Source organism: Catellatospora sp. NPDC049609 (assembly GCF_040675365.1).
GTDB lineage: Bacteria > Actinomycetota > Actinomycetes > Mycobacteriales > Micromonosporaceae > Catellatospora.
In genome coordinates this window covers 1-57,099 of record NZ_JBFAOU010000014.1, presented here as the reverse complement: position 1 = coordinate 57,099, position 57,099 = coordinate 1, and the positions used below count along the sequence as shown (strand labels likewise).

The 57,099-nt window shown below is 72.6% G+C and carries 51 protein-coding genes (1 of these 51 only partly in view); 32 read left to right on the top strand and 19 right to left on the bottom strand.

Annotation, left to right across the window (positions count from 1 at the left end):
- The 6 genes from AB0J67_RS06670 to folP all read right to left on the bottom strand — a co-directional run.
- Positions 1–215: the beginning of a DMT family transporter gene (locus AB0J67_RS06670; RefSeq protein ID WP_363477110.1), read on the bottom strand. It extends 1,549 nt beyond the left edge of the window; 215 of the gene's 1,764 nt are visible here — the first part of the coding sequence; it begins with the start codon at positions 213–215; the stop codon falls past the left edge of the window.
- A 101-nt stretch (positions 216–316) separates the two neighbouring features.
- The gene (locus AB0J67_RS06665; RefSeq protein ID WP_363477027.1) at positions 317–3,916 is read right to left on the bottom strand and encodes an ATP-binding protein; all 3,600 of its coding nucleotides are present in this window, start codon (positions 3,914–3,916) and stop codon (positions 317–319) included.
- Positions 3,913–4,275 (bottom strand): hypothetical protein, encoded by a 363-nt coding sequence (locus tag AB0J67_RS06660; RefSeq protein ID WP_363477024.1) that lies wholly within the window; start codon positions 4,273–4,275, stop codon positions 3,913–3,915. Before AB0J67_RS06660 ends, AB0J67_RS06665 begins: the two co-directional genes overlap by 4 nt.
- Positions 4,276–4,283: 8 nt before the next feature.
- A complete protein-coding gene (locus AB0J67_RS06655; protein ID WP_363477021.1) occupies positions 4,284–4,601 on the bottom strand; it encodes a hypothetical protein in 318 nt (105 codons plus the stop codon).
- A gap of 234 nt (positions 4,602–4,835) precedes the next feature.
- Positions 4,836–5,192, bottom strand: a complete 357-nt coding sequence (gene folB / locus AB0J67_RS06650) for a dihydroneopterin aldolase (RefSeq protein WP_363477018.1) — start codon at positions 5,190–5,192, stop codon at positions 4,836–4,838.
- Between the two features lie 2 nt (positions 5,193–5,194).
- Complete coding sequence (folP, locus tag AB0J67_RS06645) at positions 5,195–6,028, bottom strand: dihydropteroate synthase (RefSeq protein ID WP_363477107.1); 834 nt, start codon at positions 6,026–6,028, stop codon at positions 5,195–5,197.
- A gap of 21 nt (positions 6,029–6,049) precedes the next feature.
- Between folP and folK the strand changes: the two genes are divergently transcribed.
- The 4 genes from folK (at position 6,050) to AB0J67_RS06625 (ending at position 10,140) form a co-directional block, all read left to right on the top strand.
- Complete coding sequence (gene folK / locus AB0J67_RS06640; RefSeq protein ID WP_363477015.1) at positions 6,050–6,577, top strand: 2-amino-4-hydroxy-6-hydroxymethyldihydropteridine diphosphokinase; 528 nt, start codon at positions 6,050–6,052, stop codon at positions 6,575–6,577.
- A gap of 34 nt (positions 6,578–6,611) precedes the next feature.
- Positions 6,612–7,106, top strand: a complete 495-nt coding sequence (locus AB0J67_RS06635) for a DUF3180 domain-containing protein (RefSeq protein ID WP_363477012.1) — start codon at positions 6,612–6,614, stop codon at positions 7,104–7,106.
- Between the two features lie 147 nt (positions 7,107–7,253).
- Positions 7,254–8,528: an ABC transporter permease gene (locus tag AB0J67_RS06630; protein ID WP_363477009.1), complete on the top strand. Its 1,275-nt coding sequence runs from the start codon at positions 7,254–7,256 to the stop codon at positions 8,526–8,528.
- Positions 8,529–8,826: 298 nt separating this feature from the next.
- Positions 8,827–10,140 (top strand): hypothetical protein, encoded by a 1,314-nt coding sequence (locus AB0J67_RS06625; RefSeq protein WP_363477006.1) that lies wholly within the window; start codon positions 8,827–8,829, stop codon positions 10,138–10,140.
- Positions 10,141–10,210: 70 nt separating this feature from the next.
- On the opposite strand, the gene AB0J67_RS06620 is transcribed toward AB0J67_RS06625, so the two are convergent.
- Positions 10,211–11,365, bottom strand: coding sequence for an NADH-quinone oxidoreductase subunit D (locus AB0J67_RS06620; RefSeq protein WP_363477003.1), 1,155 nt, complete (start codon positions 11,363–11,365; stop codon positions 10,211–10,213).
- 218 nt (positions 11,366–11,583) lie between these two features.
- Complete coding sequence (locus tag AB0J67_RS06615; RefSeq protein ID WP_363477000.1) at positions 11,584–12,534, bottom strand: SAM-dependent methyltransferase; 951 nt, start codon at positions 12,532–12,534, stop codon at positions 11,584–11,586.
- 312 nt (positions 12,535–12,846) lie between these two features.
- Here AB0J67_RS06615 and AB0J67_RS06610 point away from each other — a divergent pair, with 312 nt between their 5' ends.
- From AB0J67_RS06610 to AB0J67_RS06565, 10 genes are all read left to right on the top strand, one after another.
- Positions 12,847–13,788 carry a DUF2520 domain-containing protein gene (locus AB0J67_RS06610; RefSeq protein WP_363476997.1) on the top strand — a complete coding sequence of 314 codons (942 nt, stop codon included), beginning with the start codon at positions 12,847–12,849 and terminating at the stop codon, positions 13,786–13,788.
- Positions 13,785–14,636, top strand: coding sequence for a pantoate--beta-alanine ligase (gene panC, locus AB0J67_RS06605; RefSeq protein WP_363476994.1), 852 nt, complete (start codon positions 13,785–13,787; stop codon positions 14,634–14,636). The genes AB0J67_RS06610 and panC overlap by 4 nt, the downstream gene beginning before the upstream one ends.
- Positions 14,636–15,064: an aspartate 1-decarboxylase gene (panD, locus tag AB0J67_RS06600; RefSeq protein ID WP_363476991.1), complete on the top strand. Its 429-nt coding sequence runs from the start codon at positions 14,636–14,638 to the stop codon at positions 15,062–15,064. The genes panC and panD overlap by 1 nt, the downstream gene beginning before the upstream one ends.
- 77 nt (positions 15,065–15,141) lie before the next feature.
- On the top strand, positions 15,142–16,023 hold the full coding sequence (locus AB0J67_RS06595) for a septum formation family protein (protein ID WP_363476988.1): 882 nt from the start codon (positions 15,142–15,144) through the stop codon (positions 16,021–16,023).
- A gap of 92 nt (positions 16,024–16,115) precedes the next feature.
- The gene (locus AB0J67_RS06590; protein ID WP_363476985.1) at positions 16,116–16,991 is read left to right on the top strand and encodes a septum formation family protein; all 876 of its coding nucleotides are present in this window, start codon (positions 16,116–16,118) and stop codon (positions 16,989–16,991) included.
- A 138-nt stretch (positions 16,992–17,129) separates the two neighbouring features.
- Positions 17,130–18,023: a septum formation family protein gene (locus AB0J67_RS06585; RefSeq protein ID WP_363476982.1), complete on the top strand. Its 894-nt coding sequence runs from the start codon at positions 17,130–17,132 to the stop codon at positions 18,021–18,023.
- 85 nt (positions 18,024–18,108) lie between these two features.
- Positions 18,109–18,996 carry a septum formation family protein gene (locus tag AB0J67_RS06580; protein WP_363476979.1) on the top strand — a complete coding sequence of 296 codons (888 nt, stop codon included), beginning with the start codon at positions 18,109–18,111 and terminating at the stop codon, positions 18,994–18,996.
- Positions 18,997–19,099: 103 nt separating this feature from the next.
- The gene (locus tag AB0J67_RS06575; RefSeq protein WP_363476976.1) at positions 19,100–20,872 is read left to right on the top strand and encodes an L-aspartate oxidase; all 1,773 of its coding nucleotides are present in this window, start codon (positions 19,100–19,102) and stop codon (positions 20,870–20,872) included.
- The gene (gene nadC, locus AB0J67_RS06570; RefSeq protein ID WP_363476973.1) at positions 20,869–21,750 is read left to right on the top strand and encodes a carboxylating nicotinate-nucleotide diphosphorylase; all 882 of its coding nucleotides are present in this window, start codon (positions 20,869–20,871) and stop codon (positions 21,748–21,750) included. Before AB0J67_RS06575 ends, nadC begins: the two co-directional genes overlap by 4 nt.
- A gap of 7 nt (positions 21,751–21,757) precedes the next feature.
- The gene (locus AB0J67_RS06565) at positions 21,758–22,516 is read left to right on the top strand and encodes a type III pantothenate kinase (protein ID WP_363476970.1); all 759 of its coding nucleotides are present in this window, start codon (positions 21,758–21,760) and stop codon (positions 22,514–22,516) included.
- On the opposite strand, the gene AB0J67_RS06560 is transcribed toward AB0J67_RS06565, so the two are convergent.
- Positions 22,513–23,256 (bottom strand): class I SAM-dependent methyltransferase, encoded by a 744-nt coding sequence (locus AB0J67_RS06560; RefSeq protein ID WP_363476967.1) that lies wholly within the window; start codon positions 23,254–23,256, stop codon positions 22,513–22,515. The two genes, AB0J67_RS06565 and AB0J67_RS06560, sit on opposite strands and share 4 nt — an antisense overlap.
- Positions 23,257–23,832: 576 nt before the next feature.
- On the opposite strand from AB0J67_RS06560, the gene AB0J67_RS06555 reads away from it, so the two are divergent.
- Positions 23,833–24,183, top strand: coding sequence for an Lsr2 family protein (locus tag AB0J67_RS06555; RefSeq protein ID WP_363476964.1), 351 nt, complete (start codon positions 23,833–23,835; stop codon positions 24,181–24,183).
- Between the two features lie 425 nt (positions 24,184–24,608).
- Positions 24,609–27,140: an ATP-dependent Clp protease ATP-binding subunit gene (locus tag AB0J67_RS06550; RefSeq protein ID WP_363476961.1), complete on the top strand. Its 2,532-nt coding sequence runs from the start codon at positions 24,609–24,611 to the stop codon at positions 27,138–27,140.
- A 158-nt stretch (positions 27,141–27,298) separates the two neighbouring features.
- On the opposite strand, the gene AB0J67_RS06545 is transcribed toward AB0J67_RS06550, so the two are convergent.
- Positions 27,299–28,165, bottom strand: a complete 867-nt coding sequence (locus tag AB0J67_RS06545; protein WP_363476958.1) for a polysaccharide deacetylase family protein — start codon at positions 28,163–28,165, stop codon at positions 27,299–27,301.
- A gap of 114 nt (positions 28,166–28,279) precedes the next feature.
- Positions 28,280–29,164 (bottom strand): A/G-specific adenine glycosylase, encoded by an 885-nt coding sequence (locus tag AB0J67_RS06540; protein WP_363476955.1) that lies wholly within the window; start codon positions 29,162–29,164, stop codon positions 28,280–28,282.
- A gap of 31 nt (positions 29,165–29,195) precedes the next feature.
- Here AB0J67_RS06540 and AB0J67_RS06535 point away from each other — a divergent pair, with 31 nt between their 5' ends.
- The 3 genes from AB0J67_RS06535 to AB0J67_RS06525 are packed head-to-tail and all read left to right on the top strand — an operon-like array spanning position 29,196 to position 31,083.
- A complete protein-coding gene (locus AB0J67_RS06535; RefSeq protein WP_363476952.1) occupies positions 29,196–29,729 on the top strand; it encodes an ACT domain-containing protein in 534 nt (177 codons plus the stop codon).
- A 58-nt stretch (positions 29,730–29,787) separates the two neighbouring features.
- The gene (locus AB0J67_RS06530) at positions 29,788–30,330 is read left to right on the top strand and encodes a peptide deformylase (protein WP_363476949.1); all 543 of its coding nucleotides are present in this window, start codon (positions 29,788–29,790) and stop codon (positions 30,328–30,330) included.
- Between the two features lie 60 nt (positions 30,331–30,390).
- A complete protein-coding gene (locus AB0J67_RS06525; protein WP_363476947.1) occupies positions 30,391–31,083 on the top strand; it encodes a hypothetical protein in 693 nt (230 codons plus the stop codon).
- A 102-nt stretch (positions 31,084–31,185) separates the two neighbouring features.
- On the opposite strand, the gene disA is transcribed toward AB0J67_RS06525, so the two are convergent.
- The 5 genes from disA to AB0J67_RS06500 all read right to left on the bottom strand — a co-directional run bounded on the left by disA (position 31,186) and on the right by AB0J67_RS06500 (position 36,173).
- The gene (disA, locus tag AB0J67_RS06520; protein ID WP_363476944.1) at positions 31,186–32,298 is read right to left on the bottom strand and encodes a DNA integrity scanning diadenylate cyclase DisA; all 1,113 of its coding nucleotides are present in this window, start codon (positions 32,296–32,298) and stop codon (positions 31,186–31,188) included.
- A gap of 48 nt (positions 32,299–32,346) precedes the next feature.
- On the bottom strand, positions 32,347–33,765 hold the full coding sequence (gene radA / locus AB0J67_RS06515; protein WP_363476941.1) for a DNA repair protein RadA: 1,419 nt from the start codon (positions 33,763–33,765) through the stop codon (positions 32,347–32,349).
- Positions 33,766–33,853: 88 nt separating this feature from the next.
- Positions 33,854–34,561, bottom strand: a complete 708-nt coding sequence (locus tag AB0J67_RS06510) for a hypothetical protein (RefSeq protein WP_363476938.1) — start codon at positions 34,559–34,561, stop codon at positions 33,854–33,856.
- Positions 34,562–34,613: 52 nt separating this feature from the next.
- A complete protein-coding gene (locus AB0J67_RS06505) occupies positions 34,614–35,414 on the bottom strand; it encodes a UbiA family prenyltransferase (RefSeq protein WP_363476936.1) in 801 nt (266 codons plus the stop codon).
- Between the two features lie 291 nt (positions 35,415–35,705).
- A complete protein-coding gene (locus AB0J67_RS06500; RefSeq protein WP_363476934.1) occupies positions 35,706–36,173 on the bottom strand; it encodes a hypothetical protein in 468 nt (155 codons plus the stop codon).
- Between the two features lie 297 nt (positions 36,174–36,470).
- On the opposite strand from AB0J67_RS06500, the gene AB0J67_RS06495 reads away from it, so the two are divergent.
- The 6 genes from AB0J67_RS06495 (at position 36,471) to AB0J67_RS06470 (ending at position 44,629) form a co-directional block, all read left to right on the top strand.
- A complete protein-coding gene (locus AB0J67_RS06495) occupies positions 36,471–36,956 on the top strand; it encodes a CarD family transcriptional regulator (RefSeq protein WP_120317389.1) in 486 nt (161 codons plus the stop codon).
- Positions 36,957–36,982: 26 nt separating this feature from the next.
- Positions 36,983–37,687: a 2-C-methyl-D-erythritol 4-phosphate cytidylyltransferase gene (gene ispD, locus AB0J67_RS06490; protein WP_363477104.1), complete on the top strand. Its 705-nt coding sequence runs from the start codon at positions 36,983–36,985 to the stop codon at positions 37,685–37,687.
- Positions 37,688–37,774: 87 nt separating this feature from the next.
- Positions 37,775–38,233 carry a 2-C-methyl-D-erythritol 2,4-cyclodiphosphate synthase gene (gene ispF / locus AB0J67_RS06485; protein ID WP_363477101.1) on the top strand — a complete coding sequence of 153 codons (459 nt, stop codon included), beginning with the start codon at positions 37,775–37,777 and terminating at the stop codon, positions 38,231–38,233.
- A gap of 556 nt (positions 38,234–38,789) precedes the next feature.
- Complete coding sequence (locus tag AB0J67_RS06480) at positions 38,790–41,243, top strand: malectin domain-containing carbohydrate-binding protein (RefSeq protein WP_363476931.1); 2,454 nt, start codon at positions 38,790–38,792, stop codon at positions 41,241–41,243.
- 288 nt (positions 41,244–41,531) lie between these two features.
- Positions 41,532–42,812: a hypothetical protein gene (locus AB0J67_RS06475; RefSeq protein WP_363476929.1), complete on the top strand. Its 1,281-nt coding sequence runs from the start codon at positions 41,532–41,534 to the stop codon at positions 42,810–42,812.
- Positions 42,813–43,072: 260 nt separating this feature from the next.
- On the top strand, positions 43,073–44,629 hold the full coding sequence (locus tag AB0J67_RS06470; RefSeq protein ID WP_363476927.1) for a DNRLRE domain-containing protein: 1,557 nt from the start codon (positions 43,073–43,075) through the stop codon (positions 44,627–44,629).
- A gap of 60 nt (positions 44,630–44,689) precedes the next feature.
- On the opposite strand, the gene AB0J67_RS06465 is transcribed toward AB0J67_RS06470, so the two are convergent.
- The 3 genes from AB0J67_RS06465 to AB0J67_RS06455 are packed head-to-tail and all read right to left on the bottom strand — an operon-like array spanning position 44,690 to position 47,585.
- Positions 44,690–45,601: a glycosyltransferase family A protein gene (locus AB0J67_RS06465; protein WP_363476925.1), complete on the bottom strand. Its 912-nt coding sequence runs from the start codon at positions 45,599–45,601 to the stop codon at positions 44,690–44,692.
- Positions 45,598–47,145, bottom strand: a complete 1,548-nt coding sequence (locus AB0J67_RS06460; RefSeq protein ID WP_363476923.1) for a glycosyltransferase — start codon at positions 47,143–47,145, stop codon at positions 45,598–45,600. Before AB0J67_RS06460 ends, AB0J67_RS06465 begins: the two co-directional genes overlap by 4 nt.
- On the bottom strand, positions 47,142–47,585 hold the full coding sequence (locus AB0J67_RS06455; protein ID WP_363477099.1) for a UDP-N-acetylglucosamine--LPS N-acetylglucosamine transferase: 444 nt from the start codon (positions 47,583–47,585) through the stop codon (positions 47,142–47,144). Before AB0J67_RS06455 ends, AB0J67_RS06460 begins: the two co-directional genes overlap by 4 nt.
- A 341-nt stretch (positions 47,586–47,926) precedes the next feature.
- Here AB0J67_RS06455 and AB0J67_RS06450 point away from each other — a divergent pair, with 341 nt between their 5' ends.
- The 7 genes from AB0J67_RS06450 to AB0J67_RS06420 are packed head-to-tail and all read left to right on the top strand — an operon-like array spanning position 47,927 to position 56,791.
- Positions 47,927–49,651 (top strand): Wzz/FepE/Etk N-terminal domain-containing protein, encoded by a 1,725-nt coding sequence (locus AB0J67_RS06450; protein ID WP_363476921.1) that lies wholly within the window; start codon positions 47,927–47,929, stop codon positions 49,649–49,651.
- Positions 49,648–50,646, top strand: a complete 999-nt coding sequence (locus tag AB0J67_RS06445; protein ID WP_363476919.1) for a DUF3048 domain-containing protein — start codon at positions 49,648–49,650, stop codon at positions 50,644–50,646. Before AB0J67_RS06450 ends, AB0J67_RS06445 begins: the two co-directional genes overlap by 4 nt.
- Positions 50,643–52,082 (top strand): O-antigen ligase family protein, encoded by a 1,440-nt coding sequence (locus AB0J67_RS06440; protein ID WP_363476917.1) that lies wholly within the window; start codon positions 50,643–50,645, stop codon positions 52,080–52,082. Before AB0J67_RS06445 ends, AB0J67_RS06440 begins: the two co-directional genes overlap by 4 nt.
- Before the next feature lie 13 nt (positions 52,083–52,095).
- Complete coding sequence (locus AB0J67_RS06435; protein ID WP_363476915.1) at positions 52,096–53,319, top strand: hypothetical protein; 1,224 nt, start codon at positions 52,096–52,098, stop codon at positions 53,317–53,319.
- Positions 53,320–54,189 carry a sulfotransferase gene (locus tag AB0J67_RS06430; protein WP_363476913.1) on the top strand — a complete coding sequence of 290 codons (870 nt, stop codon included), beginning with the start codon at positions 53,320–53,322 and terminating at the stop codon, positions 54,187–54,189.
- Positions 54,186–55,784, top strand: coding sequence for a polysaccharide biosynthesis C-terminal domain-containing protein (locus tag AB0J67_RS06425; protein ID WP_363476912.1), 1,599 nt, complete (start codon positions 54,186–54,188; stop codon positions 55,782–55,784). The genes AB0J67_RS06430 and AB0J67_RS06425 overlap by 4 nt, the downstream gene beginning before the upstream one ends.
- Complete coding sequence (locus tag AB0J67_RS06420; protein ID WP_363476910.1) at positions 55,781–56,791, top strand: beta-mannanase; 1,011 nt, start codon at positions 55,781–55,783, stop codon at positions 56,789–56,791. The genes AB0J67_RS06425 and AB0J67_RS06420 overlap by 4 nt, the downstream gene beginning before the upstream one ends.
- The last annotated feature ends 308 nt before the right edge of the window (positions 56,792–57,099 follow it).

Here is a 57,099-nt window from a genome sequence, read left to right as displayed (position 1 = left end):
TTGCTGTAGAGCAGATGGCTGCCACCACCTGCACTGGTCGCCCAGGTGGGCTTGCCGACGAACCAGCCGCCGAGGCCGGAGTCGGGGGCGGCCGGGTTGGGGGCGCTCACGCACTGGATGCGTGCCGCGCTCACCTCCTGCAACCGGCTCACGCACTCATCGATCCCGCGCTTGGTCCACTCCTCCAGCGAGCACAGCTTGTCCCCCGGCGCCACGGCAGCCGCGGCCGGCTCGACCGCGACGGCCTGCGCCGGGGCGGCGAACAGCGTGCCCAGCCCGAGCACCGCAGCGGCCAGGACGGCGGAGGCGAACCGCTTCACCGCTTGCCTCCCTGGCCTGCCGCCTGCCCCGTCGGGGTCGTGTCGAGGGTCTCCAGCAGCCCGGCCACGTACGACACGTCGACCCGGACCCGCTGCACCCGGCTGTCGACGTCCCGCAGCACGAACTCGCGGTACCCGAGCCGACCTGCGCTGTTGGCGTCCGGCGCGGACAGCGACGCGAGCACGGCCTCGTACCCCACGTCGGTCGGCACCCGCAGCAGCCGCAGCGCCTCGGAGGCGATCTCCGGGTCCTGCGCGATCCGGCCGACGAACACGGTCGACACGAGGTTCTGCACGTCCAGCCCGAGGATATCCTTCGGGTTCTGCGAGGCGACGAGCGCCGCGAGGTTCCACTTGCGGCTGTCGCGCGCGAGCCGGACCAGGAACGACCGCCCGGACCGCCAGCCCTCCATGAAGTGGGCCTCGTCGAGTCCGACGAGCTTGCGCTGGTGCATGTCGCCGGAGTAGCAGCGCCGCACGGCGAGCCGGTGCGCGGTGTGCAGCATCGGCAGGGCGAGGGCCTCTTCGGCGGACCAGTACTCGCGTTCGATCTTCAGGTCGGGCAGGCGCAGCCCGGACATGGTGATGACGGTGAGCGCGGCGTCGGTGCTGAGCAGGTCGCCGGGCGGGCTGCCGAAGAACAGCAGTGCGAGCGGCATCTCGGCGGTGTCGAGCAGCAGGTTGGCCAGTTCGCGGCCGGTGTCGTCGATGCCGGCGAGGCAGCGGACGACGTCGTCGAGGGTGGCCGTCTCCTCGGCGGGGACGGTGCGTACGGCGTGCCGGAGCAGCGTCGCGGTGGAGGCTTCGCGGGCGACCTGCGGCGGCATGAGCATCGAGCAGATGTCCTGCACGAGCATGCGGCGTTCGGCGCGGGCGTTGCTGACGGAGATCTCGTACTCGCGGTCGCCGTTGGGGCCGGGCGGGAACTCGGTGCGCTGCGGTGTCGGGATGAGCGAGTACGGCGCGAGGGTGCCCTGCTCGCCGCCGGTCAGGTTGAGCACGCGGGAGTACGGCCGCAGCTCGGGCATGGAGGCCAGGCGGGCGAGCGGGCCGGACGGGTCGAGCAGGGTGACCTGCACGCCGCGCCGGGCGTTGAGGTAGCCCATGGCGCCGAGCAGGGTGGACTTGCCACCGCCGGGTTCGGCGACCATGACGGACAGGCCGGAGCGCTCGCGCACCTCCATGGGGAAGTGCGGGTCGAGGAAGACGGGGCGGCGGCAGGTGCCGGCGGTGCGTCCGAGCAGGTCGCCGCGGCGGTCACCGACGACGGACGCGGCCTGGGGCAGCGCGGCGGCGAGCAGGCGTACCGGCATGCGGCGCAGGTAGCCGGTGTTGGCTACGGGCTCGCCGGGGATGAACTCGCGGGCGAGCTGGTCCTGCTGCTTGGGGTGCTGCAGGGCGACGCGCAGCTCGCGGCTGTAGGTGGCGACGACGGAGCGGGCGCGTTCGAGGCATTCCTCGCGGTCGGCGCCGCTGACGGCGATGCGGTGCCAGCCGTGCGCGCGGGCGGAGTCGACGGGCAGGCCGGTGGTCATCTCGTCGCCCATGACGAGGGCGCGGCTGGCCAGGCGCTCCAGCTCGGGCGGGGCGTCCATGCCGTGCTCGAGGTAGTCCAGCTGCTGCGAGCGGATCATGCGGAGCCGGTGTTCGAGGTTGCGGAAGCTGTCGCCGGGTCCGAGGATGTCCACCCGCGACGACAGTTCCATGGGCCAGGGCAGGCGCTCGTGGAAGTGCAGCCAGGGCTCGTGCCGCTCGGGGATGTCGAGGGGCTCCATGCGGCCGACGGTGAGCACGGCGACGTGCCGTTCCTCGCCGGTCATCCGGTTGACGAGCTTGACCGTGCTGCCGTACGGGGTGCGGTAGCGCTCGATGTGCTCGGTGAGGGCGAGCAGGTCGCCGCCGTCCCAGCGGCCGTGGCCGACCGAGCCGATCATGTTCGGTGGGCTCATGCCGAGCGCGACGGAGCGGTAGAGCAGCCATTCCAGCTCGCCGGCGGCGGCGCGCTGGCCGCGCATGCCGAACGCGGCGAGCACCTCGTCGAACTGCTCGACCTGCTTGCCGAGCTTGCGGCGCTCGGAGTCGGCGGTGCCCTTGCCGAAGGCGCGCAGCACCTTCTCGCTGAACGAGTCGCCGAGGGCGCGGCGGGCGAAGGTGACGCCGAGGAACGTCTGGCCCTCGCTGTGGTTGATCTCGCGCAGGTGGCGCTGGGCGGCGACCAGGTGGTCGCCCCAGCCGGGCGCGCCGGGCACCGGCGGCAGCGGGCGCTGGGTGAGCTGGTCGAGCTGGGCGGCCCACTGGTCGGCCGGGAACGGCCGGGTGGTGCGGCGCAGGTGCAGGCGGAACCCGGCGAGGCCGGCGTACTGCTCGCTGATCGCGGACAGCAGCGCCTCGCGCTCGGCGTCGGGGCGGAACGCCCAGCGCACCTCGGGCAGCACGTACCAGGCGGTGACGGCGTGTGGAGTGAACGTGAGATGACCGGCGATCTCGGTGATCTCGAGTTCCTGGGAGGCGTCGCGGTCGCGTGCGGCCTTGGGCGGCGCGGGTGGCTTGACCTGCTTGCCGCGGCTCTTCGGCGCGGGCGTGCGGCGGCCGGGGTCCGGCGGGGCCGAGCGCGGCGCGGCCTGCGGCGCCCCGCGGGGCGGCAGCGGGCGGCTGCTCAGCGGCACGGTGCTGACCGGCACGGAGCTGACGGGCATGGCGCTGACCGGGCGGTTGCGCGGCTCGGCCGCCGGGCGCATCGGCACCCCGCTGACCGGCACGCCGCTCACGGGCACGCCGCTGACCGGTGCGCTGCGCGGGGCACCGCTGACCGGCGCGTTACGCGGCTCGGCCCGCTCCGGGCCGCTGCGCGGCACGCCGCTGACGGGCGCGCTGCGAGGGACACCGCTGACGGGCGCGTTGCGGGGGACGCCGCTGACGGGCGCGTTGCGGGGGACGCCGCCGACCGGCGCGTTGCGCGGGCGGCGCGGCTGGGTGGCGTCGTCGTCCTCCCCGGCATACCGCCCCGGTGCGGTCGGCGGTGGCGTCACGGGTGGGGGAGCGACCGGCGGGGCGTCGGCCCGTTCGGGGGCGCGCCGCATCGCGGCGGCCTGCGGGCTGTCGGAGCGGCCGGGGGTACGCCCGGACGTCGGGGCGTCGGTCCGCGCGCCCGGCCCACCCCGCGTGGGCGGGACGGGGGTGCGCGGCGGCGCGGCGGTGCGTCCGACCGAGCCGGGGTCGCCCGCCTCGGAGTCGAACAGCTCCAGGAACGGCGACTCGATGTCGGGACCGGACGGTGCCGGCGGCGCAGGCGGCGGCTCGGGGTCGCGGCGGGCCGAGGCGGCACGCTCGCGCTGGGCCTGGGTGGCGGCGTCGGCGGCGGCGCGCAGCTCGGCCGCGCGCCGATCGGCGGCGGTCTGCAGGTCGCTGCGCAGGTCGGCGGTGCGCGCCTCGGGGCGGGCCCCGGGCTCGTCGGCGGCGGCGTCCGGCTCGGCCGGTTCGCGGCGCCGGGGCGGCTGGAACACGGCGACCGGCCCCTGGGTGGCCGGCCCCTCGACGGAGGGGACGACGTCGGAGACGGCGTCGTCCAGGTCGTACTCGGTATCGTGGCTGGTCATGTGATCGCCTGCCGCACGACGACGCGGCGCGCGACCAGGCGCGGGTCACGGCGCTCGGTGACCGGCTCGCGGGTGCGCTTCCAGTCGGTGAGCGCGGTGCGGATGACCATCCGGGCGGGCCGGTCGGGGTCGACGTGGCGGAAGACGTACGACGTGGTCACGATCGCCAGCGCGATCTCCCACGCGGGGAAGATCTCGAACTGCTGGGTGAACAGCCAGTGTATGCCCATGTAGAGCGGCACGAGCAGCACGAACAGGCCGTACTGGGCGTACGGCAGCTGCACCGGGAGGGTGTAGCCGGGCGGGCCCAGGTAGACAAGGCGGGCCCGATAGATGTCGTCGTCCGTACGCAGCCGCATCGTTCCGCCTACTCGAACATGATGTCGATCAGGTTCTCACCGACCAGCAGCAGCGCCCCGGCGCCGACGATGAACGCCACGCCGATGATCGCGATTGCCGAGCTGGTGAGCACCTTCGAGACCTCGCCCTTGCTGGCGCGGCCGATGAAGATCACGCCGAGGATGGCCAGCAGGATCGGGGAGATCTTGGTGGCGAAGAAGGTGAGGATGTCGTTGGTCGCGATGTTGCCCTTGGGGTCCGGGGCCGCCAGGACCGCGTCGGCGATCATGTCGAGGGCCGGCGTGGCATGGCTCCACGCCGCCTGGACCAGCTCCATGGCGATCATTCGGTACCTCCCCGGTGCGCGACCGGCGCTGCAATTGCCTAAGCCTTACCGATGGAGGTCACCGGCGGTGGGATGCGGCCGATGACACCCTGCTTCGTGTCGATCACAGTTAGTAGTGAAGCGCCGGGGTTTTGCTGTTGTGTAGGACCGGTGTTCGATCCATAGCAGAGCGTACGGTGCCCCCACCGGTGCGACAAGCCATGCAGGTGGTGGCGGGTGTCGGATGTCCGGCCGTCACCTTGCGCCGCTCATCGTGACGCTCACGTCGGCGAAGGTCAGCGGTATCGGCGCCTGTGGCTTGTGGACGGTGACCGTCGCGCGGGCGACCAAGTCGTAGGCGAGGCAGGCATCGACGAGGCGGCGCGCCAGCGTCTCGATCAGATTGACCGGCGGCCCGGCGACGATCTCGGCCAGACGTGAGGCCAGCTCGCCGTAGTGCACCGTGTCGGCCACGTCGTCGCTGGCGGTGGCCGGCGCCAGGTCCAGTTCGAGCACCACGTCCAGCACGAAGTCCTGCCCGTCGCGCCGCTCGAAGTCGAAGACGCCGTGGTTGCCGCGTACCCGCAGGCCGGTGAGCGTGATCAGGTCCATGGTCAGCCTTCGTAGCGCAGCCGGGGGCTGCCGGTCGCGCGCCACACCGCGAGGGCGTCGACGGTCGAGCGCACGTCGTGCACGCGTACCCCCCAGGCGCCCGCGGCGACCGCGAGCACGCTGGTCGCGGTGGTGGCGGCGTCGCGGTCCGGCGCGGGCCGCCCGTCGAGCAGCAGCCCCAGATAGGACTTCCGGCTCGCCGCGAACAGCACCGGGAAGCCGAGCGCGATCAGCTCGTCGAGGTGCCGGGTCAGCGCCCAGTTGTGCGCGGCGGTCTTCGCGAAGCCCAGGCCCGGGTCGACGATGATCTGGTCGGCGGCGATCCCGGCGGCCAGCGCCTCGTCCACCCGCCGCGACAGCTCGTCGCGCACCTGCGCGACCACGTCGTCGTACGCGGCCAGCGACTGCATGTCCGCCGAGTGCCCGCGCCAGTGCATCACCACGTACGGGCAGCCGGCCGCGGCGACCACGCGGCGCATCGCCGGGTCGGCCAGCCCGCCGGAGACGTCGTTGACGACGGCCGCCCCCGCCTCGATCGCGGCCGCGGCCACCGCCGCGCGGGTGGTGTCCACACTGGCCGGCACGCCCGCGGCGGTGAGCGCGGCGATGACCGGCACCACCCGTTTGATCTCGGTGTCGGCGTCGACGCGCGCCGCACCCGGCCGGGTGGACTCACCGCCCACGTCGACCAGGTGGGCGCCCTGCAGGCGCAGCTCGGCCCCGTGCCGCACGGCGGCGTCGAGGTCGTCGTAGAGGCCGCCGTCGGAGAAGGAGTCGGGGGTGACGTTGAGAACCCCCATCACGATCGGCGGCGTCGCGCGCATCAGGTCGACCACCACGCTGCGAGAATATCGGTCGTGACTGCGGTGGTCTTCTCGATAGGCAGCAACCTCGGCGACCGTGCCGAACACCTGCGCTTCGCGGTGCGGCGGCTCGCCCAGGAGGGTGAGCTGCTCGCGGTGAGCGGCGTCTACGAGACGCCGCCGTGGGGCGACACCGAGCAGCCGGCGTACTACAACGCCGCCCTGCTGGTGCGCGGCCCGCAGACGGTCGAGCAGTGGCTGCTCACGGCGCAGGGCATCGAGCACGAGGCCGGGCGGGTGCGCCACCAGGCGCGGCGCTACAGCCCGCGCACCCTCGACGTCGACCTGGTCGCGGCCTGGACCGACGACGGCGCGCCGATCCTGCGCGACACGCCGGAGCTCACCCTGCCCCACCCGCACGCCCACCAGCGGGCGTTCGTGCTGCGCCCGTGGCTGGAGGTGCAGCCGTACGCGGAGCTGCCCGGCCACGGCTGGGTCAACGAACTGGTGCTGGCCGAGCCGATGGCGGCCGAGGTCGCCGCGATGACCGCCCTGCCCGCCGTGCGGCTCGAAGTAGAGTGACCCTCAATCTGTGTAGTGAGGGGTGCGGAGCCAAGTGAGCCAGCCGTCGACGCCGGAGCCTCGGCTGCAACCCACCAACCCGGCCACCCTCGTCGTGGCGGGCCTGGGCTCCGCCGCGATCGCCTGGCTCGTCATCAGCGAGTGGTACGGCAGCATGCCCCCGCTGCCGTGGCTGCCCGCGTTCACCCTGCTCGCGCTCGCCCTCGTCGAGTTCGCGCTGGCACAGCAGACCCGGGCGCGCATCGACCGCAAGCCCGGCCGGCCGGGGGTCGAGCCGCTGGCCGTCGCCCGGTACGCGGTGCTCGCCAAGGCGTCGTCGCTGGCCGGGGCGATCTTCGCCGGGTTCTCCGCCGGGCTGACCCTGTGGCTGCTCGTCGACGGCCAGCGGCTCAGCGCCGCCGCGCGCGACCTGCCCCCGGCGGTCATCTCGCTGTCCTGCTCGCTCGCGCTGATCGCGGCGGGGCTGTGGCTGGAGCGGGCCTGCCGGGTGCCCGAGCGACCCGACGACGACAAGCGGGACATCGACTGAAGGCCGGGCGACCACTTTCCGACACGAGACGCCAGCAGCAGGTTATCGCCGGGGAAGACTGTCGCATTCACGTTTAAGCCGGTAGGTTGCCTCGGGTGATGCCGTGTCGTACCCCGCGACCGGCAGCCGACTCGGGAGGCGCGAGTCATGGCCTACGACAGCGAAGCGACCGACGCGACAGGGCAGCGACGGTTCCGCGGCGACGGCTTCCGTGAGGATTCCGACCACCGCGCCGAAGGCGCCACAGGCGTGCAGTACCGGCCGCGGGTGACGCCTGCCGCCAACCTCGACGACGTCTTCGACGACCCCGCGCACGGGGAGGTCGGCCGCGACCGGCTCGGCATCCACTTCGCCTGGGAGGGCGTCCTCCTGCTCGGCGTCGTGGTGCTCGGGTTCCTGCTGCACAACAGCCACCGCGCCCAGATCAGCGGCGACCGGCTCCAGGAGCTGCTGGTCTTCGCCGCGGCGCTGGGCCTGCTCGGCTTCGGCGCGGCGATGACGCTGCGCGCCGGGGCGGTGAACCTGGCCCTCGGCCCGGTCGCCTCCGCCGCCGCGCTGTTCTACGCCGAGCACGGCAACGACGGCGTGGTGCCGACCGCCGGGATGGCCGTCGCGTTCGCCGCCGGGCTGGGGCTCGTCATCGCGATCCTGGTGGTGGGCTTCCACGTGCCCGGCTGGGCGGGCAGCCTCGCCGCCGCGCTGGTCGCGATCGTGTGGATCCAGAAGCACCCCGACCCGCTGACCGTCGCCGGCGAGTACGACCCGACCAACCAGGCGCTCTACCTGTTCGCCGGGTTCGCCGCGCTGACCATCGTCGCCGGGCTGCTCGGCTCGATCCGGTCGATCCGGCGCGGTGTCGGGCGGTTCCGCCCGGTGGGCGACCCCGCGCACCGCCGGGGCGGCCTCGGCGGCACCGTCGCGGCGCTCGGCCTGGTCACGTCCACGGTGCTCGCGGCCGTCGCGGGCGTGCTGCTCGCCGCGCTCAACGGCACCACCGAGCAGGTCGTGGTGCCGACCGAGGGCATCGAGCTGACCGGCCTGGCCATCGGCGCGGCGCTGGTGGGCGGCGTGAGCGCGTACGGCCGCCGCGGCGGCGTCTTCGGCACCCTGCTCAGCGTCAGCCTGCTGGCCCTGGTCATCTGGTACGCCGGCAAGGACGCGGCCAACTGGCGCATCTCCCACTACGCGCTGGCGGCCGGCGTGGTCGCGCTGGGCCTGGTGGTCACGCGGCTGGTGGAGACGTTCGGCCGTCCGCTGCCGATCGACGAGGAGAGCCCGGACGACTGGTCCGACGTGGGCGTGCCGGGCACCGCCGGCTGGTCCACCGGCAGCGGCGACACCTGGGCCAACCTGCCCGCCCAGCCCGCGCCCGCGCGCACCGACCAGTGGGGCGACGAGGACCGCTGGTCCTCACTGCGCTGACCTCCCTACTTTCCTGATCGAAGCTCCGTCCGGCAGCCCGGATGGAGCTTCGATCATGTGTGGGCATGTGCCAATTTCGTGGTGAGTCGGGCGAAACGGGCGGGTGTTCGTTGAACACCCCGTGAAGAGAGTTCGTCGATTACCGGCACGGCGGGCGCCGATGCTGGGGCTGGGGCGGCCGCGCTGGGTCACGCACCTGTTCAGGGTGGGTCGGCGGCGCTCTCCGAAGCAGAGGTTCTCGCATTTCAGGGCGGTAGAGCATTCCCCTCGACGGCAACTGTCGGTAGCCTCTAGCAACATGCCGAACTCGGACACTCGCGATGAACAGCGCCACGCGCGCCTGCTTCCGGTGCTGTTCTGGGGCGGCGTCGGGCTCGCCCCGCTGGCCGCGTTGTTCCTGTTCATCGCCGATGGCGGGTTCGCCCTGCGGGCCGCGATCGGGGTGGTCATCCTGTCGGTGATCCTGATCGGCCTGTCGATCACGCTGCGTCGCGACACCGAGACCGTGCGGCTGGAGCTCGAGGACATGATCCTCGACGAGATCGACACCGTCCGGGCCGACGTCCGCGACGACATCTCGACCGCCGCCCACGCCACCCACCGCGCGTTCGGCGAGAAGTTCCAGTACCTGGCCGACCAGCTCGAGGCCACGCGGCACGAGCTGGAGGCGACGCGGGCGCAGCTCGAAGCGGTCCGGGCCGAGGCGGCCCGCGGCGGCCACGCGGCGGTCCCGGCGGCCGGCCGCGGTACGCCGTCGCCGGCTCCGCACCAGCCCGCGCCGCACGGCGGCCGGGTCGGGGTGCCGCCCGGCGTCGTCCGGCACACCGAGACGGTGCAGGTGACCACCCGGCACACCATCGTCGACCCGCACGGCGAGGACAGCCCGCGCGGCGCCGGCCTGTACGGCAGCCCCGTCAGCGCCGCGGCCGCCGGCTTCGACCGCGGCCGCGACGCGGACTACGGCCAGCGCGCCGAGGCCCCGCGCGGCGAGGGGCGGCGTTCACGCTCGGAGCGCCGCGAGCGCGACGCGCACGAGGAGCGCCGCGAGCGGGATGTGCACGAGGAGTCCTGGACCGAGCAGCGGCTGCGCGAGCAGCTGGAGCGCCGCCGGGACGCGAACGAGCCGGTCTCCGGCGGCGACAGCTGGGGTTCCCGCCACGACCGCGACCGCGACGACGAGCGGAGGCCGCGCCGGGCCGCCGACGCGATCGAGGGCCGCTGGTCCGAGCGCGACGACGACGACCGGCCGGGCGTGCGCGCCGGGGACCGCTGGGCCACCGTGCGCAGCGACGACCGCGGTCGCGAGGTGCGCATGGGCGAGCGCCGGGCCGCGCTGCACAGCGACTCGTCCGGCACCGAGCTGCGGATCGAGGACCGGTGGGCGGCGGTGCGCCGCGAGGACAACCGGCCCAGCAGCTTCTTCGACGACGAGCCGGCCGAGGACACGCGCGGCGGCTTCCCGCTGCGCGAGCAGGAGCGGCGCGAGCCGCGGGCGCTGAGCGGGTCCGACCGCGAGCAGCGCTGGTCGGACTACGAGGACGACCGGGGCCGTGACCGGGACCGCGAGCGGGACCGTGACCGGGATCGCGACTACGACCGCCGCTACCGCTGATCCGGATTGCTGATCGAAGCTCCGTCCGCGCCGCTCCACCGGCGTGCGCGGAGCTTCGATCATGGCAGGGCTACTTGTCGACGTCGCCGACGACGAAGAACATCGAGCCCAGGATGGCGATCAGGTCCGGCACGAGGGTGCCGGGCAGCAGCGTCGACAGCGCCTGCACGTTGGCGTACGACGCGGTGCGCAGCTTCATCCGCCACGGCGTCTTGTCGCCCTTCGACACCAGGTAGTAGCCGTTGACGCCGAGCGGGTTCTCGGTCCAGGCGTAGGTGTGGCCCTCGGGGGCCTTGACCACCTTCGGCAGGCGTACGTTGACCGGTCCGGTGATCCGGTCGACCCGGTCCAGGCACTGCCGGGCCAGGTCCAGCGAGACGTACGCCTGGTCGAGCAGCACCTCGAACCGGGCGTGGCAGTCGCCGGCGGTCTTGGTGACGACCGGGACGTCCAGCTCGCCGTAGGCCAGGTAGGGCTCGTCGCGGCGCAGGTCGAAGTCCAGGCCGCTGGCCCGCGCCACGGGGCCCGAGGCGCCGTACGCGGCCGCCTGCGCGGCGGTGAGCACGCCGACGCCGACGGTGCGGGCCAGGAAGATGTCGTTGCGCCGGATCAGGTCGTCCAGCATCGTCATGCGCGAGGTGACCAGGTCGATCGCCTCCCGGGCGCGCCGCGTCCAGCCGGCCGGGACCTCCTCCTTCAGCCCGCCGACGCGGTTGAACATGTAGTGCATGCGGCCGCCGGAGGCCTCCTCCATCACCGCCTGCAGCACCTCGCGCTCGCGGAACGCGTAGAACATCGGCGTGATCGCGCCGATCTCCAGCGGGTACGAGCCGAGGAACATCAGGTGGTTGAGCACCCGGTTCAGCTCCGCCATCGCGGTGCGCAGCCAGACCGCGCGCTCGGGCACCTCCAGGCCCATCAGCCGCTCCACGGCCATCGCCGCGCCGAGCTCGTTGCTGAACGCGCTGAGCCAGTCGTGCCGGTTGGTCAGCACCAGCAGCTGCCGGTAGTCGCGCACCTCGAACAGCTTCTCCGCGCCGCGGTGCATGTAGCCCACGATCGGCTCGGCGGAGATCACCTTCTCGCCGTCGAGCACCAGGCGCAGCCGCAGCACGCCGTGCGTCGACGGATGCTGCGGACCGATGTTCAGCACCATGTCGGTGCCGAGCTGCTGTGCCCCCGCGCCCGCGCCGACCGTCAGCTCCCGCGTACCCGCATCCGCCATGCGCGCCATCGTAAGCCGTATCCCCGCCCCCGCCCCCGCCCCCAGCGAAAGGAAGGGCACCTTCTTAACGCAATACGTAGAGGAAGGGCACCTTCCTAACCCTCACGCCCGCTACGAAACCGCTTCCTCCGACTCGAGGCTTCGAGACGGCGCGAAGATCGCTGTTCGGTGCCACGAACCGCAGTCTGACCATGGGTTGTGACCGGAAACAGCGATCTTCACCGGCTGCGGAGGTCATCGGAGGGGTGGAGGAGAGGGATCGTGCGTGGGTTGAGGGCGGTCCAGTGGAGGAGCCACCAGTGGCTGCCGAGGCCGGCGGGGGTGGTGAGCTCGGCCAGCTCGCTCGCTGCGGCGAGCGCGCGCAGGTAGGCGGCCGGGTCGGTCGAGGCGAGGGTCAGCGGCGGGCGGGCGCCGTCCAGGCCGAGGCGGTGCAGGGCTTCGCGCTGGCGTACCAGCAGATGGTCTTCGCCGGCCGCGGCGGCCGCGGAGTCGATCGCGACGTGGCAGGTGATGTCGGTCGTGCCGTCGAAGGCGGGCACGACCTCGCGCCCGTCCCGGAAGCCGGTGGCGGTGGGCAGCGGCGGCCGCGCGCCGAGCTGGTGGCCGTAGTCGACGGCGAGCGCGAGCCCGGCGTCCAGCGCGCCGACCGCGTCCGCCCAGGCCTCGTCCCGGCTGCGCCCGATCTCGGCGATCTCGCCGGGCGGGGCGGGCCACCACCGCTCCACCCAGGCCGCGTCTGCCGCGTCGAGCGGGCCGCAGGCGTGCAGGTCGGTGTCCAGGTACGAGCCGTCGCGGGCGAGGTCCAGCGGCACGTTGTCCAGCCACTCGGTGGCCAGCAGCAGCCCGGTCAGCCCGCGCGGGAGCTCGGCGCGCCACGCTATCCCGGGCGAGGTGGTGTCGCCGCGCGGTGACACCTCGACGCCGATCGCGCGGGTCCGCGCCCGGAGCTCGTCCGGCAGCGCGGCCAGCACGCCGGACAGCAGCTCACCCCGGCCCGCGCCGACGTCCACCAGGTCGAAGACCTCGGGCGAGCCGAGCGCCCGGTCGACGTCCACCATCAGCGTCCCGATCGCCCGCGCGAAGTGGGACGAGTGGGCGCTGGTCCGGAAGTGGTCCGCGGGCCGCTCGCGGACGAAGAAGCCGTCCGGGCCGTAGAGCGCCGTTCGCATCGCGTCCCGCCATCGCATGGGTGCGGTTTCACTCTCCGTCGTTCCGGTGGTTGCCCTGCCGAATCTACGGTCCGCGAGGGGCGCTCACCGGCCGCCCGCACCGGTCTCCGGACGCGGGTTGCCGCCACGCTGAACGGGCGAGACGAGGGCCACAGGCGGCGCCTGCGGGACGTGGCGCCGGGTGCCCCGGTCGTTGTGGCTCAGGTGAACTTTCTGCGGCAGTGCGGTTTCGCACAGTCCCTGTCCCGCGATCCGCAGCCGGGCGCATACTTGCGGCGACCGGTACCCCGAAGAAGAGGACTGGATCGTCAGATGAGTGCTGAGCTCACCGTCGGTGTGATCGGCGCGGGCCGGGTAGGCGCGGTTCTCGCCGCCGCCCTGGAGGCCGCCGGGCACCGTGTCGTCGCGGCCTCGGGCGTCTCCGCCGCCGCCAAGCACCGCATCCGCACCCTGCTGCCGGGTGCGCAGAATCTTCCCGCCGACGAGGTGGCGCGCGCCGCGACCGATCTGCTGATCGTCGCCGTGCCGGACGACGCCCTGGCGGGTGTGGTGACCGGCCTGGCCGCCACCGGCGCGCTGCGCCCGGGGCAGGTCGTGGCGCACACCTCGGGCGCGCACGGGCTGGCCGTGCTGGCTCCGGCCGTCGCGGTCGGCGCCCGGCCGCTCGCGCTGCACCCGGCGATGACCTTCACCGGCACCCCCGCCGACCTGGACCGGCTGCCCGGCATCTCGTACGGCGTCACCGCCGCCGATGCCGACGTACGCGAGCTGGCCTGCGCGCTCGTCGCCGACCTGGGCGGCGCGCCGGAGTGGATCGCCGAGGACCGGCGCGCGCTCTACCACGCGGGCCTGGCGCACGGGGCGAACCACCTGGTCACCCTCGTCAACGAGGCGGCCGACCGGCTGCGCGACGCGGGTGTGCTGAGCCCGGAGAAGGTGCTCGGCCCGCTGCTGACGGCGGCGCTGGAGAACGCGCTGCGGATGGGCGACGCCGCGATCACCGGCCCGGTGTCGCGCGGCGACGCGGGCACGGTCGCCCGGCACGTGCGGGAGCTGTCCCGCACCGCCCCCGACTCGCTGGCCGCGTACGTGGCGCTGGCCCGGCGCACCGCCGACCGGGCGATCGCGAACGGGCGGCTGCGCGCGGTGGACGCCGAGCCGCTGCTGGGCGTGCTGGCCGACTCCACCGGTGACGCCGGCCACGTCGAGTCCCCCGAGAACGGCGCCGGGCACGTCGGCGAGGCGGCGAAGTGACCGCGGTGGTGCGGACCCGCGCGGAGCTGGCCGCGGCGCGTGCCGCCGCGCACGGCTCGGTCGCGGTCGTGATGACCATGGGCGCGCTGCACGAGGGGCACGCCACGCTGCTGCGGGAGGCCCGCAAGCACGCCGACTTCGTGCTCGCCACGATCTTCGTGAACCCGCTGCAGTTCGGCCCGAACGAGGACCTGGCCCGCTACCCGCGCACCTTCGACGCCGACCTGGCGATCTGCGCGAGCGAGGGCGTCGACCTGGTGTTCGCGCCCACGCCTGAGGTGATGTACCCGCACGGGCAGCCCGAGGTCACGGTGCACCCGGGCCCGCTGGGCGCGGTGCTGGAGGGCGCCGTGCGCCCCGGGCACTTCGCGGGCGTGCTGACCGTGGTCAACAAGCTGCTCCGGCTCACCCGCCCGGATGCGGCGTTCTTCGGGGAGAAGGACTACCAGCAGCTCACGCTCATCCGGGCGATGGTCCGCGATCTGGAGCTCGACGTGGAGATCGTCGGCGTGCCGACGGTGCGCGAGCCCGACGGCCTGGCCCTGTCCAGCCGCAACCGCTACCTGAGCGACGCCGAGCGCGCGACCGCGCTGGCCCTGAGCCGGGCGCTGCGCGCGGGCGCCGCCCGGCACACCCCGGCCGAGGTGCTGGCCGCCGCGACGGCCGAGCTGACCGGCCTGGACGTGGACTACCTCGCGCTGCGCGGCACCGACCTGAGCGAGGACCCGCCGGGCGGCCCGGCCCGGCTGCTGGTCGCGGCCCGGGTCGGCACCACCCGGCTCATCGACAACCTGCCCGTAGACCTCGCCGCGAGCGAGGCGTCCGCGCCGCAGTCCGAGGAGAACTGATGTTCCTGCGCACCATGTTCAAGTCGAAGATCCACCGTGCCACGGTGACCCAGGCCGACCTGCACTACGTGGGCTCGGTCACCATCGACGAGGAGCTGATGGAAGCCGCGGACCTGCTGCCGGGCGAGCAGGTGGCGATCGTGGACGTGACCAACGGCGCGCGCCTGGAGACGTACGTCATCCCCGGCGAGCGGGGCTCCGGCGTGATCGGCATCAACGGCGCCGCGGCGCACCTGGTCCAGCCGGGCGACCTGGTCATCCTCATCTCGTACGCGCAGGCCGACGAGGCGACGGCGCGCTCGTACACCCCGCGCGTGGTGCACGTCGACGAGCGCAACCGGATCATCTCGCTGGGCGCGGACCCGGCCGAGGCGGTGGCCGGCATGGTCGGCGACGTGGTACGCGGCGACCTCACGCTGAGCCGCTGACCGTCCGTTCGGGCGATCCCGCCACGCTCAAGATCCTCTAGGCTCCCCCGGGGTTCGTGACACGGGGAGGAACGCCGATGCGGGGACGGTCGACGGCCGGCGTAATGGCGGCGGTGCTGCTGGCGGCTCTGGCGCTGGCCGGGTGCACACCCGAGCCGCCGGCCGGGGTGGACCGGCTGCTCACCGACGACTGGGCGAAGCCGGCCCAGGTCGAGGGGTACGTGCCGGAGGCCGGGATCTGCATCGCCAGCCGGCCGGGGCACTACCCGAACCGGGCGTCGGTCCTCGACGAGATCGCCTGCACGGCCAACCACTACGGCGAGGTGGTCCATGTCGGCGCGTTCACGACCGACGCCAGGCCCGGTCCGGCGCAGCTGGCCGCCGCGTACACCGAGTGCGACGCGAAGTCCAAGGGGTACCTGGGCCGCTTCTGGTGGGAGGCCCGTACCCAGCTCTACGTCACGGTGCCCACCGAGGCCGCCTGGGCGGGCGGGGCGCGCTGGTTCCGCTGCGACGTGGTCGAGGTCTTCGACGCGAGCAAGGACGGCGTCTGGCTGGGCCGCCAGGGCCGCCTGAAGGAGGGGATCCCGGCCGCGCTGCTGGTCGGGTGCGTGTCGGCGAAGAAGAAAGGCCGCACCATCACCGAGATGCCCGAGGTCGCCTGCACCGCGGCGCACAACGCCGAGTGGGTCGGCGCGTTCCGGGCCTCCGCCACCACGGCGTACCCGGCCTCCGACCGGCAGTGGGGCGTGCTGCACCGCCAGTGCCGGACGCTGGTCGCGAAGTTCGTGGGAGTCGGGTCGAGCCAGGCGGGCCGGTTCGCCACCATCGCCAGCACGAGCGGCTCCGCGAGCTGGAAGGCCGGCGACCGCCGCGTACGCTGCGCGATCTGGTTCGACACGAAGACGATGAAGAAGTCGGCGCGCGGCACCAAGGGCCGGGGCCTGCCGAACTTCTGAGCCGTCGCGCCGACCGGTCGTCCGTTAGGACGATCCGCGCCGCGCCGTCCGGTGTTTAGGCTCGCCCGGTCTTTACGACCTTGGGGGAGACGATGCGGGGACGTCCGACGGTCGGCACGGTGCTGGTCGCGCTGCTCACGAACCTGGCCCTGGCCGGCTGCGCGGCCGAGCTGCCGGACGCGGTGGACCGGGACCTGACCGACGACTGGGTGAAGGTCGCCCAGGTGGAGGGGTACGTGCCGGACGCCGGCAAGTGCCTGGACGTGGTCACCCAGGGCACGGGGCGCTACACCGACCTGTCCGTGGACTGCTCGGTGCTGCACTACGCCGAGACCGTCCACGTCGGCCGGTTCCCCGAGGGCGCGACCCGCGGCGCGAAGGCCTACGCCGCCGCGTACGCGGAGTGCGACGTGGGGGCGAAGGAGTACATCGGGCGGCCGTGGTGGGACGGCCTGCTCTTCCTGCGCATCGCCGCGCCGACCGACGCCGCGTGGGACGGCGGCGCCCGCTGGTTCCGCTGCGACGTGCTCGAGGTCAGCTCGGTCAGCGGCGGCTCGAACTGGGTCAAGCGCACCGGCAGCCTGAAGGACGGGATCCCGGCGAACATCCGCTCCGGCTGCGAGAAGTACGACCAGAAGCGGGTCACCCGCAACGACATGGCCACCGTGCCCTGCGGCACCGCGCACAACGCCGAGTTCGTCGGGCTGTACCGGGCGGCCGAGGGCACCGCCTACCCGGCGTCCGAGCGGCAGTGGGACGTCATCCACCGCGGGTGCTACGAGCTGGTCGCGAAGTTCCTGGGCACCTCCGTCGCGACCGCCCGGCGCTGGGGCGTGGTCTCGTTCCCGCTCGGGTCGGACAACTGGGCCGAGGGTGACCGCCAGGTCCGCTGCTGGATGTGGTTCGGCAGCAAGACCCTCAAGAAGTCGGCGAAGGGGACCGGGGGCAAGGGCCTGCCGGCCTGGTAGATGGTCGACAGCTCCGGTGTCGCGTACGCCCTTGTTCGGTTAGGCTCCCGGGCGGACCGGGCACCGGTGAGGAGTCCTCGGAGATCCGTCACGGCGGATGTCCGGGAGAGTCGCCGGCGACGTGGGAGGGGCGGACACATGGCGTGGAGGCGGTGGATCACCGCCGGTGCGGCTGCCTGCGCACTGGCGACGGCGCTCAGCGGTTGCGGCTCGTCCGCGCCCGGTGTGGACGGCCGGCTCGCCGACGACTGGGCGGCCCTGCCCGCGGCCAAGGTGTTCACCCCGAGCGCCGAGGTCTGCCACGACAGCACGTACGAGCGGACCGGCCGCGCCACGGCGTACCGCCCGGTCGACTGCGAGCTGCCGCACTACGGCGAGACGGTGTACGTCGGCGAGCTGACCGGCGCGGCCTCGGAGCTGGCGACCCCGCCGGAGCCCGACGACGCCTCGGTCGCGCCCGCCTTCGCCGAGTGCGACGAGCGGGCCACCGCCTTCGTCGGCCGCCAGTGGCGCGACGGGCGGCTGACCCTGGAGCTCACGCTGCCGTCATCGGCCGCGTGGCAGGGCGGCGCCCGGTGGTACCGGTGCGAGCTGAACGAGCTGACCACGGTCACCGACGACGCCGACTGGATGCAGCGCAAGGGCAGCCTGCGCGGCGGGCTGCCGGCCGAGCTGCTGCTCGGCTGCTTCGCCGAGACGGGCAAGAACGGGTCGGTGCAGAGCATGCCCGAGACCGACTGCGCCAAGCCGCACAACGCCGAGTACGTCGGCACCTTCGTCGCGGCGGCCGGCCGCAAGTACCCGCAGAGCGACGCGGACTGGGACTACTTCCACGACAACTGCCGCAAGGTGATGGCCGACTTCATCGGCATGGCCAAGAGCGCGACCACGAAGTTCGGCGTGATCTCGTGGCCCTACAGCCGCGCCACCTGGGCGGCGGGCGACCGCGGGGTGCGCTGCTACCTGTGGCTGGAGACGAAGAAGATGTCCGGCTCGGCCAAGGGCACGGCGGGCAAGGGCATCCCGAGCTGATCGTGCGGGTCGATCCCGCGCCCGGCACCGGGTGCGGACATGAAATATGCTCCCGGCTCATGTTCTGCGTACCGCGGGGAGCGTCATGCGTAAGGTGATCGGCCGTACGGCGGTCGGGTTGGTGCTGGCGGCGGCGACGCTGCTGGCCGCATCGGGGTGCGGCGCCCAGCTGCCGCCCGGGGCCGACGGAAACCTCGTCAACCAGTGGCCGGCGATGGCGGAGCCGCAGATCTGGCAGCCCGAGGAGGGCGCCTGCGCCAACCGGTTCACGGCGGCCAGCTACCGCTCGTCGTACGACCCGGTGAGCTGCGACAAGACCCACTCCTACGAGACGGTCGCGGTCGTCGAGTTCGCCGGCGCGGCGGCCGAGCGGTCCACGCCGCCGACCGAGGGCTCGCCGGACATGCGGGCCGCCTGGGCCGACTGCGCCAAGCGGTCGACCACGCACCTGGGTGGGCCCTGGTCCAGCGGCGCGGTCTGGATCGGCGTGTCGGTGCCGTCCGCCGCGGCCTGGACCGGCGGCGCGCGCTGGTACCGCTGCGAGCTGGCGGCGCTGGACGGCCGCTACGGCGACGCGGCGGCGCGCACCGGCTCGCTGAAGGGCGAGTTCGCCGGGGCGTCCCCGCTGGAGTTCGGCTGCTACCAGTACACCAAGCGGCTGGCCGCGATCGCCTGCAACAAGACGCACAACGCCGAGTTCGTCGGGGTGTGGGACGCGGGCAACACGCCCTTCACCAGCCTGAACAGCATGCGCAACAAGATCATCACCAAGTGCCGCAGCCTGGTCGCCAAATACGTGAAGGTGCCCGACGACGGCCAGATGCGCTACCGCACCGGCCTGATCTGGGACTGGCCGTCCCGGGAGGACTGGGACGCCGGCAACCACCATGTGAGCTGCCACCTCTGGCTCGACAAGCGCAAGCTCACCAAGTCGCTCAAGGGCGGCGGCACCAAGGTCCTGCCGCTCAACTGAGCCCCTGCCCCTCACCTGTGTCGTACGCCGGTGAGGGGCATCACGTGGGGTCGGGGGTGAACGGCGGGCTGCGGCGGGGTTGACTGTGCTGGTGCGCAAGGCGTTGACAGTCCCGGTTGAGCTCCCGGTGTCGCCGCGGGCGTTGCCCGCCCGGCCCGCGAGCTGGTTCGAGCCCACCGACGTGGTCGTGATCGGGTCCGGCATCGCCGGGCTGACCGCGGCACTGCACCTGCGTGAGGCGGGCCTGCACGTCACCGTGGTCACCAAGGTCAACATCGACGACGGCTCCACCCGGTGGGCCCAGGGCGGCATCGCCGCGGTGCTGGACCCGCTGGACACCCCGGCCGCCCACGCCCAGGACACCCTGGTCGCCGGGGTCGGCCTGTGCGATCCGGCCGCGGTGGACGTGCTGGTGACCGAGGGCCCGGCCCGGGTCCGCGAGCTGATCAAGATGGGCGCCGAGTTCGACCGGCACGCCGACGGCACGCTGATGCTGACCCGCGAGGGCGGCCACCACGCCAACCGCATCGTGCACGCGGGCGGTGACGCCACCGGCGCCGAGGTGCAGCGCGCGCTGCACGCCGCGGTGCGCCGCGACCCCTGGATCCGCCTGGTGGAGCACGCGCTGGTGCTGGACCTGCTGTGCGACGCCGCCGGCCGGGCCTGCGGCGTGACGCTGCACGTGCTCGGCGAGGGCACCGAGGACGGCGTCGGCGCGGTCCTGGCCCGGGCCGTGGTGCTGGCCACCGGCGGGCTGGGCCAGATCTTCGCGGCGACCACCAACCCGGTCGTGTCCACCGGCGACGGCGTCGCGCTGGCGCTGCGCGCCGGAGCCGACGTGACCGACCTGGAGTTCGTCCAGTTCCACCCCACCTCGCTCTACCTGCCCGGCAACCGCACCGCGCAGCAGCCGCTGGTCAGCGAGGCGCTGCGGGGCGAGGGCGCCCACCTGGTCGACGGGGACGGCAAGCGGTTCATGGTGGGCCAGCACGAGCTGGCCGAGCTGGCGCCGCGCGACGTGGTGGCCAAGGGCATCCACCGGCAGATGCTGGCGTCCGGCACCGACCACGTCTACCTCGACGCCCGGCACGTGCCCGACCTGGCCCACCGGTTCCCGACCATCACGGCGTACTGCCTGGCCGCGGGCGTGGACCCGACCGTCGATCTGATCCCGGTGGCGCCGGCGGCGCACTACGCGTCCGGCGGGGTGCGCACCGACCTGGACGGCCGCACCAGCATCCCCGGCCTGTACGCCTGCGGTGAGGTGGCCTGCACCGGCGTGCACGGCGCCAACCGCCTGGCCTCGAACTCGCTGCTGGAGGGCCTGGTCTTCGCCCGCCGCATCGCCGCCGACATCGCCCGCGAGCTGCCCCCGCAGGCCGACCCGGTGCTGGACGACCGGTCCACCGCACCGGGGGAGGAGCCGCGGGACGACGCGACCCGCGGCGAGCGGGAGCGCGCCGCGTCAGGCGCGCCGTCGGCCGGGGAGGCCGGGGGTCTGGCGTGGACACCCGGCGGGAACGTCCCGGCGGGCGCGCCGGACCCCGACGAGCTGGCCGCCCGGCGGCGGGCGCTGCAGCGCGCGATGACCCGGGGCGCGGGCGTGCTGCGCAGCGCCGAGACGCTGGCGCAGACGGCCGCCGTGCTGCGCGAGGTCGGCACGCCGCCGCTGCCGGGCCGCACCGCGGGCTGGGAGTTCGCCAACCTGCTGACCGTCGCCCAGGCGCTGGTCGCGGCGGCGTCGCTGCGCGTCGAGACGCGCGGGTGCCACTGGCGGGAGGATCATCCGGAGGCGGTCGCGGACTGGCGGGGGCACCTGTTCCCGGCGCTGTCCGCCGACGGGACCATGAACGGGACGTGGGAGGCGATGGCATGAGGGACGCGACGCAGGCACAGCTGGCCAAGGCCGGGTTGGACCCGGACGAGGTGCAGCGGATCGTGGCGAACGCGCTGCGCGAGGACCTCGGGCCGGACCGGCTCGACGTGACCGGCGTGGCGACGATCCCCGAGCACCAGGTGGACACGGCTGACCTGATCGCCCGGGAGTCCGGTGTCATCGCCGGGCTGGCCGTCGCGGAGCTGGTGTTCGAGCTGGCCGGGCCCGGTGCCGAGGTGACCGTGCACGTGCAGGACGGCGACACCGTCGCGCGCGGCGACGTGCTGGCCACCGTCACCGGGCCCACCCGCACCCTGCTGTCGGCCGAGCGGACCGCGCTCAACCTGCTGTGCCGGATGTCGGGGGTGGCCACTCACACCCGCCGCTGGGTGGAGCGGCTCGCCGGCACGAAGGCGCTGGTGCTGGACACCCGCAAGACCACGCCCGGCCTGCGGCCCCTCGAGAAGTACGCGGTGCGCGCCGCGGGCGGCACCAACAAGCGCATGGGCCTCTACGACGTGGCCATGATCAAGGACAACCACAAGCTCGCCGCCGGCTCGGTCACCGCGGCGTACGACCTGGTGCGGTCCACCTTCCCGGACGTGCCGGTGCAGGTGGAGGTCACCACGCTGGCCGAGGCGCAGGAGGCGGTGACGGCCGGGGCGACCTTCCTGCTGTGCGACAACATGTCGCCGCAGCTGCTGCGCGAGGTCGTCGCGGCGGTCGGCGAGCGGGCGGAGCTGGAGGCCACCGGCGGGCTGACCCTGGAGGTAGCGGCCGAGTACGCGGCCACCGGCGTCGACTACCTCTCGGTGGGGGCGCTGACCCACTCGTCGCCTATCGTGGACATCGCCCTGGACCTCCGAGCGCGGAAGTAGACGCCCGGTGCTGCTCTGTATCGACATCGGTAACACCAACACGGTGCTCGCCACCTTCGAGGGCGAGCAGATCGTGCACTCGTGGCGGGTCAAGACCGACGCCCGCAACACCGCCGACGAGCTCGGCCTGATGTTCCGCGGCCTGCTGGCCGGGGACAACGTCGAGATCACCGGCGTGGCGGCGTGCTCGACGGTCCCGGCCGCGCTGCGCTCGCTGCGCACCATGCTCAACCGCTACTACGCCGGCCTGCCGGCCGTGATCGTGGAGCCGGGCGTGCGCACGGGCGTGCAGCTCGCCATCGACAACCCCAAGGAGGTCGGCGCCGACCGCGTGGTCAACACGCTGGCGGCGCACACCCTCTACGGCGGCCCGGCCATCGTCGTCGACTTCGGCACCTCGACGAACTTCGACGCGATCAGCGCCCGCGGGGAGTTCCTCGGCGGCGTGCTCGCCCCGGGGATCGAGATCTCGGTCGAGGCGCTGGCCTCCCGCGCCGCCCAGCTGCGCAAGGTGGAGCTGGTCAAGCCCGCCCGCATCATCGGCAAGAACACCGTCGAGTGCCTGCAGTCCGGTGTGGTCTACGGCTTCGCCGGGCAGGTCGACGGCGTGGTCACCCGCATGATCGAGGAGCTGGGCGGGGTCACCGCGGTCATCGGCACGGGTGGGCTGGCGCCGGTCGTCATCGGCGAGTGCCGGACCATCACCCACCACGAGCCGATGATCACCCTGATCGGGCTGCGGATGGTGTACGAGCGCAACGTCTAGCGCCGCGCCGCCCGGCAGACCGTGGTGACGTACGGCAGCGCGAAGCCGTCCCGGCCGGCCAGGTCGGGGTGCGTGGCGACCAGCTCGCGGACGGCCGCGGCGAGCCGCCGCTGCTCGGTCTCGGGGGAGACCAGATACCACGACCGGGTGGTGACGAGGTCGAGCAGGCCCTGCGGGGTCTGGACGACGCTGTGCCGGAACTCGGCCCACTCGGGCGGGCCGAACAGCGGGCCGAAGTCGACGTCGGCGAGCGGTGCCGGCTCCTCCTGCCGGTAGTGCGCCGAGCCGATGATCTCCTCCAGGCGGGCCAGCCACGCGACGCCGGTGTCGCGGTCGTTGCGCATCGGCGCGAAGACCCCGCCCGGCCGCAGCACCCGGGCGATCTCCGGATGCGCGCGCGCCGGGTCGAACCAGTGGTACGCGGTGCCCACGACTACCGCGTCGGCGTACCCGTCGGGCAGTGGGACCGACTCGGCGGAGCCCTCCCGCGCGGTGGTCCCGGGGGTCGCCGCGTCGAGCGCGGCGCGCATACCCGGGTCCGGCTCCACCGGGGTCACCTCGAAGCCGGCGGCGAGCGCCACCCGGGTGAGCTGGCCGGTGCCCGCGCCGAGGTCGACGACGCGGCCCGGTGCCTCGCCGATCGCCCAGGTCAGCGCTTCCACCGGGTAGGTGGGGCGGGCCCGCTGATAGGTGTCGGCCGCGGCGCCGAAGGAAAGCCGATGCCGATCGATTCCAGTCATGGGGCCTCCCGTGTCCGTCGCATTGTGCTCGGGCCACCCTAGTGCAGTGCGACGTGATTCGGGCACCCTGTCGCACGTAATGCGGCGGCGCTGACGGTCGTGAATTCGGCGGGCGCCGCAAATGACGTCTCGGCGTCCGAGACGGCACCCCGGTCGCCGTCGCGGCGGCGGCCGGCGAAGGTCCCCGCCGGGCATTCGCGATGGTTCGGCGGCGGACCGTCATCATACGGTAGCGGAGCGCGAATCAAGGTTATGTGCGGCGGTCGGCGAGGAGGTGGGCGCGTGCTCCGCGGCGCCGCGCGCGCTCGGGTCCCAGGGGTGTGGAACCGGTATCCACAGTCCCGTCCCCAGTCGTTGAATGGCCTAGGCCATTCCATTTTCCCTTGTCAGGCGATAGCCGATCGGGCGGGTCGGCCGTTTACCCGGCCGCGGTCCCGGAATCTCGCGATAAAGAACTCCGTCAGAATTGATCCGCCGTCGAAAAGTGTTCTATCCTGACGAGCGTCACCCCCTTATGCAATTCATGGCGCCCTTGACTGGCGGGGAGGCTCCAGGGCGGCGAGAAAGGAAGACCGTATGGCCAGGCGCGAGATAGTGGTTCTGGCGGACGACCTCGATGGTTCCGAAGGCGACGTCCGTAGCGTGAAGTTCGGGTTCGAAGGCGCCAGTTACGAGATCGACCTGGGCCCGGCGAACCACGACAAGTTGGCGTTGGCGCTGGCGCCGTTCCTGGCTGCCGCGCGCAAGGAGAGCGGCCGGCGCGGGCCGGTGGCCGCCCCCAAGGCGAAGGCCCCGACCGCGGCCGAGCAGCGTGCGTTCAACCAGCGGGTGCGCGAGTGGGCCAAGGCCCAGGGCAAGGAGGTCAACGACCGGGGCCGGGTGCCGGCCAAGGTCATCGAGGCCTACTACGCCGCGGGACTGCGCTGATCGCCTACCGGCCGGGTTGGCGAACTTCGCGTGATTTGACCAGAGAAGCGGTACGCCGCGAAGGTTGTGCATTTTCCTTCGCGTCGTGCCGCTTTTTCGTGTTCTGGGCGCTCAGCGCGCGCGCCTGATCAGAATATGGACTCCGATTTTCGCTGTGCGCGTAGCGGTCCTGGATGCGGAACAGCCGCCGCCGAGGCAAGGTTGGCTCTGATGCCAGTCTCAACGGCGGATTGCAGGAGTTTTGCACCGTTTACTCCGCTCTCACGCCGACGGTAAGCGACCTGACGGTTACACAACGGTGACCGGACGAGCGTTTCCGGTGGGCCGACATGGTCGGGGTCTGGCGTTAGAGTGAGTGAAACAGCTTCGCCGCCGCGGATCTCCCCCCGGGAGTTCGAGGACTGAGGCGTAGGTGAGGAGCGGGAATGTTCGAGCGGTTCACCGACCGGGCGCGTCGGGTGGTCGTCCTGGCCCAAGAAGAGGCCAGGATGCTCAACCACAACTACATCGGCACGGAGCACATCCTGCTCGGCCTCATCCACGAGGGTGAGGGCGTCGCGGCGAAGGCGCTGGAAAGTCTCGGCATCTCGCTGGAGGGCGTGCGCCAGCAGGTAGAGGAGATCATCGGCCAGGGCCAGCAGGCGCCGAGCGGGCACATCCCGTTCACGCCGCGGGCCAAGAAGGTGCTTGAGCTGTCGCTGCGCGAGGCGCTGCAGCTCGGCCACAACTACATCGGCACCGAGCACATCCTGCTCGGTCTGATCCGCGAGGGTGAGGGCGTCGCGGCCCAGGTGCTGGTGAAGCTCGGCGCCGACCTCAACCGGGTGCGCCAGCAGGTGATCCAGCTCCTCTCGGGCTACCAGGGCGGCAAGGAGCCGGCCGCGGCCGGCACCGCCACCGGCGAGGCCGCTCCCTCCACCAGCCTCGTGCTGGACCAGTTCGGTCGCAACCTGACCCAGTCGGCGCGGGAGGGCAAGCTCGACCCCGTGATCGGCCGGGAGAAGGAGATCGAGCGGGTCATGCAGGTGCTGTCCCGCCGCACCAAGAACAACCCGGTGCTGATCGGCGAGCCCGGCGTCGGCAAGACCACGGTCGTCGAGGGCCTGGCGCAGAAGATCGTCAAGGGCGAGGTGCCGGAGACGCTCAAGGACAAGCAGCTCTACACCCTCGACCTGGGCGCGCTGGTGGCCGGCTCGCGCTACCGCGGTGACTTCGAGGAGCGCCTGAAGAAGGTGCTCAAGGAGATCCGCACGCGCGGCGACATCATCCTGTTCATCGACGAGATCCACACCCTGGTCGGCGCGGGCGCCGCCGAGGGCGCGATCGACGCCGCCAGCATCCTCAAGCCGATGCTGGCCCGCGGCGAGCTGCAGACCATCGGCGCGACCACGCTCGACGAGTACCGCAAGCACCTGGAGAAGGACGCGGCGCTGGAGCGGCGCTTCCAGCCGATCCAGGTCGGCGAGCCCTCGGTGGCGCACACCATCGAGATGCTCAAGGGCCTGCGTGACCGCTACGAGGCGCACCACCGGGTCACCATCACCGACGCGGCCCTGGTCGCGGCGGCGAACCTGGCCGACCGGTACATCTCCGACCGCTTCCTGCCGGACAAGGCGATCGACCTGATCGACGAGGCCGGCGCCCGGATGCGTATCCGCCGCATGACCGCGCCGCCGGACCTGCGCGACTTCGACGAGAAGATCGCCCAGGTGCGCCGCGACAAGGAGTCTGCGATCGACGCGCAGGACTTCGAGCGGGCCGCGCAGCTGCGCGACAAGGAGAAGCAGCTCCTGGGCCAGAAGGGCGAGCGGGAGAAGCAGTGGAAGGCGGGCGACCTGGACGTCGTCAGCGAGGTGGACGACGAGCAGATCGCCGAGGTGCTGGCGAACTGGACCGGCATCCCGGTGTACAAGCTGACCGAGGAGGAGACCTCGCGGCTGCTGCGCATGGAGGACGAGCTGCACAAGCGGGTCGTCGGCCAGATCGACGCGGTCAAGGCGGTCTCCAAGGCGATCCGGCGTACGCGGGCCGGCCTCAAGGACCCGAAGCGCCCGTCCGGCTCGTTCATCTTCGCCGGCCCGTCCGGCATCGGTAAGACCGAGCTGTCCAAGGCGCTCGCGGAGTTCCTGTTCGGCAGCGAGGACGCGCTGATCCAGCTGGACATGTCCGAGTTCCACGACCGGTACACGGTGTCCCGCCTCGTCGGCGCCCCGCCCGGATACGTCGGTTACGACGAGGGCGGCCAGCTGACCGAGAAGGTGCGCCGCCGGCCGTTCTCGGTGGTCCTCTTCGACGAGATCGAGAAGGCCCACCCGGACGTGTTCAACACCCTGCTGCAGATCCTGGAGGACGGTCGCCTGACCGACGGCCAGGGCCGCATCGTGGACTTCAAGAACACGGTGATCATCCTGACCACCAACCTGGGCACCCGTGACGTGGCCAAGGCCGTGTCGCTGGGCTTCCAGAAGTCGGAGGACGCCGAGTCCAACTACGAGCGGATGAAGGTGAAGGTCAACGACGAGCTGAAGCAGCACTTCCGCCCGGAGTTCCTGAACCGTATCGACGACACCATCGTCTTCCACCAGCTCACCGAGGTGGAGATCCTCTCGATCGTGGACATCATGATCAAGCGGATCGAGAACCAGCTGCGCAACAAGGACATGGGCCTGGAGCTGACCGACAGCGCCAAGAAGTACCTGGCGAAGAAGGGCTTCGACCCGGTCCTGGGCGCCCGGCCGCTGCGCCGGACCATCCAGCGCGAGCTGGAGGACACGCTCAGCGAGCGGATCCTGTTCCAGGAGCTCAAGCCGGGCCAGCACGTGCTGGTCGACTGCGAGGGCGACCCGGAGCAGGTCGAGACGGCCAAGCTGACCTTCACGCCGTCCCAGCGGGTCGTCCCCGCCGAGACGCCGGAAGCGCCGGCCGAGCCGGTCGGCAGCGACGCCGCCGCCGCGTAACACGGCAGTACGAAAGGGGCACCGCAGCCGCGGTGCCCCTTTCGTGTACCCGGAGACCCTTCGCGGGGGCCGCGGGCCGGGGGGAGATCGCGGGTTCTGGTCAGAATGTGCGGTGAGGCTGCAGATCCTGACCGGAAGCGGCGATCGTCCCCGCGACGTCAGCCGACGTAGTCCTCCAGGAGGGCCGGGGTGAGGCCGGAGCGGTGGATGGCTTTCAGGGCGGCGAGCAGGTCGTCCATCAGCGCCGGGCGGAAGTGCATGAGCAGCACGTCGCCGCGCTTCACCACCTTGTCGGCGGTCTGGTAGCGCACCCTGCCCTTGTCGACCGTCTGCGTCCAGTAGAAGACGGCCACCGCGCCGCAGTCGCGTGCCGCCTTCAGCGTGGTCGCGTCCCGGTTGCCGAACGGCGGGCGGAACAGCGTGGGCCGGCGGCCGAACAGCTGCTCCAGCTTGTCCGCGGAGCCGCAGATCTCCTTCTTCTGGAAGTCGTAGGACTTCCCCTTCAGCGACGTGTGGCTGATCGTGTGGTTCTCGATCATGCCGCCCGCGTCCTGGATCGCCTTGAAGTACGCCGTGTGCTGGGTGGCCGCGGGCGAGTTGAGGAACAGCGTCACCGGGATCTTCGCCTGCCGGATGAACTCGACGACCTCGGGTCTGCGGGACAGCGCCCCGTCGTCGATGGTGATGAAGGCGACCGGATGGTCGGTGGGCACCCCGAACCAGAACACCGCCGAGCTGCTCTCCGGCAGGTGCACCCGCTGCGGCGGCGGCGCCGGCAGGAAGGTGGGCACCTGGGACAGGTACCACTGCAGGTTCTTGACCGTCACGGGCTTGACCGTCGGAGAGGGCGACGGCGGCGCGGACGGACTCGGCGACGGGCTCGGCGAAGCCGTCACGCTGGGCGAAGGGCTCGGGCCGGGCTCCGCGAAGATCGGGTCCGGGCCGGCGCTCTTGCACGCGGCGGGCGCGAGCATGGCGGTGAACAGGAGCACGGTGAGGGCGCGGCGAGCGGGGGTGGATGCCACGCCCGGACTCTACCCATCCGAACCCGGTTCGCAATCCGCTGCGAAACCCGAGCGGCAGTCGGATATCGGCGAGGCCGGGCCGGACGGGCCGCGTTTGCTGAGCGTGAGCGGCGTTCAGAGGTCGGCGGGGCTGCGGCCCGGCAGGCCGAACCGCTCGCCGCGCGGCACGACCAGGCCGTCGGCGAGCAGGCTGGCCAGCGCCCGCTCGCGCTGGGCCGCGTCGGCCCACACCACGTCCAAAGCGGGCTTGGCGACCGGGCCGGGCGCGTGCCGCAGCACGGCCAGCAGCAGGCCGCGCACCTGGCGGTCGGTGCCCGCGTAGCGCTGCGGCTTGCGGGACGGGCCCGCCGGCAGCACCCCGCCGGAGCGGTGCCACGCGCAGTGCGTCCGCACCGGGCAGGCTGTGCATCGCGGCGCGCGTGCCGTGCACAGCACCGCGCCCAGCTCCATGAATGCGGCGCTGGCGCGCGCGGCCTCCTGGTCGGTGGCCGGCAGCAGCGACTCCACCAGCGTCAGGTCGGCGGGGGTGGTGGCCGCTCCGGCGTCGGGCGCGCCGGTGACCGCCCGCGCGGCGACCCGCCGCACGTTGGTGTCCACCACCGGATGCCGCTGCCCGTACGCGAACGCCAGCACCGCCCGCGCCGTGTAGTCGCCGACGCCGGGCAGCGCGAGCATCTGGTCCAGCCGCCGGGGCACCTGCCCGCCGTGCCGGTCCACCAGCGCGACCGCGCAGGCGTGCAGGCGCATCGCGCGCCGGGGGTAGCCCAGGCGTCCCCAGGCCCGGATCGCCTCGCCGGAGTCCTCCGCCGCCAGGTCGGCGGGCGACGGCCAGCGCGCCACCCACTCCCGCCACACCGGCAGCACCCGCACGACCGGTGTCTGCTGCAGCATGAACTCGCTGATGAGCACCGGCCAGGCGCCCACGTCGGGCGCGCGCCACGGCAGATCCCGCGCGTTGGCGTCGTACCACGCAGTGGTCAGCGAGGCGAGTTCGGACATGGGCCCCACCCTACTGGTGCACAATGCCCGCATGACCAACTCGTCGCGTGGGGCCGAACTGGCCGTCACCGTGATCGGACCGGACCGCACCGGGATCGTCGCCGACGTCGCCGAGGCGCTGGCCAGGCTGGGTGCCAACCTGACCGACTCGACCATGACCCGGTTGCGCGGCCACTTCGCGATGACGCTGATCTGCTCCGCCACGGCCGGCGCCGCCGAGGTCGAGGCCGCGCTGCGCCCGCTGTCGGCCGACGGCCAGCTGCTGGTGACCGTGCGCGACGTCGGCCCGGACGAGTCCCCGCACAACGCCGGCCTGCCGTACCTGCTGAGCGTGCACGGCGCCGACCGGCTCGGCATCGTCGCGGCGGTCACCCGGGTGGTCGCCGAGATGGGCGGCAACATCACCGATCTGTCCACCCGCCTGGTCGGCCCGCTCTACCTGCTGGTCGCCGAGGTGGACCTGCCCGAGGGCGTGCCCGCTGAGCTGACCAAGCGCCTGGCCGACGTCGCCGGGGAGCTCGGTGTCGAGGTCAACCTGCGCCCGGCCGGGGCGGACGTGTTATGAGCCCGCGGGCAGTCGTCGGCGAGCGGGGCGAGGGGGAGGCGTGAGCGAGCAGACCGAGGTGGCCATCGAGGGCTGGGACCTCTCCTCGTTCGGCGAGGGCCGGGTGCTGCCGGTCGTCACGGCGCCCGATCACGTGCTGAGCCGGGTCGGTGAGGCGGTCGACCCCACGGCCCCCGAGGTGGTGGCGCTCGCGGCAGACCTGATCGCCACGATGCGGGTCTCGCCCGGCTGCGTGGGCCTGGCCGCGCCGCAGGTAGGGGTGAGCGTGCAGCTGTTCGCGGTGAACGTCGTGGAGCACCCGAAGGCAGTCACCGTGCACGGCACGTTCGTGCTGGCCAATGCCGTGATCGTGGAGGCCAGCCGGTGGCGGCCGGGGCGCGAGGGCTGCATGTCCGTGCCCGACCTCACCGGCGACGTGAAGCGGGCGAGCCGCATCGTGGTCAGCGGCGAGCTGCCGGGCAGCGGGCGCAAGGTGACGATCACGACGGACGCCTTCGAGGCGCGCGCGCTCCAGCACGAGATCGACCACTGTAACGGACTGCTGTTTTTGGACAAGGTCAGCGGCGCACACGCGATCTATCAGCGAAAAGTCTATCTGTGACACGCACTTAGCGTGTCGCGTGATGCGTGTCGTGATCGTGGGCGATAGCGTGAGCACATCATGAGACTGATAGTGGGTCCACTGCCCGCAGCCGTCTACTGGCGTCGCCGTGCCATGGTGCTCGGCGCGCTGCTGGTTGTCGTTCTCATGGTGACCCTGGCGGTGCGCACCGGCAGCGGCGGTGCGCAGAACCCGTCCGCGGTGAACTCCCCGGCGCAGCCCACCGCCTCGGCGGAGGCCGAGCCGAGCGTGCAGCCGGAGCCGTCACCCACGCCCGGCGAGGTGATCGCGCCCGCCTCCGAGGTGAGCGCGAGCCCGTCCGCGGCCGGTGAGGGCGCCGAGACCGATCCCGCCCTGTGCACCGACAGCGAGATCAAGGTGACCGCGAAGCCGGCCCAGACGACGCTCAAGCGCGGTGCCGACCTCTACATCACGCTGCTGGTGAAGAACACCTCGAAACGCACCTGCACCCGTGACGTCGGCGCCGACATGCAGGAGCTGCGCGTCCTGAAGAGCACCGAGAAGATCTGGTCCTCCGACGACTGCGGTGGGCCGCGGGGCCACGAGGTGCGCCAGTTCCCGCCCAACCACGAGCGCTCGTACACTGTGGTCTGGAACGGCAAGTCCAGCTCCGCCTGCGAGAAGACGATCAAGCGGGTGCCGGACGGCCCCGTCCCCCCGGCGGGGGAGTACCGCCTCTACGCCCGCGTGGGCACCGCGATCAGCCCGTCGGTGACGCTGAAGCTGACCTAGCCCGCCCCGCCCAAGATCTTCCGACTTGCCTGGCACATGGGCGGATCCTGACCGCTGATACGCACATCTGCCTGGCAAGTCGGGCGATCTTGGGGAGCGGGGTCAGACGTACCGCTCGAGGATCGAGGTCTCGGCGAGGCGGGACAGGCCCTCGCGGACGCCGCGGGCGCGGGCGTCGCCGACGCCGTCCACGGCCTGCAGGTCCTCGACCGTCGCGCCGAGCAGGCGCTGCAGGCTGCCGAAGTGGTCCACCAGCCGGTCCACTATCGCGCCGGGCAGGCGCGGCACCCGGGCCAGCAGGCGGAACCCGCGCGGGCTGACGGCGGCGTCCAGCGCCTCGGTCGTCGCCGGGTAGCCCATGGCCTTGGCGACCGAGACGAGGTCGATCAGCTCGCTCGCCGACAGCAGGTCGAGCTCGACCAGGGCCTCGTCGGCCGTGCGGGTCTTGCGGCCCGGCGGCAGGTAGTCGCGGATGACCAGGGTCCGGTCGGCGTCCACGCCGGCCATCATCTCGTCGAGCTGCAGGGACAGCAGCCGGCCGTCGGTGCCCAGCTCGACGACGTACCCGGCGATCTCGTCGGAGATGCGGCGCACCATCTCGAGGCGCTGCACGACGGCGAGCGCGTCCCGGACGGTGACCAGGTCCTCGATCTCCAGCGCGGAGAGCGTGCCGCTGACCTCGTCCAGGCGCAGCTTGTACCGCTCCAGCGTGGCGAGGGCCTGGTTGGCCCGGGACAGTATCTGCCCGGAGTCGTCCAGGGTGTGCCGCTGGCCGGCGACGTACACCCCGATGATGTGCATCGACTGGCTCACCGAGATCACCGGGTAGCCGCTCTGCTTGGACACGCGCTCGGCCGTGCGGTGCCGGGTGCCCGACTCCTCGGTGGGGATGGAGGCGTCCGGCATCAGGTGTACGGCGGCGCGCAGGATGCGCGTGCCGTCGGCGGAGAGCACGACGGCGCCGTCCATCTTGCACAGCTCACGCAGGCGCGTGGCGGAGAACTCGACGTCGAGGGGGAAGCCACCCGTGCAGAGGGTCTCGATGAGCTTGTCGTACCCAAGGACGATGAGGGCCCCGGTCCGGCCGCGCAGGATGCGCTCGAGGCTGTCACGCAGCGGCGTGCCCGGGGCCACCCGTGCCAGGGTGGCGCGCAACGGATCACCGCCGACTACGGCGGTGTTCCAGGTGGTGTCGCGATCGATCGGCACGGGCACAGTCTACGGGGACGGGTGGCGGGTGCCCGGCGGCCCGTGGCGGCGGCGTCACTCAGCGGACAAGCGTGCAGCCCAGTGCAGTGCCGTACGCAGATCGGACACCTCTTCCACCCGCATGCCGCCGGCCGGCGTCCCCGTCGACGACGGTCCGCAACCGGGCGGCACCAATGCGTATTTGAACCCGAGCCGGGCGGCCTCCGCGAGGCGCCGGGGCACCGCGCCGACCCGCCGCACCTCGCCGGTGAGACCCACCTCACCGATCGCGGCGAGCCGGGGCGACATGGACAGGTTGAGCCCGGCCGAGGCGACGGCGAGTGCCACGGCGAGGTCGGCGGCGGGCTCGACGACCCGGATGCCGCCCACGGTCGCCGCGAACACCTCCTTGTCGTGCAGCGCCATCCGCTCGGTGCGCCGCTGCAGCACCGCCAGCACCATGGCCAGGCGGGCCGAGTCGAGGCCGGACACGGTCCGCCGCGGCGAGCCGGCCACGGTCGCGCCAATCAGGGCCTGCACCTCGGTGACGAGCGCGCGGCGGCCCTCCATCGCGACGGTGACGCAGGTGCCGGGGACGGGCTCGGCGTACCGGGTGAGGAACAGCCCGGAGGGGTCGGGCAGGGAGGCGATGCCACCCTCGTGCATCTCGAAGCAGCCGACCTCGTCGGCGGCGCCGAAGCGGTTCTTCAGGCCCCGGACCAGGCGCAGCGAGGAGTGCTTGTCGCCCTCGAAGTGCAGCACCACGTCGACCAGGTGCTCCAGCACCCGGGGGCCGGCCACGTTGCCGTCCTTGGTGACGTGGCCCACCAGCACGGTCGCGATGTTGCGCTCCTTGGCCACGGCGACCAGCGCGGCGGTGACCGCCCGCACCTGGGTGACGCCGCCGGGCACGCCGTCGTTGCCCGGCGCGGCGATCGTCTGCACCGAGTCGAGCACCAGCAGGCCCGGCTTCACCGCGTCGAGGTGGCCGAGCACGGCCGCCAGATCGGTCTCGGCGGCCAGGTAGAGCCGCTCGTGCAGGGTGTTCATGCGCTCGGCCCGCAGCCGCACCTGGCTGACCGACTCCTCGCCGCTCACGATCAGGGCGTTGCTGCCCGCGCCCGCGGCCCACTGCTGGGCGACGTCGAGCAGCAGAGTGGACTTGCCCACACCCGGCTCGCCGGCCAGCAGCACCACGGAGCCGGGCACCAGGCCGCCGCCGAGCACGCGGTCCAGCTCGCCGACGCCGGTGGCGACGGCGCGGGCCGGCTGCGCGGAGATCGAGGCGATGGGCCGGGCGGGCTCGCCGGGCGCCCGCGGGGCCACGGTGCGCATCGCGCCGAGCGCGGGGCCGGTGGAGGACTCGATGACCGAGCCCCACTCGCCGCACTCGGGGCAGCGGCCGACCCACTTGGGAGGCTGGTGCCCGCACGCGTCGCATTCGTACGCCGGGCGGGCGGGCTTGGCCGTCTTCGAGGTGGCGCGCACAGTCACGTGCGCAACCTACCGCGCCGGTGCGACGTGAAAAGCCGCCCGGCGCGCCGTGTGAACGGTGGCGTGCCGGGCGGCCGGATGTCGCAGGTCAGTGGCCTTCGCCCTCGGTGCCCGGGCGGGCCGACGGGGGCACGGGCACGCGCGGGGCGACGCTCAGCGGCGGCGCCACCGGCACGACCGTGCCGGGCAGCGTCTCGATGACCACGCCGTTGGAGAAGGTCAGCTTCAGATGCACGCCCTCGCCGTTGCCCACCGGCTTCTTCAGCCCGCTGAGCAGGGCCAGCTGGCCGGACTGCGGGGTGAGCTCCAGGAAGCCGCCGGGCTGGATGACCGGCTTGGCCGCAGGTGCCGCCGGGCTCGGGCTAGGGCTGGCCGCCGGGGAGGGGCTGCCCTTCGGCGACGCGGTCGGCGAGCCGGTCGGCGAGGACGCGGCGGTCGGCGACGCGGCGGCCGGGGTCGGCGACGCCTTCAGGTCGCTCGGCGTGGCCAGCCGGACGCTCTGGGCGTCGTTGGAGGTCACGCTCTCCAGCGTCACGGGCTGCTCGGTGTCGTTGAAGATGCGCAGCTGCAGCGGCGCGTCGGCACCGGCCGGGAAGCCCTTGACGCCCGGGTAGGCGATCATGGCGTCGCGCAGGGCGATGTTGCCACCGCCCGGGACCGGCACGGTCGCGCTGTAGCCGGGCACGGCTGCGACCTGGTCGGCGGTCTGGGAGATCATGCCGGCGCCGCAACCGGACAGGGCCAGGACAGCGGCGGCAGCACCGCCGGCGAAGAGCATGGTGATCGAGCGCGTCACGGGCTCAGCGTAGTGTCCGGCGATCGAGGCCCTGCAGCCGACCCGCCGCTGTTCACAGCGCCCCGCTGAGCACCAGCAGCACCAGGTCCACCGCGGCCACCGCCAGCAGGGCGCGGAAGGCCGTGCGCGGTGCGGCGTACCAGCCGACGGCGATCAGGACCGCGGCCGTGCCCAGGGCCGCCAGCCCGGCCCACAGCGGCGGCCGGGCACCGGCCAGCAGGGTGATCGTCGCCGCGAGCAGCAGCACGGAGGCGACCACCAGGCTGCGCCGCGCCCCGAGCCGCTGGGGCAGGCCGTGGATGCCGGTCGCCGCGTCGTCGGCCAGGTCGGGGACCGCGTTGAGCAGGTGCGCCGCGCCCGCCAGCAGCGCCGCGGCGGCGACCAGCCAGCCCGGCGCGGCAGGTGCCCCGGGCCGGGCCGTGCTGACGAACTCCACCAGGCAGGCGAACGACACCAGGTAGGGCACGACCGAGACCGGCGTCGCCTTCAGCGGGTGGTTGTAGAGGTGCGCGGAGACCAGCGCGGCCAGGAACCACGCCCCGGCCGGCCACCCCCAGGCCAGGCAGGCCGCGACGGTGCCGACCGTGGCCACGGCGGCGGCGACGGCGACGGTACGGCGCCCGGCCGGGTCCCCGGCCAGCGGCTTGTCGGTGCGGCCCACGGCCGCGTCCCGCGCGGCGTCGAGCGCGTCGTTGGCCCAGCCGACCGACAGCTGGCTGAGCCCGACGGTCACCGCGACCGCCGCCGTGCTCGCGGGTGAGTGGCCCATGCCCGCGGCCAGCAGCGCGCCGAACGCGGTCACGGCGAGAGCGGGCAGCGGGTGGCAGGCGCGCAGCAACTGCAGCGGTGACATCCGGTAAGTGTCGCCGCGACTCGGGCTCCGCGCCCGCCGGCGCGGCCAGGCCCGCCGTTGTGCCCGCTATGCGCTCCGCCCTCACCCGCCAAGCGGCGCTTCGTGCCCGCTTCACGACGAATGTCCGGTCTGTCAGAGGACGGCCGCGGTCATGATCTCTGTATCCGGTCGAAACCTGTGGTCTCAGTGCACATCAAGAGAAGCAGCGATCTTCAGTCGCGGGCACCGCTGTCGGCAGCGTGCGGGTGGGCGTCACCGCCTTCGGGGGCGGTCACCGAAGGGTGCTGCCGGTCAACGAGGGGTCGGCGGGTTGCTCACGGGTAGCGATCCGGCCGGGGAGCCGGGGACGGTCTGCCCGGTGGCCGGGCTGCTTGGTGCCGAGCCGGTGCCGGGGGAGGCGGCCGGGGCGGAGACCGCGGGCCGGACCGGTGGGCCGGGCTGGGGGGTCTCCGGGGTGGGCCGGGTCAGGCTGGGCCAGGCGATGAGCAGCAGGCTGAGCAGCGTGATCACGACGGCGACGCCGAGCACCACCAGGGGCAGCACCAGTGAGGGCTGGTCGGGGTCGTCGATGCGCTCGGGCAGCCGCAGCCGCCGCCGCCACTTCGCCCGCCGCGCCGCGCGGCGGGCCGCCTTGGCTTCGTGCCGTAGCTCGTCCCGGACCCGCTCCGCCTCTTCGGCCAGCTCAGCGGGGTCATCGGGAATGACGACCTCTCCCCACTCGGGCGGGAGGTCCGGAAGGCCGTTCCCCAGCGTGCCCATCGCCGGCTCCTCGCGCGCTCTGCACCGCGTCTCTCTACTGTCCCGCGTCGTACAGACTCACGCTAGTGGCGCATCGTAGGAGATTGAGGGCTGTTCGCGATGCGGACAACCGGCACCACAGACGCCAATGAGTGGAGAAACGGTCACTCAGAGTAGCGGACGAATGGCCTGCTGGCTGTGTCAAGCATAAGAAATACGGCTCACAACGGGGGTGAGCTGCGCTAACTGTGCAAGACGGGCTGGGACTGCGCGGCACGCCCGTGTTACCCTAGACACAGCGAAAGGGGTTTCGTACCTATGGATTTCAGTGTCGGCGAGACCGTTGTCTACCCCCACCACGGGGCCGCACTCATCGAGGCTATCGAGACCCGCACCATCAAGGGCGAGGAGAAGCTATACCTCGTCCTTCGGGTTGCTCAAGGCGACCTGACGGTGCGGGTGCCCGCCGAGAACGCCGAGATCGTCGGCGTGCGTGAGGTGGTTGGCGAAGAGGGCCTGTCCAAGGTTTTCGACGTCCTCCGCGCCCCGCACACCGAGGAGCCGACCAACTGGTCGCGGCGGTACAAGGCGAATCTCGAGAAGCTCGCCTCGGGTAACCCGCTCAAGGTGGCGGAGGTCGTGCGTGACCTCTGGCGCCGGGAGCGGGAGCGTGGTCTGTCGGCGGGGGAGAAGCGGATGCTCGCCAAGGCTCGGGACATCCTCGTCGGTGAGGTCGCGCTCGCCGAGAAGAGCACCAAGGACGGAGCCGAGGTCCTCCTGGACAAGGTGCTCGCCGAGGCGTGACCCGCACACCTGCAGTGTTCTCTGATATCGATAGCCGCGACGTTCCAGCGCCTTCCGGGCGCAGGGACGTCGCGGTTCTCGTTCCCGCGGCCGGGATGGGCCTGCGCCTGGGCGGCGGCACGCCCAAGGCGCTGCGCGAGCTCGCCGGCGAGCCGCTGCTCGTGCACGCCTGTCGCCGCATCGCGCAGGCGCCCTCCGTCGCCATGATCGTCATCGCCGCCCCGCCCGCCGAGGTGGCCGCGGTGCGCGAGCTGGTCCCCGGCGCGACGGTGGTGCCCGGCGGCGCCACCCGCCAGCAGTCGGTGGCGGCGGCGCTGGCCGCGGTCCCGGCGACGGTCGACATCGTGCTCGTACACGACGCCGCCCGCGCGCTCACCCCGCCGGACCTGGTCGAGTCGGTGGCCGCCGCGGTCCGCTCGGGCCTGGCGGCGGTCGTCCCCGCCCTCCCGGTCGTCGACACCGTCAAGCGGGTCGACGCGGCCGAGTGCGTCCTGGAGACCGTCGATCGCACCCCGCTGCGCGTCATCCAGACCCCCCAGGGCTTCCGCCGCGAGACCCTCGTCCTCGCCCACGCCCAGGCCGTCGACGAGCACACCGACGACGCCGGCATGGTCGAGCGTCTCGGCCACAAGGTCCACACCATCCCCGGCAGCGACCTGGCCCTCAAGATCACCCGCCCCGTGGACCTCCTCATCGCCCAGGCCCTCCTGGCCGCATCCCACCCCTCCTGACCCGTCGATCATGAACTTGTGGCAGGGTTCGGCGGCGTGTCGTGGGCACGACTTCCTGATCGACGAGGCGGAGGCGCAGCGGTGAGAGTGGGCATCGGCACGGACGTGCACGCGTTCGACCCGGACCGGCCCTGCTGGGTGGCGGGGCTGCACTGGCCCGACTCCCCGGGCCTGGCCGGCCACTCCGACGCCGACGTCGCCGCCCACGCCGCCTGCGATGCGCTGTTCAGCGCCGCGGGGCTCGGCGACCTGGGCGCCAACTTCGGCACCGACCGGCCCGAGTGGTCGGGCGCCGCGGGCGTGGTGCTGCTGGCGGAGGCCGCCCGCCGGGTACGCGCGGCCGGCTTCGCGATCGGCAACATCTCCATCCAGGTCATCGGGGTCAGCCCGAAGATCGGCAAGCGGCGGGACGAGGCGCAGCAGGTCCTCTCCACGGCGGCGGGCGCGCCGGTGACGGTCGCCGGCACCACCACCGACGGCCTCGGCCTCACCGGCCGCGGCGAGGGACTGGCGGCCATCGCCGTCGCGCTCATCCACGCCGGCTGAGCAGCGGAGCCTGCCTCGCTAGTCGCCGGCACGGCCTGAGCATCCGGCAGGTGTGGCCGGGCCGCGGCCGAAGGCGGCGGTGCTTCCTCGTGGCGGATCGAGGGTCGGGGGTGGCGCCGCGCGGCGGTCCGAATTAGACTGGGTGTTGCGTGCATACCACGCCCTGATCGGAGTTCTGTCGCCTCCCGGCGCTCTGGTTGTCGCACTGCCGACACCAGGAAGAGATGATCCGTCGCAGGTCGCGGCGGCCGTACGATCCACGGCCGCGAAAATATGGCACCCGCTCGCCGCGGGTGTGAATCGACTGTCCGATCAGACACATTGGCGGCAGGACCCTTGCCCGCGCAACCAACCTCACTGAAGCTTCAGGTTTAGCGTTCAGCTGCGGCTCATCGCGTCAGGGCACCGGTGATCACCCGTGCCCACTTCCTTGGGTTGGGTGGGAGTCAACTTGCGAAGACTTGGTCGCACCACGGTTGCGGGACTGGCCGTCCTCGCCGCCGTGATTTTGGTGGTAGGGCCGGCTACGGCGGTGCAGCCGTCGCACGACCGTACGGTGTCCGCGGTCCCGTCGACGGCCACCCCGAACATCAACGACGGCACGGTCAACGCCATCGTCAAGGTCGGTAACAAGGTCTTCGTCGGCGGCACGTTCACCGCGGTCACCGACCGCGGCACGGGCACGGTGCACGCCCGGCCGAACCTGTTCGCCTTCGACGCCGCCACCGGTCTGGTGGACACGGCGTTCGCGCCGGTCATCAACGACGAGGTGATGACGCTGCAGCCCGGCCCGGTGGCCAACACGGTGCTGGTCGGCGGCCGGTTCACCGGCGTCAACAACGTGCCCGGCGGCTGGAGCAAGCTGGTCGTGCTGAACACGGCCGACGGCACGCTGCTGAGCTCGTTCAAGGCGCCCGCGATGAACGGCGCGGTCACCACGGTGAAGCAGGTCGGCACCCGGTTGCTGGTCGGCGGCTTCTTCACCACGGTGGGCCCGGACACCCGCAACGGGCTGGCCTCGCTGGACGCGCTGACCGGCGCGATCGACCCGTTCGTGACGATCGCGCTGACCGGGCACCACAACTACAACGGCACCGGGGCGAACTCCGCGGTCGGCCCCACCGAGATCGACGTCACGCCGGACGGCGCCAAGGCCGTCGTGCTGGGCAACTTCAAGCAGGCCAACGGCGGCGACTACGACCAGGTCGTGATGCTGGACCTGACGGGCGCGACGGCGGCCATCGCGAACTGGCACACCAACCGGTTCGACGACGCCTGCGCACGCAACGCGTTCGACAAGTGGGTGCGCGATCTCGACATCTCCCCGGACGGCAGCTACTTCGTGGTGGTGACCACCGGCGGCCCGCAGGGCGCGAGCTCGCTGTGCGACGCCGCGAGCCGCTGGGAGATCGGGGCCACCGGCACGAACCTCCAGCCGACCTGGGTCAACCACACCGGCGGTGACACGCTGCTGTCGGTGGCGATCACCGGCACGGCGGTGTACGTCGGCGGCCACCAGCGCTGGATGAACAACCCCGAGGGCAGCGACCGGGCCCGCCAGGGTTCGGTGCCCCGACCGGGCATCGCCGCGCTGGAGCCGATGAACGGCGTCCCCATGGCGTGGAACCCGGGCCGCCACCCGCGCGGCATCGGCGCCGCGGCGCTGTACGCCACCGCGGACGGCCTCTACGTCGGCTCGGACACCGAGCACATCGGCAACTTCGACTACTTCCGGGGCCGGATCGCGTACTTCCCGCTCGCGGGTGGCCAGGTGCCGCCGGCGGGTGTGGTGGGCGCGCTGCCGACCGAGGTGTTCCTGCCGAACAACACCGTGAACATCCCGGCCGACGACGTGCTGTACCGCGTGAACGCGGGCGGCCCGGAGCTGGCCGCGACCGACGGTGAGATGGCCTGGGCGGCGGACACCACCGCGGCGCCGAGCGCGTACCACAACACCGGCGGCCTCACGAACACCATCGTGTCGAACACGATCACGCTGGACCCGTCGGTGCCGGCGAGCACGCCGCTCGCCGCGTTCGACGACCGGCGGTACGACCCGTCGGCCGCGCCGGAGATGATGTGGAACTTCCCGGTGGCCGCCGGCACGCAGGTGGAGGTCCGCCTCTCCTTCGTGGCGCGGGACTGGGCCTACCACCTGGTCGGCGACCGGGTGTTCGACATCAAGATCGACGGTGTCACGGTCGCCGACGACTACGACACGATGGCCGCCGTCGGCTACAAGGTCGGGCACACGCTGAAGTTCCCGGTCACCAGTGACGGGACGATCAACATCGAGTTCCTGCACGGGGCGCTGAACCCGGCGGTGGACGCGATCGAGATCGTGCGCACCAGCGGCGGCACCGGCAACGGCGTCGCGAAGCGGTCGTACGACGGCACCACGGCGGGCGCCCTCACCGGCGTCGGCGGGGCCGACGGCACCGCCTGGCAGAACCTGCGCGGCGCGTTCCTGGTCGACGACACGCTGTACTACGGCATGTCGGACAGCAACATCTACAAGCGCACCTTCGACGGCGTGAACTTCGGCCCGGCCGTGCTGCACAACCCGCACTCGGACCCGCGCTGGGACAACCAGCTGGTCGACGACAAGCCGACCACCACGCTGACGTACCTGGCGGTGAAGACGGCCATCTACACCGAGCTGCCGAACGTGCGGAGCATGTTCTACAGCAACGGCCGGCTGTACTACACCATCAACGGCCAGAACGCCCTGTTCTGGCGGTACTTCAGCCCGGACAGCGGCATCGTCGGCGCGCAGCGCTTCCAGGCCAACGGCAGCGGCCTGTCCACCGCCCTGGAGAACCTGTCCGCCCCGTCGGGCGCGCTGTTCCTCTCCGACGGGTACGTGTACTGGTCGCGCGGCGGCCTCGACGGGCGGCTGGTGCGCCGGGCGTTCGACGGCACCAACTTCACCGGCACCGCGACGGCGGTCAGCGGTCCGCTGATCGACGGTGTCGACTGGCGTTCGCCGGGCGCGTTCATCCGCGGCTGACCCGCCTGCTCCATCAGGTGAATGACGTCGGACCGGCCACCACGCGGTGGCCGGTCCGATCACTTCAGAGCGACGGTCGTTGCGGGTTACGGCACGGACGGCTACTGTATCCCGAATCGCCGTGGGAATTGTTGACAATAACCCTGGAATAGCGCGTGAAGCGGCATTCACGCAAGCTTCTTTCCGGCTCTGCGATGGTCAATTGCACGACAGGACGAGGCGCCGATCCCTGACAGCATCCGGGGTATGTATGGCTTCTCGATCGCGCGTCGCGGTAGGCGGCGCTCGGTGCTCCTGGCACTGACCTCGGCGGCCACCGTCGCCGCGGTGGGCCTGGGCGCCTCCGCGTCTGCCGTGTCGATCCAGCACTCGGCCCTGGTCGGACAGGATCCGGTCAACTGGACGCCGCACGCCCTCGACGGGACGGCTTTCAAGATCCTGCAGGTCGGCAGCCGCGTCTACGTGGGCGGCTCGTTCACCCAGATCCGCAGCTCCAGCTCGGGCACGGTGATCACGCAGCGCCGGCTGTTCGCCTTCAACGCGACCACCGGCGCCATTGACAACACGTTCAAGCCGGTCGTCGACGGCACGGTGCGGTCGCTGGTCGCGGCCCCGGACGGGCAGTCGATCTACATCGGCGGCGACTTCACCAACGTCAACAACGTGCGGTCGCGCAGCGTCGAGCGGATCAGCGCCACCACGGGCGCGTCCTGGACCGGCTTCACCGTGCCGGACATCACCGGCGGGGTGGACGAGCTGCGCCTGACCGGCAACCGCCTGCTGCTCGGCGGGCGCTTCCAGGCGGTCGGCGGCACGACGCGGCGCGGCCTGGCGGCCCTGAACGCGGGCACCGGCGCGGCCGACGCCTCGGTCAGCATGAACCTCGACGGGGCCCGGGTGACCAGCACCGGCGCCACCTCCGGGGTGAAGGTCACCGGCATGGACGTCACGCCCGACGGCTCGAAGCTCGTCATCATGGGCAACTTCAGCACGGTCGCGGGGCAGGCCCGGCACCAGATCGCGGTGGTCAACCTGGCCACCTCGCCGGCGACGCTGTCGGCCTGGAGCACCACCCGCTACCAGCAGCAGTGCTCGCCGTCGTTCCCGACGTACATGCGCGCGGTCGACATCTCGGCCGACGGCACCTGGTTCGCCGCGGTCACCACCGGCGCGCGCCGGACGGGCTCGCTGTGCGACACCGCCGCCCGCTGGGACCTGACCTCGCAGGTCGCCAACAAGCAGCCGGTCTGGGTCAACTACACCGGCGGGGACACGCTGCTGTCGGTCGCGGTGGCCGGGCACGCCGTCTACGTCGGCGGTCACCAGCGCTGGCTGGACAACCCCAACGGCGCCGACAGCGCGGGTCCGGGCGCGGTCCCGGCCGAGGGCATCGGCGCGATCAATCCGGTGACCGGCAAGGCCTTCACGTGGAATCCCGGAAAGGATCGCGGAGTGGGCACCGAGGACATCTACCCCACTTCCGCAGGACTGTGGATTGCCAGCGACACCGATACAGTCCATGGCGAGTTCCATGGAAGAATCGCATTCTTTCCATTGCCGGCTGCGTGATCGAATCCCATTCGATCACCGATCACGAGAAATGTGATCTCCATAGGCGGTGAGTGGTGCGGCACCGGTGCGGACTTTCCCGTTCGCAGCGGTGCCGCATACGGCTGCCATGAGTCGATACGAAGATCGCGGCACGGGCCGCGAGACCTGTTCGGAGTCTGACTGTGGTCAACCCCTCGTGGGGCGCGAGCCCCGCACCGACAGCACGCATGGACCCGCGATCAAGGCGACGCGGCTTCTGGCCGCCCTCCCGTGGCAAAATGATCATCGCCGCGATCGTCGCCGCCTGCCTCGGCGCCGCCCTCATCGGCGTCGCCGTGGTGGTGGCCAAGGAGGCCCCGCCGGAGACCACCTCGCTGCGCATCCCGGTCGCCGAGGACGGCTACGTGGTACGCGAGGAGCCCGACACGGTGTTCGGCACGCGGGACACGCTCGTCTCGGTCGCCCGGCCCGACTACTACGCGGTGTCCTACCTGAAGTTCCAGGTGTCCATCCCGTCCGGCTTCCGCGTCTCCTCGATGTCGCTGCAGCTGCAGGCCGACGCCGCACCACCGGCCGGGCTGCAGGCGCGCGCGGTGCTCAGCAGCGAGTGGACCGAGCGCGAGCTGGCGTACAACAACCGGCCCGGCCTCGGCCAGGTGCTGGGCGGCCCGCAGGTGTCCGAGAAGAACCTGGTCACCTTCGACGTCAGCGGTGCGGTGACGCCGAGCGACGAGCCGAGCCCGATGCCGCTGGACGTGTCCTTCGCGGTCACCAACGCCAGCGACACCGACTCGCTCACCCTGTTCGCGGGCGAGCACGGGGACGGCGCGCCGGTGCTCGCGGTGACCTTCATCGAGCTCGGCGCACCGGATACGACGCCGCAGGACGGCCGCCAGGGCGGCGACAAGCCCAGCGCGAGCGCGAGCGCCTCGGGCACCCCGTCGCCGGGCGCCTCCGCCTCGGTCGGCCCGTCGGCCTCGGCCAGCCCCGGCGCCAGCCCGAGCACGAGTACCGGCAACCCGCCCCCGCCGAGCACCATCCCGGCCGGGCGCACCCTCTGCGGCGCCTCCTTCTACCAGGAGAACGGCGAGTCGTACGTGCAGGCGCTGGCGCGCGAGGACGGCTACTTCGGCGGGCTGGAGGCGGCGCGCGTGTTCTATCCCGGCGCGCCCACGGCGTGGCCCGGCAACGCCGGCAAGGCCAACCGGACCGTCATCGTGTCGTTCAAGTACAACCCGAAGGAGATCCTCAACGGGTCGCGGGACGCGTACCTGAAGGACTGGTTCGCCAAGGCGCCGCGCGACCGGGACGTCTACTGGGTGTACTACCACGAGCCCGAGGACAACATCGAGTCCGGCGTGTTCACCGCGTCCGACTACCGGGCGGCGTGGAAGCGGCTCGCGGGCCTGGCCGACCAGGCGAACAACAGCAAGCTGCACGCCACCCTGGTGCTGATGGACTGGACGCTGATGTCGCAGTCGGGCCGCAAGTGGAGGGACTACTACCCCGGCGGCGACGTCATCGACGTGCTGGGCTGGGACGTCTACAACTGGGACAAGAACAAGTACACCCCGGCGACCGACCTGGTGGGCCGCGTCGCGTCGATCTCCAAGGGCGAGGGCAAGCCGTGGGGCATCGCCGAGATGGGCAGCGCCAAGCTGGCCAGTGACACCACCGGCAACACGCGGGCGGCGTGGCTGACCGCGATGGCGAACGAGACCATCAAGAACAAGGGTCTCTGGATCACGTACTTCGACATCGACTGGACGACGCACGACTTCCGGCTGCGCGACGCCGTCTCGCAGAAGGCGTGGCGGGCGTTCTGCGACGCGTGACGGCGTGACAGCAAAGAGGGGCGGGATCCGGAAGGATCCCGCCCCTCTTTGACGTGCGGATCAGATGCCGCGGCCGCGCTGGTGCAGGCGGCGCAGCACGGTGTCGGCCGAGACCAGGCGGGTCGCCACGGCCAGGGCCAGGTAGGAGCGGGCCTCGCGCGGGCTGTGCCGGATGGTCCGCCCGGCCCAGCGCATGGCGTCGCGCCGGTGCCCGCCGGCGGCCTGCGCGAACGCGATCTGCCCGGTGATCCGGGCGCAGCCGCGCGGCGCGCTGTCGAACTCCGGGTAGCGCTCCAGCAGCCATTCGAGGGCCTCGGCGATGGTCGCCCAGCGGGCGGTGAAGTACGACTGCCGGTGCCAGCGCACGCGTACGCCGACGCCCGGCGCGTTCGCGATCGGGGCCCGCCGGGCCGCCCGCAGCAGCAGCTCGTAGTCCTCGGCGTAGCTGCCCGGGATGTTCTCGTCGACCAGCCCGATCCCGTCGACGAGCGCCGCCCGCCGGAACAGGAACGTGGACGGGTGCAGCTCCGTCAGGCGCGAGCGCAGCAGGTCGGGCAGGGTCACCGCGTCGACGCCGAGGGTGCGGTCCACGTCCCGGCCGTCGTAGTCGATGACCACGCCGATCGAGCACAGCTCGGCCTCCGGCCGCGCCGCCAGCAGGTCGGCCTGGGTGGCGAGCTTGCCGGGCAGCCACTCGTCGTCGTCGTCGCAGAACGCGACCAGCTCGCCGGTGGTGGCCAGGATGCCGGTGTTGCGGCCGCCGGCCAGGCCGGGGGTGCGCTCGTTCGTGATCACCCGGACGCGGCGGTGCGCGTCGTGCCGCTCCAGCGAGTGGTCCGGCTCGCTCTGGTCGTACACCACCACGATCTCGACCGGGCCCGCGTAGTCCTGGCCCAGGATCGCGTCGATCGCCTTGCGCAGCAGTTCCGGGCGGTTGCGGGTGGGCACCACCACCGAGACGCTCGCCGTCATTTGTCTCTCCCGTTCAGGTAGCCGTAACGCACGCGGCCGGGCCACGTGATCAAGCTGAGGACCCGGCGCTTACGCGCGGCGAGCTTGCCGCGCCAGGCGGCGTCGAGCCGCAGCTCGACCCGGCCCGTGGTGAAGCGCATCGGGTTGCCCGCCACGGTGTGCGTGGTCTCCAGGTGCGCCACCGGCAGCGCGGCGGTGCCGGGCGCCGGGTCGGACAGGAACTCCAGGCCGCCGGTGCCGAGCCCGGCGAACTCGCGGATGCGGCGCAGGCCGTCGGCGGGCCGGGCCACCACGTCCTCGTAGCGCAGCCGCAGCGTCGGCACGCGCGCCCAGTCCAGCACGTGGAACAGCGCGTTGTGGATCGACCACAGCACGCCCGACTGCACGGTGGAGTACTGCGGCATGTACACCTCGGCGCCGACGATCTCCGGCCGGCGCACCTCGCGGCTCCACGAGTACGCCACCGCGCGCCCGTCCCGCACCAGGTGCAGCACGCGCAGGTCGACGCCGCGGGCGTGGCGCAGCGCGAACGCCAGCGAGGCGTGCTTGCTGGAGTCGACCACGACGCGCGCGCCGGACACCTCCGCGATCGCCCGGTAGAGCCGCCGGTGCAGCTCGCCGTACGCCCGCAGGTCGGCCTTGCGGCGGTTCAGCCAGTACGGCAGGGCCATCCGCGGGACGAAGCGCATCCGGTCCACGCGGTGCTTGAGCGCCATGACGTCGTCGAGGTCGAGGGTGTGCCAGCCGCCGAACGCGACGTCGCCGACCTTCGCCCAGAACGGGCAGTCGTCGAAGGCGCTGCCGCAGCCGCACCGCTCGTTGTCGCGCAGCGCGCGCTCCCAGATGTGGGTCACCTCGCCGACCGCGCACACGTCGGGGGCCTGCCCCAGCATCCGGTCGGTCAGCGTGGAGCCGCTGCGGCCCCAGCCGCCGATGAACAGCACGGTGACCTCGTCGGTCGGCAGCAGCCCGCGCGAGGGCCGGGTGACCAGCCCGTCCGCGATCGCGCCGACCCGCTTGGCCGCCTCGATCGCGGCGGCGCCCGCCTCGCTGCCGGAGATGCGCAGCCGGTCCGGGTCGGCCAGCGCGGCGTCGAGCGCCTGCCGGAACTCCTCCTCGGTGCGGCACAGCTCGACCATGCCCAGCTCGGCCATGCGCGCGGCGAAGCGCTGCTGGTGGTCGTCGACGTGCTCGCCCAGCGCGGGGTCGCGGGGCACGACGATCGGTTTGTGCCCGGCGCGGCGCGCCTCGGTGATGGTGGCGGGCCCGCCGTGGCAGACCACCACCGCCGCTTGGCGCAGCCGCTCGTTCAGCGTCTCGTGGTCGAAGAAGGGCGCCGAGCCGGGCAGCTCGCGCGCGCTCGACGAGCCGTACTGCATCACGCAGGGCACCTGCTGCTCGGCGGTGCGCCGGCCGACCCAGTCGAGCAGCCGGTCGAACGGGTGCACGTCGGTGCCGACCACGACGAGCACCGCGTCGCGCTCGGGCCGGCGGGGCGCGGGGACGGTGCGCGCCTGCGACTGGATCTCGAAGGGCGGCGTCACAGCAGCGGCCCCACCAGGGTCGCGCCCTTGTACAGCCGCAGCTGCTCCTCGAACTGCACCAGCATGCGCGAGGTGAACGGGGCGCACAGGCGGGCGGTGAGGGTGCGCGTCTCCAGCCGGTCGTAGACCTCGACGTACACCGTCGGGATGCGTAGCAGGCGGGCCACGACGAAGAACGGCAGCGCGACGCCGGCCCCGGTGGACAGCACCACGTCCGGGCGAGAGCGGCGCAGCATGCGTACCGCCAGCAGGGCGTTGCGCAGCAGGTTGGGGATGTTGCGGGTGGTCGGGTAGTGCGCGTAGACGACCTTCTCCTCACCCGCGAGCAGGCTGTGCGCATCCTGGGTCGGGAACGTCACCCAGGTGCGCGCACGCTCGGTCCACCATGGACGCAGCGCGTACAGCTGAGCGAGATGGCCACCCGAGGAGCCGACCAGCATGACATGACGTGCACGATTCGGTTCGCCCACCACGGTTCCCTTCCTGTGTAGACGGTCCGCAGCCTAGCGACACGATTTAACATTTCCGTGCCACGAATTGTCGGTAGCCTGACAGTGCACGGGATCTGACCGAACGGCAGCGTGAAACGGCCTACTCTTGAGCCCGTCGGCGCCATGGCGGCGTCCAATAACTCCGGTCTGATACAGATGTGGCCGTTTGGCTGACCGCGTCCCCGGCAGTCGTGGTTATGGTGAGGTCCGTCTACGTGTCAAGGCGTCTACCTGCATCGCACCGCTCATCCGGGGCATTGTGTTAATTGCGTGTGAACCAAGGGGAATAGATGGCTACTAATGCGGCCTCGGTGCAGACGGCGAGCATCGGCGATTACGTCGGCTGGCTGGCCCGCCGCTGGTGGCTCGTGTCACTCGCGGTCGTCATAGGCGCCATCGGCGGGCTCGGCTTCGCCGCCACACAACCCAAGGTGTACGTGTCCGAGACGAAGGTGCTCGTGCTCCAGGTGGGCCAGGACACCAGCGTCAAGGTCAATCTCGACACCGAGTCCCAGGTGGTCCGATCGACCACCGTCGGCGACGCGGCCGCACACCTGCTCGCCACCGACACCTCGGTGGACGAGCTGGTCGAGCGCGTGTCGGTGACCGTCCCCGCCAACACCTCGGTGCTGTCCATCGCGTTCGAGGCGCCGACCGTCGCCGAGGCCCAGCGCGGCTCGCAGGCCTTCGCCCAGGCGTACCTCGACCAGCGGGCCGCCGACGCGCAGAAGAACGTCGACGTGCAGGCCGCCGCCATGCGCGACGAGATCTCCGGCCTGACCAAGCAGCTCAACGACGTCGCCGGCCAGGTCGCGGCGCTGCCGAACAACTCCGTGGACCGCCAGCGGGCCGTCCAGCAGCAGCAGATCCTGACCCAGCAGATCAACACGCTGAACAACCGGCTGATCCCGCTGCTCGCGACGATCGTCAAGCCGGGCAGCATCCTCTCCGCGGCGACCAAGCCCGAGGGCCCGGCCAAGCCCGACATGATGCTGTACGTGCTCAGCGGCGTCGCCATCGGCCTGCTGCTCGGCCTGGCCGGCGCGCTCGTGCTGGACCGGATGGACAGCCGGCTCTACCACAGCCGGCAGATCCCGTACCGCACCGACGTGCCGATCCTCATGGAGGTGCCGCGCGGCCGGGACAAGTCGGCCGTCGCCGACGCGGCCAGCGCGCTCGGCCGCGAGTTCAGCCTGCTGCGCAACGTGCTCCGGGTGGCCGCGGGGGTGGCCCGCGGCGGCCGCCCGTCGGCGACCGACGCGCTGCTGATCTGCGGCGCCGCGCCCGGCCCGGCGGTCGAGTTCGTGGTGTCCAACCTCGCCGCGGCCTTCGCCCGCTCGGGCGAGCGCGTGGTCATCGTCTGCACTGACAGCACCTCCGAGCTGCCCGAGCTGCTCGGCGTCGCGCCCGCGCACGGGCTCGGTGACGTCATCGCGGGCGAGGTGTCCCTCGACAACGCGCTCTACGCCGTCCCCGCGATCCGCGGCGTCTCGCTGCTCAGCCCCGGCCGGATCGACCCGCGGGTGGAGCTGCCCGTCGCGGCCGTCTCCGAGCTGCTCGGCCAGCTGCAGCAGCAGGCCGACCGGGTGCTGCTGGCCACCGCTCCGCCGAGCAGCGCGGTCGACGCGCAGGCGCTCAGCGAGATCGCCGCGGCGGTGCTGCTGGTCGTCGAGACCCGGGTGGCCCGCGCCGAGGACGTGGAGGCCTCCATCGAGCAGGTCGCGCGCGTGCAGGGCCCGCTCGCGGGCATGCTCGTGGTGCGCAGCCCCCGCGTGGCCCGCAAGGCCCGGCGGCCCAAGGTGCAGGCCCCGGCAGCCGTGCCGGCGCCGGCCGTGGCGGCGCCGGCCGACCTGCCCCGGGCCGGCCGCGACTTCGACCAGACCATGGTCATCCCGCGCCTCGGCGACGAGGGCGAGCGCATCGAGTTCTGGACCCCGGGCCCGGACAAGACCGACAAGAAGGCCGGCGGCAAGCGGGCACCGGCGGCGGATCAGTCCACCGCCGACCTGCGATGAACCGCCCGGCCCGGCTCGGCTTCGCGGCGGTCCTGGCGGTCACCGCCCTGGCCGGCTGCTCGGTCGGCCCGGCGAACCCGCAGGCCGGCGCGGCGCCGGACCGGTCCCCGTTCGTGCTGCCCTCGCCCGAGGCGGTGCGCCCGCGCGCGCCGCTGACCGGCCTGGAGGTCGACGCGGCGGCCGTGTCGAAGACCGCGATCCTGGTGCCGATCGAGATCGGCACGGGCGCCGCCGCGCCGGTCGGGCTGGACCGGGCCGACATCGTCGAGCTCGAGTTCGCCGAGGGCAAGCTGCTGCGCGCGGCGGCGGTCTACCAGTCGCAGCCGGCCGACAAGGTCGGTCCGGTGGCGGCGGTGCGCCCGGCCGACATCAAGCTGCTCAACCAGCTGCGGCCGTACGTCGCCCACAACGCCACGCCCAAGGGCTTTCTGGACCTGCTCACCTCGACCAAGCTCGCCGCGGTGACGCCGCAGCGCAAGCTGCCCGGGTTCACCACGGCCGGCGGCCGCAGCTACGTGAGCACGGCGGCGCTGCAGGCGGCGCCGCCCGCGTCGCAGCTGCAGCCCGCGCCGCTGTTCCAGTACGCCGCGCCCGGCGAGCCGCTCGCGGCCACCGGTGTCACGCCCGCCACCACGATCACCGTGCAGGCGGCCGGCCACGCGGCGCTGACCTGGAAGTTCGACGAGACGAGCAAGCGCTGGCAGGCGACGGTGGGCGGGGTCCCGGTCGCCGCCGCGAACCTGGTGATGCTGACCATGCCGTACACCCGCAAGGTCGTCAAAGCGCTCAAGCGCGAGGTCGCCCTGGCCGACCCGATCGGCGAGGGCAAGGCGCAGATCTTCTCGGTCGGGCAGGGCGTGGAGGCGCACTGGTACAAGACCGGCTTCTACTCCGCGCTCAACATCCTCGGCCCCGCGCAGTACCTGGTGCGCCTCGCGCCGGGGCCGACCTGGGTGCTGCTGGTGCCGCCCACGGCCAAGGTGACCGTGTCGTGACCGCCACCGCGGGTCGCACCCGGGCCGCGGAGGACGTCGCGGTCGTCCGCGGGGTCGCCGCGCCCCCCACCCACGCCCGGGCGCTGCCGCCGCTGGCCGCGGTGCTGCACCGCCGCGGCAACCGCGAGCCGCTGCCCGCCCGCGACTGGGCGCTGTTCGCCATGATCGTGCTCTACCCGGTGGGCTGGCTGCTCGGCCTCACCCTGGCCTGGATCCCGCTGCTGTCCATCCCGATGGCGCTGGAGCTGGTGCGGCGCGGCCGCGTGCGCTTGCCGGCCCCGGCCACGCTGTGGATCCTGCTGTTCTGCCTCGGCCTGGTCAGCGTGACCATGCTGGGCGCCACGGTGCCCGACGCGCTGCCGCCGGAGTTCGGCGTCGGCCGGATCCTGGCCTTCGTCCAGCGGATGGGCGACATCTTCGCCGCCGGGGTGGTGCTGCTCTACATCGGCAACATGTCCGAGCGCGAGCTGCCGACCCAGCGGGTGATCAAGTTCCTCGCGTTCTTCTTCGTGGTGCTGGTCATCGGCGGCATCGCGGGCATGTTCCTGCCGCGCGTCGCGGTGGTCACCCCGCTGGCCGAGGTGCTGCCCGGCTCGATCATGAGCAACGGCTGGGTGCGCTCCTCGGTGAAGATCGAGTTCGCGCAGTGGCAGAGCATCCTCGGCGAGGCGCCGAAGCCGCGGCCCGCCGCGCCGTTCCAGTACACCAACACCTGGGGCCAGTGCCTGGTCCTGCTCATGCCCTGGTTCGTCATCGCCACCCTGCACGGCGCCCGCACCCTGTGGGGGCGCACGTGGCCGGTGCTGGTGCTCGTCGCCGCGATGGTGCCCACCGTGTACTCGCTCAACCGCGGCATGTGGGCCGGCGTCGCGATCCTGGTCGGCTACCTGGTGGTGCGGATGGCGATCAAGGGCAGCGTCATGCCGGTCGCCATGGTGCTGGTCGGCGTCGCGCTGGCCGCGCTGATCGTGCTGGTGACGCCGCTGGGCGCCACGGTCATGGACCGGTTCAACAACCCGCACTCCAACGAGGGCCGCGCCTCGCTGAACGCCGCCGCGGTCGAGGCGGCCAAGGCCTCGCCGATCATCGGGTTCGGCGGGCAGTCCGAGACGATCGGCAGCGAGCGGTCCATCGCCATCGGGCAGAGCCCGTCGTGCGAGCAGTGCGGCAACCGCGACATCGGCAGCGACGGCCAGCTGTGGATGTTCCTGATCACGCAGGGCTTCGTCGGGGCGGGTCTCTACCTGCTGTTCTTCGCCTGGATGGGCTGGCGGTTCCGGCGCGACCATTCGTGGGTCGGCATCGCGGGCGGCGTCACCGTGCCCCTGGCCATCTGGTTCTCGACCATCTACAACTCGCTGGGCATGACCCTCGTGCTGATGATGGTCTCCCTGGCGCTGCTCTGGCGCAACGAGAAGAACCAGGTCTACACGTGAGCGAGGCGAGGAGATGACCAGCGCGTTCCTGACCGAGCTGGGACGCCTGCTGGGCGAGGACACGGCGGCCGGCGCCCACCGGGTGTTCCTCGGCCGGGACGTCCCGGCCGGCGGCGAGGTCTACACCGTCGTCCCGGCGATCGGCTCCGCCCGCCTGCTCGTCCCGCACGGCGACCGGCGCGCCGCGAACGTCGCGGTGCGCAACACCAGCGCCCCCCGCTCGCTGAAGGACCGGCTGCGCCAGCGGGTGCTCGCCGGGGTCTTCGCCACCGGCGTCGGCCGGCGCACCCTGGGCGACCTTGTCTTCCGCGACCGGCTGGCGGTCAGCGGCGACCCCTCGCTCGCCGCACACCTCAGCGGCCTGCTGGGCGAACGCGTCCGGCTGAGCGTCCGGTTCGGCCAGCCCCGGGCCAACCGCAAACCGGTGCTCCAGCTCATCGACGACCGGGCGCGCACGGTGGCGTACGCGAAGATGGGCGTCAACGCGCTGACCTCCACGCTGATTACCGCCGAGCACCGGGCCCTGGCCCTGCTCGCCGGGCGCGACCTGGCCCCCGCGCAGGTGCCCGAGGTGCTGCACTTCGGCACCTGGGCCGGGGCGGAGCTGCTCGTCGTCGGCGCCCTGCCGGTGCGTTCCGACGCGGCGCCCGCCGGGCTGACCCCGCTGAGCCTGGCCGCGATGCGCGCGATCGCCGAGGTCGACGGCGTCGCCACCCGCCCCGTCGCGGGCAGTGGCTACGCCGGGCGGCTCACCGCCCAGATCGGCCTGCTGGGGCAGCGGCCGGTCGCCGCGCTGATGCGCCGCGCGCTCGACGCGGCGGCGGGCACCGAGGTGCCGTTCGGTTGCTGGCACGGCGACTGGAACGGCGGCAACATGTCGGTGCACGGCGAGCGGCTGCTGCTGTGGGACTTCGAGCGGTTCACCGCGGACGTGCCCGTCGGCTACGACGCGCTGCACTTCGACCTGCACGAGGCGGTGACGGTACGCGGGCAGGACCCGGTCGCCGCCGCACACGCGACGGGCGGCCGGGCCGCGGCGCTGCTCGCCCCGTTCGGGGTCGACGACGCCGCCGCGCGGGCCGTGGCCGCGCTCTACTTCGTCGAGATCGGCAGCCGGTATCTCGGCGACGGTCAGGACGGTTACGGCCAGCCGATGGGCCGGGTCGATGAGTGGATCAACGGGGCGTTCGCCGGTCTGGGCGGGCGATGGGCAGCTCTGGTGGGGGAGAACCTTTAGATGGCAGCGAAGAGCCGCGTACGCAAGTTCCTGTGGCACCGCGCGGGCGTGGTGGCCCGGACCGCGGGCCAGCTCACGGCGGACCGGCGGCTGACGCCGTCGTTCCTCATCGTCGGCACGCAGCGCGGCGGGACGACGTCGCTCTACAAGGCACTGGTCCAGCACCCGGCGTACCTGCCGCCCCGGTTCCGCAAGGGCGTGCACTACTTCGACATGGACTACCACCGCGGGCACAAGTGGTTCATGGGCCACTTCCCGAGCCGGGCCAAGGCCGAGCGCACCGCGCAGGCCACCGGCATGCCCGCGATCACCGGCGAGGCCAGCCCGTACTACATGTGGCACCCGCTGGCGCCCGAGCGCATCGCCCGGGACCTGCCCGGCGTCAAGCTGATCGTGCTGCTGCGCGACCCGGTGGAGCGCGCCTACTCCGGCCACGCCCACGAGTACGCCCGCGGCTTCGAGACCGAGAAGTTCGAGCAGGCGGTCGCCCTGGAGGCCGAGCGGATGGCGGGGGAGCGGGCGAAGATGGCCGCCGACCCGGCGTACCACAGCCACGCCGTGCGCCACCTCGCCCACCTCGGCCGCGGTGAGTACATCGACCAGCTGCTGCACCTCGAAGAGCTGGTCGGCCGCCCGCGGCTGCACGTGGTGGACAGCCATGACTACTTCGCCGAGCCGGAGCGCGTCTTCGCCGGCGTGTGCCGCTTCCTCGACATCCCGGACGTGCCCGGCATCGTGCACGACCAGCACAACGCCCGACCCCGCTCGGCGATGCCGGACGCGCTGCGGTCGCGGCTGGAGGACCACTTCGCGCCGTACGACGCGCGGCTGGCCGACTGGCTGGGCGCCGCGCCCAGCTGGCGACGATGAGCACCGACGCGCCGGCCCACGCCGGTGCCTACGGGGTGGACCGGGGGCGCATCATGCGCACCGGCATCTTCAACCTCGTGGGCGCCGGCGTCTCCGCGCTGGCGGGCCTGGCCCTGACGGTGGTCGTCACCCGCGGCTTCGAGGCGAGCGTCGCCGGGGTGCTGTTCACCCTCACCTCCGTGTTCCTGATCCTGTCCGCGGCGGCGCTGCTCGGCGCGGAGACCGGCGTCGTCTACCTGCTGGCGCAGCAGCGCGTCCGCGACGAGACCGGCCGGCTGCGCGCCACCGTGCTGGTGGCCACGGCCCCGGTCGCGGTAGCCAGCCTGCTGGTGGCGGTCGCGCTGTGGCTCGCCGCGCCCTGGTTCGTCGCGGTGACGCTGCCCGAGGCCCCGGCCGGGACCGTCGACGCGGTACGCGTGTTCGCCGTGTTCCTGCCCCTGTCCACGATCAGCGGCGTGCACCTGGCGGTCGGCCGCGGCCTCGGCTCGACCCGCCCGCACGTGCTCGTCGAGCGGGTGCTGCGCCCCGGCCTGCAACTGGTCGGCGTCGCCGCGGTGCTGGTCGCGGGCTGGACCAGCTCGGCCGCGCTGGCGCTGGCCTGGGCCGCGCCGTACGCGCTGGCCGTGGTGGTCGCCGTGCTGTGGTCGGCGCGGCTGCGCCGCCGGGCCGAGCGCGCGGGCGGCCGGGCGGTCGAAGCGCCCGACGGCGGCGACTGGGGCCGGTTCTGGCGCTACTCCACCCCCCGGGCCGGCACCGGCCTGGCCCAGCTCGCCCTGCAGCGGCTCGACGTCGTGCTCGTCGCGGCGCTGCGCGGGCCGGTGGAAGCGGCGCTCTATACCGCGGCCACCCGCTTCCTGGTCATCGGCCAGCTCGGCGGGCAGGCCCTCGCGCAGTCGGTGCAGCACCGGTTCTCCGGGCTGCTGGCGCAGGACCGGCACGACGAGGCGAACAAGCTCTACCGGATGACCACCACCTGGCTGATCATGATCACCTGGCCGTTCTACCTGGTCTGGGCGATCTTCGGCGGGCAGCTGATGGCCGTCTTCGGCGAGGGCTACCAGGCCGGTGGCGACGCCGGCCTGGTCGGCATCGCGCTGTCACTGACCATGCTGGTGGCCACGGCCTGCGGCATGGTCTCCACGGTGCAGGAGATGGCCGGCAACACCGGCGTCGCCTTCTTCCAGACCATGCTCGCGCTCGGCGCGAACGTCGCCCTGAACATCGCGCTCATCCCCTCCTACGGGATCGTCGGCGCGGCGCTGGCCTGGTCGGTCGCGCTGCTGCTGAAGAACCTGCTCCCGCTCGTGCAGCTGCGCCTGCGGCACGGGCTGTCGCCGCTGTCGCGCGGCGGGCTCATCGCCATGGCCGCGGCGGTGGGCTGCTACGGCGCGGTGCCGCTGCTGGCCCGGCTCGCGCTCGGCGACCACCCGCTGGTCGGCGTCGGCGCGGTGCTCGCCGCGACGGCCGCCTACGCCGCCCTGATCTGGCGCAACCGGCAGGTGCTGCAGCTCGCGGGCCTGCGCAAGCTGCGCCGCCGGCCGGCCGAGATCCCGGCACAGCACACCTCACCCCCAGTGGAGACCTTGGTCCGATGAGAACCGCATTACCGGCTGCGGGGCTGGTGATGGCGCTGGCCGTGGCGGCGGCCGGCTGTACGCCTGCCGCCGAGGAGGCTCCGACCTCCCCGGTGCGCCCCTCCCCGAGCGTGAAAGTCATGCCCCCGCCCGCCCCGGGCCCGTTCGTCACCACCGGCCGCGGGCCGCTGGTGCCCGCGACCGGCGCCTGGTTCGGCGCGTACGTCGACGCGCCCCAGCGCACCGGCGACCGGCTCGACGCGATCGACGGGTTCGAGAAGCTGATCGGGCGCGACCTGACGATCGCCCACTCGTTCCACCCGTGGCGCGAGGACTTCCCCTCGACCTACGACTACGAGCTGGTGCACCGCGGCATGCTGCTGATGGTGTCCTGGGCCGGCACCGACACCCGTTCGATCATGACCGGCGTGTACGACGAGGAGATCCGCCGCCGCGCCGAGGCGGTGCGCTCGTTCCGGGTGCCGTTCCTGCTGCGCTACCGCTGGGAGATGGACCGCCCCAACCTGCAGAACGTGGTCCACTCGCCGGAGGACTTCGTGGCCGCGTGGAAGCGCGTACGCCGCATCTTCACCGAGGTCGGCGCGACCAACGCGGCCTGGGTGTGGTGCCCGCACGCCGACGGCTTCATCGACGGCCGGGCGCAGCCCTACTACCCCGGCGACGACGAGGTCGACTGGATCTGCGCCGACGTCTACCCCGGCCAGGAGATGTACTCCTTCACCGAGCTGATGGCACCGGTCCTGGAGTTCTCCCGGCAGCGCCCCCGCCCCCTGCTGATCGGCGAGTTCGGCGTCGAACGCAAGGAGCGCGGCGTACGCGCCGCCTGGTTCGACGACATGCGCGCCATCCTGCACCAGCATCCCCAGATCAAGGGCGTCGTCTACTTCAGCGGCAAGCAGGACACCCGCCCCAAGTACGACACCACCCTCGACGGCGAGCTCGACGCCATCCAAGCCTTCACCACCCTCGCCCAAGACCCCCACCTCTCCCCACCCTTCGGCCACTAACCCACCCCCACCCCCTCCACCGCGTTGATCATGAACTTATGGGCGTGTTCGACGGCGTGTCGCTGCCCTAACTTCATGATCGACGGGCTGGGCTGGGCTGGGCTGGGCTGGGCTGGGGTTGGGGAGACGGAGATCGCCGTCTGTGGTCGGAACCTGGGGTGTGAGCCGGGGGTTCTGTCCGTAGACGGCGATCTTGGGCTGGGTGCTGGCGGCTGGGGTTAGTTGGCTTCGATGATCATGCCGGCGGCGACGGTGCGGTTGGTGGTTTCGTCGATGATGATGAAGCCGCCGGTGGTGCGGTTGCGGCG

Excerpts from the sequence above, each read along its gene's own strand:
- AB0J67_RS06665 (WP_363477027.1), bottom strand. The coding sequence starts at position 3,916 with ATGACCAGCCACGATACCGAGTACGACCTGGACGACGCCGTCTCCGAC.
- AB0J67_RS06660 (WP_363477024.1), bottom strand. The coding sequence starts at position 4,275 with ATGCGGCTGCGTACGGACGACGACATCTATCGGGCCCGCCTTGTCTAC.
- AB0J67_RS06655 (WP_363477021.1), bottom strand. The coding sequence starts at position 4,601 with ATGATCGCCATGGAGCTGGTCCAGGCGGCGTGGAGCCATGCCACGCCG.
- folB (WP_363477018.1), bottom strand. The coding sequence starts at position 5,192 with ATGGACCTGATCACGCTCACCGGCCTGCGGGTACGCGGCAACCACGGC.
- AB0J67_RS06630 (WP_363477009.1), top strand. The coding sequence starts at position 7,254 with ATGGCCTACGACAGCGAAGCGACCGACGCGACAGGGCAGCGACGGTTC.
- AB0J67_RS06625 (WP_363477006.1), top strand. The coding sequence starts at position 8,827 with ATGCCGAACTCGGACACTCGCGATGAACAGCGCCACGCGCGCCTGCTT.
- AB0J67_RS06620 (WP_363477003.1), bottom strand. The coding sequence starts at position 11,365 with ATGGCGGATGCGGGTACGCGGGAGCTGACGGTCGGCGCGGGCGCGGGG.
- AB0J67_RS06615 (WP_363477000.1), bottom strand. The coding sequence starts at position 12,534 with ATGCGAACGGCGCTCTACGGCCCGGACGGCTTCTTCGTCCGCGAGCGG.
- AB0J67_RS06610 (WP_363476997.1), top strand. The coding sequence starts at position 12,847 with ATGAGTGCTGAGCTCACCGTCGGTGTGATCGGCGCGGGCCGGGTAGGC.
- panD (WP_363476991.1), top strand. The coding sequence starts at position 14,636 with ATGTTCCTGCGCACCATGTTCAAGTCGAAGATCCACCGTGCCACGGTG.
- AB0J67_RS06595 (WP_363476988.1), top strand. The coding sequence starts at position 15,142 with ATGCGGGGACGGTCGACGGCCGGCGTAATGGCGGCGGTGCTGCTGGCG.
- AB0J67_RS06590 (WP_363476985.1), top strand. The coding sequence starts at position 16,116 with ATGCGGGGACGTCCGACGGTCGGCACGGTGCTGGTCGCGCTGCTCACG.
- AB0J67_RS06585 (WP_363476982.1), top strand. The coding sequence starts at position 17,130 with ATGGCGTGGAGGCGGTGGATCACCGCCGGTGCGGCTGCCTGCGCACTG.
- AB0J67_RS06580 (WP_363476979.1), top strand. The coding sequence starts at position 18,109 with ATGCGTAAGGTGATCGGCCGTACGGCGGTCGGGTTGGTGCTGGCGGCG.
- nadC (WP_363476973.1), top strand. The coding sequence starts at position 20,869 with ATGAGGGACGCGACGCAGGCACAGCTGGCCAAGGCCGGGTTGGACCCG.
- AB0J67_RS06560 (WP_363476967.1), bottom strand. The coding sequence starts at position 23,256 with ATGACTGGAATCGATCGGCATCGGCTTTCCTTCGGCGCCGCGGCCGAC.
- AB0J67_RS06555 (WP_363476964.1), top strand. The coding sequence starts at position 23,833 with ATGGCCAGGCGCGAGATAGTGGTTCTGGCGGACGACCTCGATGGTTCC.
- AB0J67_RS06550 (WP_363476961.1), top strand. The coding sequence starts at position 24,609 with ATGTTCGAGCGGTTCACCGACCGGGCGCGTCGGGTGGTCGTCCTGGCC.
- AB0J67_RS06540 (WP_363476955.1), bottom strand. The coding sequence starts at position 29,164 with ATGTCCGAACTCGCCTCGCTGACCACTGCGTGGTACGACGCCAACGCG.
- AB0J67_RS06535 (WP_363476952.1), top strand. The coding sequence starts at position 29,196 with ATGACCAACTCGTCGCGTGGGGCCGAACTGGCCGTCACCGTGATCGGA.
- AB0J67_RS06525 (WP_363476947.1), top strand. The coding sequence starts at position 30,391 with ATGAGACTGATAGTGGGTCCACTGCCCGCAGCCGTCTACTGGCGTCGC.
- AB0J67_RS06505 (WP_363476936.1), bottom strand. The coding sequence starts at position 35,414 with ATGTCACCGCTGCAGTTGCTGCGCGCCTGCCACCCGCTGCCCGCTCTC.
- AB0J67_RS06500 (WP_363476934.1), bottom strand. The coding sequence starts at position 36,173 with ATGGGCACGCTGGGGAACGGCCTTCCGGACCTCCCGCCCGAGTGGGGA.
- AB0J67_RS06495 (WP_120317389.1), top strand. The coding sequence starts at position 36,471 with ATGGATTTCAGTGTCGGCGAGACCGTTGTCTACCCCCACCACGGGGCC.
- AB0J67_RS06470 (WP_363476927.1), top strand. The coding sequence starts at position 43,073 with ATGATCATCGCCGCGATCGTCGCCGCCTGCCTCGGCGCCGCCCTCATC.
- AB0J67_RS06465 (WP_363476925.1), bottom strand. The coding sequence starts at position 45,601 with ATGACGGCGAGCGTCTCGGTGGTGGTGCCCACCCGCAACCGCCCGGAA.
- AB0J67_RS06455 (WP_363477099.1), bottom strand. The coding sequence starts at position 47,585 with ATGCTGGTCGGCTCCTCGGGTGGCCATCTCGCTCAGCTGTACGCGCTG.
- AB0J67_RS06450 (WP_363476921.1), top strand. The coding sequence starts at position 47,927 with ATGGCTACTAATGCGGCCTCGGTGCAGACGGCGAGCATCGGCGATTAC.
- AB0J67_RS06445 (WP_363476919.1), top strand. The coding sequence starts at position 49,648 with ATGAACCGCCCGGCCCGGCTCGGCTTCGCGGCGGTCCTGGCGGTCACC.
- AB0J67_RS06435 (WP_363476915.1), top strand. The coding sequence starts at position 52,096 with ATGACCAGCGCGTTCCTGACCGAGCTGGGACGCCTGCTGGGCGAGGAC.
- AB0J67_RS06430 (WP_363476913.1), top strand. The coding sequence starts at position 53,320 with ATGGCAGCGAAGAGCCGCGTACGCAAGTTCCTGTGGCACCGCGCGGGC.
- AB0J67_RS06425 (WP_363476912.1), top strand. The coding sequence starts at position 54,186 with ATGAGCACCGACGCGCCGGCCCACGCCGGTGCCTACGGGGTGGACCGG.
- AB0J67_RS06420 (WP_363476910.1), top strand. The coding sequence starts at position 55,781 with ATGAGAACCGCATTACCGGCTGCGGGGCTGGTGATGGCGCTGGCCGTG.